The sequence below is a fragment of the Paenibacillus sp. J31R30 genome, assembly GCF_059692115.1.
In genome coordinates this window covers 633,128-690,798 of sequence record NZ_JCAUAV010000002.1, presented here as the reverse complement: position 1 = coordinate 690,798, position 57,671 = coordinate 633,128, and the positions used below count along the sequence as shown (strand labels likewise).

47 protein-coding genes (1 of these 47 cut by a window edge) are annotated in these 57,671 nt (G+C 44.9%); 2 read left to right on the top strand and 45 right to left on the bottom strand.

Annotated features, from left to right (window positions below):
* From AC58QO_RS09040 to AC58QO_RS08910, 27 genes are all read right to left on the bottom strand, one after another.
* A protein-coding gene (locus AC58QO_RS09040; RefSeq protein WP_497264963.1) for a glycoside hydrolase family 13 protein crosses the window boundary here: on the bottom strand, positions 1-669 show its 5' portion. The gene continues 1,356 nt to the left of window position 1, outside the view; only the first 669 of its 2,025 coding nucleotides appear in the window; its start codon is at positions 667-669; the stop codon falls past the left edge of the window.
* A gap of 221 nt (positions 670-890) precedes the next feature.
* Positions 891-1,865, bottom strand: a complete 975-nt coding sequence (locus tag AC58QO_RS09035) for a formylglycine-generating enzyme family protein (RefSeq protein WP_497264962.1) — start codon at positions 1,863-1,865, stop codon at positions 891-893.
* Positions 1,866-1,907: 42 nt separating this feature from the next.
* Complete coding sequence (locus AC58QO_RS09030) at positions 1,908-2,444, bottom strand: chromate transporter (RefSeq protein ID WP_497264961.1); 537 nt, start codon at positions 2,442-2,444, stop codon at positions 1,908-1,910.
* 17 nt (positions 2,445-2,461) lie between these two features.
* Entirely contained in the window at positions 2,462-3,109 is a 648-nt protein-coding gene (locus AC58QO_RS09025; RefSeq protein WP_497264960.1) for a chromate transporter, read from the bottom strand.
* Positions 3,110-3,807: 698 nt separating this feature from the next.
* Positions 3,808-4,653 (bottom strand): glycoside hydrolase family 43 protein, encoded by an 846-nt coding sequence (locus AC58QO_RS09020; protein WP_497264959.1) that lies wholly within the window; start codon positions 4,651-4,653, stop codon positions 3,808-3,810.
* A gap of 108 nt (positions 4,654-4,761) precedes the next feature.
* Positions 4,762-5,517 (bottom strand): MgtC/SapB family protein, encoded by a 756-nt coding sequence (locus AC58QO_RS09015; RefSeq protein ID WP_497264958.1) that lies wholly within the window; start codon positions 5,515-5,517, stop codon positions 4,762-4,764.
* Positions 5,514-7,754: a glycoside hydrolase family 88/105 protein gene (locus tag AC58QO_RS09010; protein WP_497264957.1), complete on the bottom strand. Its 2,241-nt coding sequence runs from the start codon at positions 7,752-7,754 to the stop codon at positions 5,514-5,516. Before AC58QO_RS09010 ends, AC58QO_RS09015 begins: the two co-directional genes overlap by 4 nt.
* 14 nt (positions 7,755-7,768) lie before the next feature.
* Positions 7,769-9,517, bottom strand: a complete 1,749-nt coding sequence (locus AC58QO_RS09005) for a hypothetical protein (RefSeq protein WP_497264956.1) — start codon at positions 9,515-9,517, stop codon at positions 7,769-7,771.
* Complete coding sequence (locus AC58QO_RS09000) at positions 9,518-10,465, bottom strand: sugar phosphate isomerase/epimerase family protein (RefSeq protein ID WP_497264955.1); 948 nt, start codon at positions 10,463-10,465, stop codon at positions 9,518-9,520.
* A 98-nt stretch (positions 10,466-10,563) separates the two neighbouring features.
* Complete coding sequence (locus tag AC58QO_RS08995) at positions 10,564-11,583, bottom strand: Gfo/Idh/MocA family protein (RefSeq protein ID WP_497264954.1); 1,020 nt, start codon at positions 11,581-11,583, stop codon at positions 10,564-10,566.
* Between the two features lie 26 nt (positions 11,584-11,609).
* A complete protein-coding gene (locus tag AC58QO_RS08990) occupies positions 11,610-12,689 on the bottom strand; it encodes a Gfo/Idh/MocA family protein (protein WP_497264953.1) in 1,080 nt (359 codons plus the stop codon).
* A gap of 112 nt (positions 12,690-12,801) precedes the next feature.
* Positions 12,802-14,472, bottom strand: coding sequence for a type 2 periplasmic-binding domain-containing protein (locus tag AC58QO_RS08985; protein WP_497264952.1), 1,671 nt, complete (start codon positions 14,470-14,472; stop codon positions 12,802-12,804).
* Between the two features lie 64 nt (positions 14,473-14,536).
* Positions 14,537-15,409: a carbohydrate ABC transporter permease gene (locus AC58QO_RS08980; RefSeq protein WP_497264951.1), complete on the bottom strand. Its 873-nt coding sequence runs from the start codon at positions 15,407-15,409 to the stop codon at positions 14,537-14,539.
* A 45-nt stretch (positions 15,410-15,454) separates the two neighbouring features.
* Entirely contained in the window at positions 15,455-16,384 is a 930-nt protein-coding gene (locus AC58QO_RS08975) for an ABC transporter permease (RefSeq protein WP_497265450.1), read from the bottom strand.
* A gap of 204 nt (positions 16,385-16,588) precedes the next feature.
* A complete protein-coding gene (locus AC58QO_RS08970) occupies positions 16,589-17,608 on the bottom strand; it encodes a LacI family DNA-binding transcriptional regulator (RefSeq protein WP_497264950.1) in 1,020 nt (339 codons plus the stop codon).
* 75 nt (positions 17,609-17,683) lie between these two features.
* Positions 17,684-18,502, bottom strand: coding sequence for a 5-deoxy-glucuronate isomerase (iolB, locus tag AC58QO_RS08965; RefSeq protein ID WP_497264949.1), 819 nt, complete (start codon positions 18,500-18,502; stop codon positions 17,684-17,686).
* A gap of 19 nt (positions 18,503-18,521) precedes the next feature.
* Entirely contained in the window at positions 18,522-19,562 is a 1,041-nt protein-coding gene (gene iolG, locus AC58QO_RS08960; RefSeq protein WP_497264948.1) for an inositol 2-dehydrogenase, read from the bottom strand.
* Positions 19,559-20,437 (bottom strand): class II fructose-1,6-bisphosphate aldolase, encoded by an 879-nt coding sequence (fba, locus tag AC58QO_RS08955; RefSeq protein WP_497264947.1) that lies wholly within the window; start codon positions 20,435-20,437, stop codon positions 19,559-19,561. Before fba ends, iolG begins: the two co-directional genes overlap by 4 nt.
* Before the next feature lie 32 nt (positions 20,438-20,469).
* Complete coding sequence (locus tag AC58QO_RS08950; protein ID WP_497264946.1) at positions 20,470-21,915, bottom strand: CoA-acylating methylmalonate-semialdehyde dehydrogenase; 1,446 nt, start codon at positions 21,913-21,915, stop codon at positions 20,470-20,472.
* A 30-nt stretch (positions 21,916-21,945) separates the two neighbouring features.
* Positions 21,946-22,956 carry a 5-dehydro-2-deoxygluconokinase gene (gene iolC, locus AC58QO_RS08945; protein WP_497264945.1) on the bottom strand — a complete coding sequence of 337 codons (1,011 nt, stop codon included), beginning with the start codon at positions 22,954-22,956 and terminating at the stop codon, positions 21,946-21,948.
* Between the two features lie 7 nt (positions 22,957-22,963).
* Positions 22,964-23,872, bottom strand: a complete 909-nt coding sequence (gene iolE / locus AC58QO_RS08940) for a myo-inosose-2 dehydratase (RefSeq protein WP_497264944.1) — start codon at positions 23,870-23,872, stop codon at positions 22,964-22,966.
* Between the two features lie 21 nt (positions 23,873-23,893).
* Complete coding sequence (gene iolD / locus AC58QO_RS08935) at positions 23,894-25,759, bottom strand: 3D-(3,5/4)-trihydroxycyclohexane-1,2-dione acylhydrolase (decyclizing) (RefSeq protein WP_497264943.1); 1,866 nt, start codon at positions 25,757-25,759, stop codon at positions 23,894-23,896.
* 150 nt (positions 25,760-25,909) lie between these two features.
* Entirely contained in the window at positions 25,910-27,472 is a 1,563-nt protein-coding gene (locus AC58QO_RS08930) for a response regulator transcription factor (RefSeq protein WP_497264942.1), read from the bottom strand.
* Position 27,473: 1 nt separating this feature from the next.
* Positions 27,474-29,267, bottom strand: a complete 1,794-nt coding sequence (locus AC58QO_RS08925; RefSeq protein WP_497264941.1) for a cache domain-containing sensor histidine kinase — start codon at positions 29,265-29,267, stop codon at positions 27,474-27,476.
* A gap of 166 nt (positions 29,268-29,433) precedes the next feature.
* Positions 29,434-30,294: a carbohydrate ABC transporter permease gene (locus AC58QO_RS08920; RefSeq protein WP_497264940.1), complete on the bottom strand. Its 861-nt coding sequence runs from the start codon at positions 30,292-30,294 to the stop codon at positions 29,434-29,436.
* Positions 30,294-31,244: an ABC transporter permease gene (locus tag AC58QO_RS08915; protein ID WP_497264939.1), complete on the bottom strand. Its 951-nt coding sequence runs from the start codon at positions 31,242-31,244 to the stop codon at positions 30,294-30,296. The genes AC58QO_RS08920 and AC58QO_RS08915 overlap by 1 nt, the downstream gene beginning before the upstream one ends.
* Before the next feature lie 78 nt (positions 31,245-31,322).
* On the bottom strand, positions 31,323-32,891 hold the full coding sequence (locus tag AC58QO_RS08910; protein ID WP_497264938.1) for an extracellular solute-binding protein: 1,569 nt from the start codon (positions 32,889-32,891) through the stop codon (positions 31,323-31,325).
* A 248-nt stretch (positions 32,892-33,139) separates the two neighbouring features.
* Between AC58QO_RS08910 and AC58QO_RS08905 the strand changes: the two genes are divergently transcribed.
* Positions 33,140-35,443 carry a helix-turn-helix domain-containing protein gene (locus AC58QO_RS08905; protein ID WP_497264937.1) on the top strand — a complete coding sequence of 768 codons (2,304 nt, stop codon included), beginning with the start codon at positions 33,140-33,142 and terminating at the stop codon, positions 35,441-35,443.
* Positions 35,444-35,654: 211 nt separating this feature from the next.
* On the opposite strand, the gene AC58QO_RS08900 is transcribed toward AC58QO_RS08905, so the two are convergent.
* From AC58QO_RS08900 to AC58QO_RS08885, 4 genes are all read right to left on the bottom strand, one after another.
* On the bottom strand, positions 35,655-36,782 hold the full coding sequence (locus AC58QO_RS08900) for a sensor histidine kinase (RefSeq protein WP_497264936.1): 1,128 nt from the start codon (positions 36,780-36,782) through the stop codon (positions 35,655-35,657).
* Complete coding sequence (locus tag AC58QO_RS08895) at positions 36,775-37,479, bottom strand: response regulator transcription factor (RefSeq protein WP_497264935.1); 705 nt, start codon at positions 37,477-37,479, stop codon at positions 36,775-36,777. Before AC58QO_RS08895 ends, AC58QO_RS08900 begins: the two co-directional genes overlap by 8 nt.
* 1 nt (position 37,480) lies before the next feature.
* Positions 37,481-38,338 (bottom strand): M15 family metallopeptidase, encoded by an 858-nt coding sequence (locus AC58QO_RS08890; protein ID WP_497264934.1) that lies wholly within the window; start codon positions 38,336-38,338, stop codon positions 37,481-37,483.
* A gap of 165 nt (positions 38,339-38,503) precedes the next feature.
* Complete coding sequence (locus AC58QO_RS08885; protein WP_497264933.1) at positions 38,504-38,722, bottom strand: helix-turn-helix domain-containing protein; 219 nt, start codon at positions 38,720-38,722, stop codon at positions 38,504-38,506.
* A 221-nt stretch (positions 38,723-38,943) separates the two neighbouring features.
* On the opposite strand from AC58QO_RS08885, the gene AC58QO_RS08880 reads away from it, so the two are divergent.
* Positions 38,944-39,333: a helix-turn-helix domain-containing protein gene (locus tag AC58QO_RS08880; protein WP_497264932.1), complete on the top strand. Its 390-nt coding sequence runs from the start codon at positions 38,944-38,946 to the stop codon at positions 39,331-39,333.
* 29 nt (positions 39,334-39,362) lie between these two features.
* Here the strand turns inward: AC58QO_RS08880 and AC58QO_RS08875 are convergent, their stop codons facing one another.
* The 14 genes from AC58QO_RS08875 to AC58QO_RS08810 form a co-directional block, all read right to left on the bottom strand.
* Positions 39,363-40,052, bottom strand: a complete 690-nt coding sequence (locus AC58QO_RS08875) for a metal-dependent hydrolase (protein WP_497264931.1) — start codon at positions 40,050-40,052, stop codon at positions 39,363-39,365.
* A gap of 250 nt (positions 40,053-40,302) precedes the next feature.
* Positions 40,303-41,196, bottom strand: a complete 894-nt coding sequence (locus AC58QO_RS08870; RefSeq protein WP_497264930.1) for a carbohydrate ABC transporter permease — start codon at positions 41,194-41,196, stop codon at positions 40,303-40,305.
* A gap of 13 nt (positions 41,197-41,209) precedes the next feature.
* Complete coding sequence (locus tag AC58QO_RS08865) at positions 41,210-42,097, bottom strand: carbohydrate ABC transporter permease (RefSeq protein ID WP_497264929.1); 888 nt, start codon at positions 42,095-42,097, stop codon at positions 41,210-41,212.
* A gap of 71 nt (positions 42,098-42,168) precedes the next feature.
* The gene (locus AC58QO_RS08860) at positions 42,169-43,533 is read right to left on the bottom strand and encodes an ABC transporter substrate-binding protein (RefSeq protein ID WP_497264928.1); all 1,365 of its coding nucleotides are present in this window, start codon (positions 43,531-43,533) and stop codon (positions 42,169-42,171) included.
* 194 nt (positions 43,534-43,727) lie between these two features.
* On the bottom strand, positions 43,728-44,663 hold the full coding sequence (locus tag AC58QO_RS08855; RefSeq protein ID WP_497264927.1) for a peptidyl-prolyl cis-trans isomerase: 936 nt from the start codon (positions 44,661-44,663) through the stop codon (positions 43,728-43,730).
* Positions 44,660-46,219 (bottom strand): right-handed parallel beta-helix repeat-containing protein, encoded by a 1,560-nt coding sequence (locus AC58QO_RS08850; protein WP_497264926.1) that lies wholly within the window; start codon positions 46,217-46,219, stop codon positions 44,660-44,662. The genes AC58QO_RS08855 and AC58QO_RS08850 overlap by 4 nt, the downstream gene beginning before the upstream one ends.
* Positions 46,220-46,375: 156 nt before the next feature.
* Positions 46,376-47,503 carry a response regulator transcription factor gene (locus AC58QO_RS08845; protein WP_497264925.1) on the bottom strand — a complete coding sequence of 376 codons (1,128 nt, stop codon included), beginning with the start codon at positions 47,501-47,503 and terminating at the stop codon, positions 46,376-46,378.
* 7 nt (positions 47,504-47,510) lie between these two features.
* Positions 47,511-49,208 carry a sensor histidine kinase gene (locus AC58QO_RS08840; RefSeq protein WP_497264923.1) on the bottom strand — a complete coding sequence of 566 codons (1,698 nt, stop codon included), beginning with the start codon at positions 49,206-49,208 and terminating at the stop codon, positions 47,511-47,513.
* A 351-nt stretch (positions 49,209-49,559) separates the two neighbouring features.
* Positions 49,560-50,861, bottom strand: a complete 1,302-nt coding sequence (locus AC58QO_RS08835; protein WP_497264922.1) for an ABC transporter substrate-binding protein — start codon at positions 50,859-50,861, stop codon at positions 49,560-49,562.
* 75 nt (positions 50,862-50,936) lie between these two features.
* Positions 50,937-52,517 carry a response regulator transcription factor gene (locus AC58QO_RS08830; RefSeq protein WP_497264921.1) on the bottom strand — a complete coding sequence of 527 codons (1,581 nt, stop codon included), beginning with the start codon at positions 52,515-52,517 and terminating at the stop codon, positions 50,937-50,939.
* A gap of 9 nt (positions 52,518-52,526) precedes the next feature.
* On the bottom strand, positions 52,527-54,374 hold the full coding sequence (locus AC58QO_RS08825; protein WP_497264920.1) for a sensor histidine kinase: 1,848 nt from the start codon (positions 54,372-54,374) through the stop codon (positions 52,527-52,529).
* A 55-nt stretch (positions 54,375-54,429) separates the two neighbouring features.
* Complete coding sequence (locus AC58QO_RS08820; protein WP_497264919.1) at positions 54,430-55,242, bottom strand: carbohydrate ABC transporter permease; 813 nt, start codon at positions 55,240-55,242, stop codon at positions 54,430-54,432.
* A gap of 12 nt (positions 55,243-55,254) precedes the next feature.
* Positions 55,255-56,175 carry a carbohydrate ABC transporter permease gene (locus AC58QO_RS08815; RefSeq protein ID WP_497264918.1) on the bottom strand — a complete coding sequence of 307 codons (921 nt, stop codon included), beginning with the start codon at positions 56,173-56,175 and terminating at the stop codon, positions 55,255-55,257.
* Between the two features lie 86 nt (positions 56,176-56,261).
* Positions 56,262-57,581 (bottom strand): ABC transporter substrate-binding protein, encoded by a 1,320-nt coding sequence (locus tag AC58QO_RS08810; RefSeq protein WP_497264917.1) that lies wholly within the window; start codon positions 57,579-57,581, stop codon positions 56,262-56,264.
* Positions 57,582-57,671: the final 90 nt, after the last annotated feature.

The following is a 57,671-nucleotide window of genomic DNA, read 5'->3' as shown; positions in this document are numbered from 1 at the left end:
GAAGAACACAAGATTATTACTATAACCAGCCCCTGCAATAACACTGCTCCCCCATGTCTTCTTCTCAGCAAGATTACCATTATACTGATTAGTGCCAGTTTGTACATCATTCGTCGTATCTCCGTTATAGAAACGATCCGGGAATATCTGGTACATAACACCATTCTTTATCCAATCGGGTGTCTTAAAATTGGGGATAATAAAGAAATCCCGATTGGTAGATTCGGTATCCGATGGTCCTTTTGCATCGTACCACACAGTTTTGGAACCATCATTTATCTGAAAATGATAATGTTTGGTCGTACTACTAGCTGGAATGGTTCCCTGCCAAAACTCGTAGATCCCTGTGGCGTCGTTGGATACTTTCGTCATGGCAACCCAATGATAGGTACTGTCCGCCGAATCAAAGTAACGAATATTAGCAGATGTGATATCATTGACGAACGTACGGAATTTCAGAGTAACGCTCTGTGTACTCGTTGGCTCCAGATTATTGTCAAAAACAGGTCCTTGGTCATGAAATAAACCACTCCACATGACATTGTTATCCTGGGCAGCAGCATTCACCACTTTTGCTGACGTAAGACAACTTCCGAATACAGTCAATGTACACAAACAGATGGATAACGCTTTTAGGTGCTTGATGGGACCCGCTTTGCTAATTTTCATGAATAACACTCCTTTCAAAATGAGCCTTCATGTTAACGCTTACACCATCTAGTATAATCGTATTTTGGGATTACTTTACAGTCACAGAACTGTCACGTAATCACTCTAAACTGTCTTTGTGATCTCCCCTCTTATCCAAACCGAGCATTGACAGGACATGCAAAAAGCCTCCCTTTCTAGTAGAAAAGGAGGCTTGTGTTGGACTATTACTTAATCAAACATTACTTAACATCCGCTGCACAACGGAATCCGATATTGCCTGTCGAGCTGTCGGGTGTGTTTTTGCTGCGTGCTGCGACGCGATAGCGATTGCAGTACGAACGGTGGCACAAGTACGAACCGCCGCGAAGGACTCGCGTATCTCCTGCTGGAGGGCCAACAGGGTTGTCCCTTTTGCCCTTCACATGGTAGTTCGGGCTGAACCAATCAGAGCACCACTCCCACACGTTGCCTGCTACGTTATACAAGCCATAGGCATTCGGCTCGAATGCTTGGACAGGTGCAGTGCCCGCGTAGCCGTCACTCTGGTTGTTTTTGTCCGGAAACTTACCTTGCCAAATGTTGCACATATGTCGTCCGCCTGGTTTAAGCTCATCACCCCAAGGGTAGCGCTTCTGAGATAGTCCACCACGCGCGGCGAATTCCCATTCGGCTTCCGTCGGAAGTCGTTTGCCAGCCCATTTGCAATAGGCCATCGCATCCGACCAGGAAACATGAATAACCGGGTGATCCCAGCGGTCCTCGACATGCGAGTCAGGCCCTTCGGGATGCAGCCAATCTGCTCCCTCAACCACCCACCACCACGGAGTTTGCTGAACCGTATTCTTTACACCTTTTGCCGTTGCTTCGGACACGAACAAATGAAAAACGAACGACCAGCCAAAGGACTCAGCCTCCGTTGTGTAATTCGTTGCATCAACAAATTGCTTGAAATCGGCATTCGTTACTGCGCAAGTGTCTATGTAGTAAGATCTTACCGTAACTTCACGTACGGGACCTTCCCCGTCAGCTGGGAAGCCTTCGCGGTTGTCAGTTCCCATAAGGAATTTACCACCAGGAATCAGCACCATGCCATCTTTGCCTTTTGAACTCGCCGCCGTAGGTATCTCTACTGATATTGACACAGCTGAATGAGTCGATGGCTGCTCGGATGACGCACGGCTAGCGGAACAGCAGGTTGGTTTATTCGGTTCCATAACTGGCGTCCTCTCACTTTCGTTCTATCAGATTGCATGCTATTAACTAAATATAGCAATTCCAACCAGCGCCGACAACACAATCGTTGCGAGTGGATGCCATTTGTACTTATGTACAACGAAAAACACGCCAGCTGCGATCAAAACGGTGAATAATACCTGCCAAGTAAATATATGTTGCATTCGGTCCGGAAAGCCAAAATGAATAGCCGCATAGACGATTAATCCCGTTACAACCGGTCTCAAACCATAAAAAGTCGTGTGAACCGCTCGACTTTGAACTATTTTATAAAAAAAAGAAGAAATAATAAGAACAATAACGAGTGACGGTAGAACCATGCCAATTGTTGAGAATACAGCACCTAGAATCCCATCTGCTCGATAGCCAATCAGCGTTGCAGTATTGGTAGCTATGGGACCTGGAGCCATCCCAGCCACAGCCACACTTTGCGCAAAAAGCTCTGTAGACATCCAATCATGCTGCTGGACCTCATGTTGAATGATGGGAATCATCGCATAACCGCCGCCGAAAGACATGAATCCGATTTTCAAAAACGTAATAAAGAGCTCCCATAACATCGACATCCCCACCTTTCTTAAATACCATCCGCGATATAGTAATCGTAGTAGGTATAGCCGTTGTAGGATGTTTGCACAGATTCCTTGCCCTTTTCCAATCTAATTTGGAACCCGAACGTTTCTTTCACTTTGACAAAAACAAATCCGATAAACAAACCAATGAGAACCACAAAGAGCGGATTAATAGGAAGCAGCAATAGGACCGCAACCGTGCCAACTGCCGTTACAAGCGTTGTTTTATCAAAAATAGCCGAGCGCGCCATATTGTATGCAGCCAACACAATGAGACCGATAATTGCGCCATGAATGCCTTTGAATGCGGCTATAACCTTCGGTTCAGACTGCATGAACATCAAGAAAATGCTGAGCGTTAACGCGATCAAAAAAGTGGGGAGGGCTATGCCGATGACGGCTGCCGCTGCTCCTGGTACGCCTGCCTTGCGATAGCCGATAAAGGCCGATGCATTAACGCCAATGCCGCCGGGCGCCGAGCTTGCTATCGCTACGATATCGGATACTTCTTCTTCGGTGAACCATGCTCGTTTTTCTACCACTTCTCTCCCAATGACGGGAATCATCGCATATCCCCCGCCGAACGTGGAAGGTCCGATTTTGAGAAATGTCCAGAATATATCCAAACAAAGATGTAGTTGTTGCTTTCGCATATGGATTCCTCCTTTGCCCATTTGTATGGTCTCTCAATTATACTTCACTTTACTTCAAAATGGAATAAACAATTTCATGATGACCACATGCTCAAAATTTAACCTAGGGAGATCGCCAGGAAATAATACCTTTAATCCGATCGATTCACTTAGTTTAAATCAAATTGATATTAAGTAGGCGAGAAGGTAGGTGATTTTGGGTATTTTGGTTGCTCTACTCAGGTCCAGCTCGGACCTATTGATCCATTGCCCCGATTAGTCGATTTCTTCGACTAGCTCACCCCCTAGAGCCGCTGTCACGCCCAAGTTAGTCGATTTCTTCGACTAACTCATCCCCTAGAGCCGCTGTCGCACCCAAGTTAGTCGATTTTTACGACTAACTCATCCCCTAGAGCCGCTGTCGCACCCAAGTTAGTCGATTTCTTCGACTAACTCAACCCCTAGAGCCGCTGTCGCACCCAAGTTAGTCGAATTCTTCGACTAACTCACCCCCTAGAGCCGCTGTCGCACCCAAGTTAGTCGATTTTTACGACTAACTCAACCATTAGAGCCGCTGACACTACCTAGTTGGTCGATTTCTTCGACTAACTCAATTTTTCCTTCCAATTCCCATTCTCGCAACTAGCCGCATTGCACTTATCCTACGCAAGTACAAAAAGCCAAGCGATGGCACCATTGCTTGGCTTCACTTTGACGATTCACGTCAGGTCAATATGACTTTTCCGCAGTTTCAACACCGAACCATGTCTAGCCCCTCTAGGCACATGCACTTGGCCGATGATATCCTCCCATGTGTTCAGATCAGACGAGCGGAAGGCCCCATAATACTGCTCCTGGAATCCGTCTACGAGTAGAATCCATTCCTTGCTTCCATTTCTCTCCAAAGGATATAGCGTCGGACCCTCCGTAAGCGAAGGGGTTATCAGCTCGGATATACTGGTAACAGTTGGAGTATCATTCGCCTCTTTGGCCACGATGCAGGAACGAATAGCTTTGTTCGCTGTTCTCTTCTCGTTAACGCCGCGTTCATCTTTAAACAACATGAGATAATGATGATCCAAGTCTGTAAGTGTAGCATCTATGACGTTGTAACCTGGATCGAAAAAGAGTTGCGCTTCGGAGAAATCTATAAAATCCGCTGTTGTCACAGACCAGATTCGATGATTTCTCGCTCCTGCTCCAACCGTCGAGGACCATACAATCCGGTGCGCTTTCTTGACGGAATCGTAGAATGCTTCCGGAGCCCACGCATTCTGTGTCAAAGGCAGATGCTCCATGACAGGAATCAGCTTGGCATCCTGCCAGTGAACAAGATCTTGGGACCATGCGTAGCCTAAGCTTTTGCTATTCCAACCATCTGTCCACAGGAGATGGAACTTGCCATCAGCATCTTGCAGGATGAATGGATCGCGCAGCTGCCTTGTTCCTACCGGTGACTCCCAAATCGAGCCTCCACCGTTCAGTTCGCGCCATTCGTAACCATCTTCACTCGCAGCGAGAAACAACTTCTCTTCTTTTTCTGTAAAATAACTGAAAATGTACACATTGCTCATGCTCCTTCGGTGGAATAAATTAGCAGGCTTCTAGACATCTCTGCGCTTAATCTTGAAAAATCCCGCTCTAGCCACATGACTAGAGCGGGATTTGTGTACTTAAGCCGCTTGTTTATGAAAGACAAAATTCGAAGCTTCTATACTGACAACTATGTCCATAGCCGAAATATGCTCATATGCCGCGAGCAGCTTCTCATACTTTCGACATCTTAAGCTAAACACCAAATGCATCACTGGTATACTTCCAGCCTTCTCATCATCACGTGAAAAAGCACTCTCTGACATCATTTTAAGATTAGTCACCTGTATACCCTGTTCTCCAAAGCGAGAGGAAAGTGAGCTCAGGAAGCCAGGTTGTTCATTAATCATAATTTCCACTTCATGTGTACGACGGTGCCTAATAATGTGTTTCTCCAACTTATTCAAGACGTACAGACTGATGAGAACTAAACATGTACAGACGATCGCTCCGGTAATAAAACCTGCACCGACGCTTAGACCAATTGCCGCGACCAGCCACACGGATGCAGCGGTCGTTAATCCTTTAATAACACTGCCGTTTCGTAATATGGCGCCAGCACCCAGAAAACCAATACCGCTGACAACCTGTGCAGCCAAGCGAGAGGGATCAATACGGACATTCGGTTCATTCACAAATTCAGAGAATCCATACTCCGACAGAAGCATAATGGTAGCGGAGCCCAAACAAACTAAGATATGTGTTCGGAAGCCTGCCGCATGATTGTTCCATTCCCTTTCAAGACCAATCAAACCACCAAGAACGACAGCCAATACCATGCGTATGATGAGATCCAAGTGACTGATTTGCCATACACTACTCGCAGCAGTTATCATTGCGTAACCTCAATCGGTGCTGCAAGCCATTGTTTTAATTTGACAACTTCTGAACCCGCAAGCATCATAATGCCAACCCCATGATTGTCATTCTTGACGGTAAGCAGGTCCTTCTTATAATAATCAGCTGTAAATGCATACCTAGAGCCGCTGCAGACGCCATGCACATTGCCCTGAGCATCAATGGCAATGCGTGTCAGCCCGTCCCACGCCTTCAATGCACTCTCGATGAAGCGCTGCGGCTCTTTAAGCCAGCCAAAACGCACACCTCGTGCAAATGAATAAGCGAACATCGCAGTACACGAAGCTTCCTCATACGCATCTGGATCGTTCAATACCTGATGCCACAGACCGCTATCTGCTTGCAGATCTGCATACCCCCCGCACAGATCGTTAAAGAAACCGATTAGCTCTGGTCGGGCTTCATGCGTAGCTGGCAATGCCTCTAAGACCTCTGTCAACGAGAAGAGTGTCCACCCATTGCCACGCCCCCACGGTATTCCCGTTGGCATGCCATATTTAAAGTCAAATACGTGAGACATAATACGCTCTTCCGGCATATACAAATACTTGCGAAATAACAGAAATTGCTTCGCCGCTTCATCAAGTGCTTCACTTAAGCCAGTTATTTTCGCATAGCGGCACAGGAATGGTGTGCTCATGTAAAGATCATCAGCCCACATCGTATTTTCCGAATATTCATCCTGACATATCCGATAAAAAGCGCCGTCTTCCTTGCGTTCCAAGCCATGCTGGATGAAATGTGCGATCCGATCCGCAATGACCATGAATCCTTGATCCTTCTCTTCCTGATAAGCCTCCAACATCGCGGAGCCAAAGGAACCGCAGTTATCCAGCATTTTCATCATAACCAATTGTTGATTGATCGCTGGGAAGCCATACTGCTCACGATCCCATAGGGAATACGCGAACATATCGGTACAGCTTTGAACATGATCCAGAGCATACTGGGTAATGTCAGAACGCTCTAATAAGCGGCCCGTTTGCAACAGTCCATAAATCGTAACACCGAGCGGGTAATCCCATCGCGCATAATTCGTTACATTGCCTACTGTCCATTTATTGCTCAGCATGGCATTCTCATAGTAAGGACGAATCCATGTGTCTGGACGATCCAAGCGCCAATAGGTCTTCTCTTCAGAATTGATGTCCACCGCATATACGCGATCCGTCCGCACCAAATTCTCGTAAGCTAAGGAAACATTGGGAGCCAGCGGTCCTAGATACAACCAAGGATCTTCTGAACCATGTACTTGCAGCGGTGCACTCAACCTGACAGCCTCGCCACCGAATTGTGCTTGTAACCTATATCCCCACGTGATATCTTCACAAACACTCCGGATCACAAGATCATGTTGACCATAGGATAGCTGAACCTCTACCTGAAAATTGCCTTCTTCTCCAACTTCAAGAATTTGCTTGCCATCTAACCACATGGTTAGTGAACCCGCTGTATGCCCGCGCATTAAGACTGCTTCTTGCCCAAAGCTAACCTTGTTCAGCTTCGTCCACGCATACGCCTGCTTGCCTGGCTGGATACCAAACATTCGCTCGCAGGCTGGTTTCGAGTACTCAACCTCGTTCCATGCTAAGGTCGGCAGCCAACTCAAACCGTTATTCGTCTCTGAAGACATCGCATCTGGTAAGGAACGACCCTCGAAAATATCAATGTCAACTGGTATAGAAAACACCCATCCCGCTTGCCCTTGCCGTTCTGCAAACGGAGCAAGAACATTCAGAATGCGTACCTTCGCTTCATCGGAACCGAATAAACAGCCGAAGCCAGCAGCCGTATGCTTAGCTTTGATGAAGAGACGGTTCCAGCCTTTGACGAAGTTTAGATTTAGCTTAACAGTGGCATCCGGTTTGATCTCATCAATGACATTGGAACGATACGTCAATTCATCGTTGAAATAAATCTGAATCGGCCCCAAACAGTTAAGCAAGACATCCAGATTACGCTCACCATCACTCCATACTAAGGCATAGGCATAAGAAAATTGACCGGGCTTTGCCTCAGGAAATCTGCGACCTAAATCGAGATTGAACATCCCTTTTTTATCTTGCAGAATACCTGCTCGGCTAAAAGCGCGAAACGCGAACGGAACAGGTGGATTAGCACCAATGTAACGATCAGCAAGTACTTTCAATGTTCGCTTATCGTCATTCCCTAAACGGGTTTGTATACTCTCTTGTTCATTAAAATAGATCGTCATAGCAAACTTCCTTTCTACAGTAGACGGATCTTGAATGTCCGATCATAAGGTGTAACCAAGTTGACATGAACATACTGGCAGCCAGATGGATGCTGATCCTCACGAACAATTGGCAGGATATGTTCAAAGGCGCCAGAGGATATTTCAATCACATCTCCGTCGACCTCATACGTCATTTCACCGCTTTTAAAGAAGTACCTTCCATCTTCAACTGCCATCAAATCACTTCCACTCAACGTACCTTCATTGCCAAAAATGAAGGTCAATTGCGTGAAGACATCTTCACGCTCGTCTGAAGATACGTGAATCGTCCATTCGGACTCTCCTTGCGTAATTTCCGCTTGCAGCTCAAGCTTTTGCAGATGAGTCATAGGGCGATGCTGATGTGGGAGCAAATACCATGGGCTAAGCGTCGAGCCTTCCAATGAGGCAGGCAGCAAATGACGCGGGATTGGGCCGTTGTAGCCTTTCTCCAGCACACTTGTCAGCTTATAAACGCCATCGTTCGCCCTCAGATCTGCGAACTTTACAATGCCAGGCGAGAACGAAGTTGATAGCTTGACACCAAGCAGCCTTGCTTTCCCATGGCGAAGTGAGAAGAAGGACGGTGTCTGTGACATGATCGTGACACTTTGATCCAGTTCACGGATTCGAACGAGCGAAGCTCCGAAAGTGAGATGCATGCTGCTATGCTGGATTTGCATGTGATGGCCAACCTCATCGATTTGCTGCAAATGTTCCTTGATCGGATGCTGTGCATTTAACATTTTCACATACCGATCAAGCAGCGGTGCTCGTTCCAACTGCGAAATATCTGCTTCCGGGTACACAAGCATATTCATCAGAGGATGGTTGTTCACACCTTCATGGAAGCCTGTGATGAAGGATCCCGCATAATCGGCCATAGCGGCAAATACTGGGTCTTTATCATACGCCGCCATTAAGCGGTAAACCGGAAAGTAGTTCGCCATCGTAGCCGTCTGACCGAAATCTTGTCGACCAGAGTAATCCGTGACAACTTCGCCTGACGGGTGAATTAAGTACATCATCATACGTAGATTGCTACGTACACTTTCGATTAGTTCAGGTCGGTTCATCAAACGTCCCGTATGATAGAGCGCAATATCGCTAACCGCGTTGTAAATCCCATTGCTGCGCTCTGTCCATTCACCATCCTCGGTGATGTCCAAGCCTTCAGCCAGCCAGTCTTCCGCTCGTGCCAAAAGCTCAGGCAACGGAAAAATTTCATACAGTAAACAAAGTGCAGCGGTAATGACCCAACGATGATTCGGTGTATGACAACCGCCAGTCAACATGGCTGGAATCGTGCGCTCGAGGAAGAGCTTCAGTTTAGCCACGAGAGGAGCTGCTTCTGCCCAATCGTGCTTGTTCAGCAGTTGATACATCTGTGTTACGCCACCTACTACGAACGCCGTATCAGGAGGAGAATTATAATTCGTTGAACCCAGTGAGATCGTACCGTCTGCGTGCTGTCTATTCAGCATGAAAGCAACGGCTTTATCCAACGCGTTCAAAAGAAAGTTATCATGATAGTAACGAGAATCCGGATTTACTAAAGCTGACGTCCACCCAGCGATCATACGCGGCGTGCTCATGTGATTAGCTCGGGCAATGCCCGTTTCATCCTGAATGCCGCCGTAATATTTGGATTGAGGATCAAGAATCTGCTTTAACAGCGTAGCTTCCGTCAGTTCATCATTCAGGGTTACTAAGCGATTATAAATAGCGTCCACGTAGGTCACCTACCCTTTCCTAGCTGCTATTTTACTGGTGATAAGGTTGTGACTTTCATGAATCTCATTAGGCTCACACAGCGCTTTCAGCTCATATACTTTGACTTTGGCATAATCAATGGCTTCAAGGAAATGATCGAAATAGTGCATATCCTTACTGTGAACATAAGGACACCAGTGGTCGGCAAGTTCCAGCGTTTCATGGATGTGAACGCCATAAATATATTTCTTCACTTCTTGCAGTTCTTTGAGATTGTCGTACAAGCCCATTCTATCCATCATCATCGCGTGGCCGATATCGTACCATAAGTACACGGGGCTGCCTGCCAGGTTTTCGCAAATCGTCTTGGCTTCCATCAAGGAAGGCATCTGATACGATCTGGAGCGAGTTTCAATGCCGATCGCGACATTCCAGCCTTTTTTGGCTGCATGCTCGCTTACAATCTCCAAGCTTTCTTGAATCCTTTGCGTATACAGCGGGCTCAAGCGATCCCGTCTTTCGATCATGACACTCCAAAGTTTCTGATACTCTGGTGAATCCTTTCCGTGATCTCTATAGAGCTTCTTTAAATCGATATCAATGTTATAGTCAAAAGGCACTTCACCTGGATGTACAACCACCGCTTTGGCTCCATAGCGATTCGCATATTCCATGGATCGAATAAGCAGCTCTACGGAACGCTTACGCTTCGCCTCGTCATCAAAGCCGAGCATCACGGAATCTGTATCATAATCCTTGTCATTGATGAACGGGAACACGTTGTGTACGCTGGATACGCCGATTTCACCTTTTTCAATCATGGGTTCAATCGTTGTCATCATCTCTTCAGTCACATTATAGTTAAGCTCGACATTACGAAAGCCCAGCGCTTTAATTTCCTCAATCATGCCCCGTCCTACGGTATGCTTCTTGATATTCCAACAAGTTGAAAAAGAATATTCCCCTTTATCGATCATGTCTCTTCCTCCTAAATATTCTTCATCTATGAAAGAAAGGTCAGAATTCCCTTACTTCATTGAAGGGGATGCTCTGGCCTTTCCTTAGGGAAACTGTGTTATTCTGAAAGGTCAATCAGCTTAATAGCAGCACCATAACGGGCTGACAAGGTCGATGCTTCCATCAATTGAGTCAAATCATAGGCGAGCTCAATGTTCTCTGTAGCAGTCGTTCCATGCTGAATATGGGATACCCATTGCTCAAAGGCAGACGGCAGTTTTGGTAAATCCGTTACGACTTGCCAGCCTGTTGCCGCTTCACCTGCCATTTTGGAGCTGCGAATGCATAATTTATCATCCGTTCGGGCATACATAAGATTCCCTTCTGTTCCCTGGACTTCAATATCAAATTGGGAGTAGCTGTTCACAAAACTAGCTTCAACAATACCTAATGCCCCATTGGGATACCGTAGAGTGGCTACTGCGCTATCTTCAACTTCTCGTTCCGTTATATAACCGAAGCTGGCACTAACGCTTTCTGGTAATCCGAGAAATAATCGTGTCAAGTACATCGGGTGACAACCAAGATCCATGAGGGCTCCACCACCGGTTTGTTCTAAGTTGAAGAAGTGGGATGGTAGTGCACCGTCAGGATTCTTCTCTGTTCGCAGCGCACCGTTATGAGCAAGTCGGATACGAACGGTTGTTAAAGTTCCTAGGAGTCCTTCACGGATAAAAGATAAAGCCGCTTGTGCAAAGCCCATGTATAAACGCGGTAAAGATACTGTTAGCTTAACCCCTGTTTCCTCAACAACAGCTAATATTTCCCGGCATTCTTTTGTGGTGGTAGCCACGACTTTTTCAGTGAATATATGCTTCCCGACTCTCGCAGCTGCGATAATCACTTCATGGTGTCTATTCGTCGGTGTACCCACGATCACAGCATCAATTTCAGGATTGCTCATTAGCTCATCTAAGTTAGCGTAAAAGGGAACCCCGAGTTCCTCGGCCTTTTCTCGTCCTCGTTGCTGGTCTTCATCCCAAACCGCAACAATTTCGGTCTCTGCGTGTTCGGCAGCTAGACGTGCATAATCTTTGGCATGAACGTGCCAATAGCTCAACATCGCTACTTTAATCATGGTTGTACTGCCTCTTTTCCGATGTTTTAGTCAAAATAGACAGCTTTTCCAGTTCTATTCGATTCATAGATCGCTTCTAGAATTTCAGAAACGACACATGATTGTTCTGGCGTTACAATAGGGTCTGTATCATTGATAATGGCATTAATCCACAACCGAATTTCTTTATCCTGCATTGTTTCTTTCTTACCTTCGTAAAAATCAGCGCCTTTGGCCTCAAACTGCATCTGGTTGACATACAGACGGCTATGCTTCTCTCCGTTGATGCGCAAGCCATCCTGCATATCAGCGCCGCCTTCTGTACCGCATAGCGTACTTTTCGCTTCCTTCGTATCCAGCGTATTGAGTGCCCAGCTAGCTTCCACCATCACAGTTGCGCCATTCTTCATGACGATCATTGCGAATGCGGAATCTTCCACTTTAAATTTCGCTGGATCCCATGGACCCCAAGAATTTGCAGCATTTTCTTTGCGTGATAGTTTATGATAAGCGGTGCCCAGCACCACCTTAGGTTCATAGTTATTCATTAACCACAGCGTTAAATCGAGTGCATGTGTACCAATATCAATCAGCGGCCCGCCGCCTTGTTTCTCTTCATCTAAGAAAACTCCCCAAGTGGGAACACCGCGTCTGCGAATGGCATGTGCTTTGGCAAAATAAATTTCTCCTAAATCTCCCTCTTCAATAACTCGTTTCAAATGTTGACTGTCCGCGCGGAAACGATTGTTATAGCCAATCGTTAATTTCTTACCTGAACGTTTTGCTGTTTCCACCATCCGACGAGCATCAGCTGCTGTTTTCGCCATCGGTTTTTCACACATCACATGTTTGCCTGCTTCCAAAGCAGCAATCGAGATTTCAGCATGTGTATCATTCGGCGTACAGATGTGAACGACATCAATCGTTGGATCCGCAAGTAATTCGCGATAATCGTCGTATACCTTGGCACCAGGTGCGCCAAATTTCTCTGCTGCTTTATGTGCACTTGCAGGAAAAATATCAAAAAAACCGATAATTTCGACTTGCTCAATTTTGCTCAAGCTAGGCAAATGTTTCCCTGTTGCAATTCCGCCACATCCGATGATAGCTACTTTTACTTTGTTCACTGTTGGTTCCTCCCATGATGAAAGCTGCTTATTTAAAGAAGATGCTGGACATCGAGAAGCTGCCTGCACACGCAGGCAGCCCTATTCAATATCCAGCTTCTCTAAGGTACGATTACTTCACAAACTCCAATTGTTGTTTTACGATTTCTTTCGCATCTTTAGCTAAGAAAGCTGTATTTTTATTCTCTGTGTACCATTTGTTCATGAATTCTTCAAGCTGTTTGCCGCCTGCTTTATCCCAAGCCGCTTTTGAATCGCTAATCGCTTGATCTGCCGAGTATTTAGCACCGCTAAGGATGGCCTTCACGAAGAAATCGTTTTTCTCTTTAAGAATGGTTGTATTAATAACGTTAAGATCGGCAGGGAACACAGGCATATGATCCCCTAGTGCAATACCTGGATACTCTCTTGCTGGATCAAAGTAAATCTTCTGAGCAGCTTGGAACAATTGCAAGTATGCTTTCTGTTCAGGCAACAAATCAGGATTTGAAAGAGGAGCCAAGACATAATTACATTTATCAACACCAGATGAGAAGAACATGGAGTAATCCAAAGCGTAAGCAACTTCATTTTTGGACTTTTCTGGATCAATAACTTGCGGACAACCGTTTGCTGCTTTCTTCCAGTGAGTTCCTTCGTCGCCGAAGATCATTTTACGCGCATTTTCCGGCTTCATCATGAAGTCAAGATAGCGGCCTACCGCTTCTGGGTCCTTCGCCTTGGCATTCACAACCGTTGTCATTTGAACCGGGTTATCAAATGCACCAGTGAATGTTCCCATTGGTGATTTCGGATAGCCTAATGGCGCAACTTCCCCAGTAGGGTTGTTCTTTTTGAAAGTAGTTAAATCAAGGTCCTGGGAAAATTTAACGAAAATCCCCATTTTGCCATTCAGGAAGTCTTGCTTAGCCTTATTGCCGTCTTTATCATTAATATAATCCTTGTCTACGATGCCAGCATCATAGAGACTCTTCTTGAATGTGAGGGAAGCCTGTTCTTTGTCCCATGCACGAACAACCTTGCCGTCCTTAATATCCCAAGCCAATAGCGTGGCAGATGAATTCTCACCGAAAATTTCATTGATGGCTTGCTCCGAATAAGTACTCATATTCATGCCGTACGTATCTTTCTTGCCATTGCCATCTGGATCTTGCTCAACAAACGCCTTCGCCACCGTATATAATTCTTCCGTTGTTGTCGGCATGTTGAGATTCAGCTTTTTCAACCAGTCCGTACGAATGTAAAGGACATGTGCTGCTACCGCTTCTTTTACTTTACCAATCTCGTACAACTTGCCATCTGGTTTTGTACCTGCTTTTTTCAACTGTGGATATTGGGTAAGTAATTTCTGATATTCAGGCATATATTGCAAGATGTTATCGATCGGCATCAATTGTTTTTGATCATACAAACTGCCTCTGAATGGCGTATTATACTCGTTGATGATATCAGGGGCAGAACCGGAAGCAAACAGAACATTCAATTTTTTCGTAGAATCACTGCGTAGGATTGGGACTTGCTTTACATTGGCTGGTCCACTTGTGTTAATGAACTTGGTCCAGCGGTTCTCTTCATAGGTACCTTCCGAAGCCGGTACGCCTCCACGATCATAAATGGTGACCGAAACATCTCCGCGTTTAGCTGGTGTTGCCGCGGCAGGCTTGGTTGAAGCGGCTGGTGCTGTTGAAGCTTCTTCTTTTTTGTCGCTGCTGCAACCTACTAATGTTGCCCCTAATGCTACTACTCCGACTGACATTCCAAGCCATAACTTCTTGTTTTCCATGTGCATTTTCCCCCTACAAATTTTTTTATAGTAACGTTTTTGAGAAACGGGAACACCTGTTTTATTACCCTTTGACCGATCCAAGCATAACTCCCTTAACAAAATACTTTTGCAAGAATGGATAAACGACCAACATCGGTACAACCATGACGACTACACCGACAGCTTTCACCATCTCGGTAGCAACTGTTTGTTGTTCCTGCAAATTTAGCGTAGGAGAGTTCAACAAGTCGTTTTTCTGCAGCATCCCTTGGACAACTACAGTTAAGTTCAACATCTCACTTTTATTGATGTACATGAGCACGTTCATAAACGAATTCCAGAAGCCAATTCCATAGAATAACGCAAGCGTAGCCAGCATGGGAAGTGAGAGCGGTAAGATGACCCGGATTAGCAGTGAAGTATCATTACAGCCATCAATCCGTGCAGCTTCCTGCACTTCAGATGGAATATTCTCGAAATAACTTTTCATTAGCAGCATGTTGTAAGTACTGATGAATCCGGAAAGCCATAATGCCCAGTAGGTATCAATCAAGTGCATGTTCTTAATCACGAGATAGGTGGGAATCAAGCCTCCCGAGAACAGCATGGTGAACACCATACCTAGAACCAAATAGCGTCGAGCAAACAGATATGATCTAGATAATGGATAAGCAGCTAATATGGTACCTAATAAACTTAACCCCACTCCAATCACCGTGATGATTACACTATTTTTGAAAGCGCTCCAAGCAGGGCTGGCAAGGAAGAAGATTTTATAGGCTGTGAACTCTAAACCCACAGGCCAGAAGAAGACATGACCTGATTCAACAGCCGATCGCTCACTCAGAGAAAGAGCTATGATATGAATGAATGGCAGAATACAAGTTAGGGCGATTAATGCGAGTACGAAATAATTGATGGCATAAAATATTTTTTCTCCGTTTGTCGCTTTCATACAAATCCTCCTTCCACGGATGTTGCACTTGATGTATACATGATGCTAGAAGAGAGCCTGATCGAATTTTCTAGCGATGCGATTAGCTATAAGCACTAGACTACAACTGATGATAGATTCAAAGAATCCCATTGCTGTTGTTAAACTAAACTGTGCATTGCCCAAACCAATTTTATAAATATAAGTACTGATGACTTCTGACACATCCGAAACTCCAGCGTTCTGTAGGTTATAGACTTGGTCAAAGCCTACTTCCATAATCTTACCCATCGCTAAGATGAGCAGTAAGATGATCGTGTGACGAATGCCTGGGATGGTTACGTGCCACATTTGACGCCATTTTGTAGCTCCATCCATAGCAGCCGATTCGTAAAGCGAAGGGTCAATGGTCGTTAGAGCAGCTAAGTAAATGATCGTACTAAAACCCATTTCCTTCCAAATTCCAGATCCAACAAAGATGGTTAACCATGATTTGGACTCGTAGAGGAAGTTAATCGGTTCAATTCCAAATAAGGCAAGCACCTTATTAATTGAACCATAATCCGTTGCGAATAGGGACAACACGATCCCGGAAACAATAACCCAGGAGAAGAAATGCGGTAGATAGACAATCGTTTGCACCCATCGTTTGAACCAAGATTTCCTAACCTCATTCAGTAAAATAGCAAGGAATATCGGCATTGGGAATCCAAATATCAAACTTAGAAAGCTCAACCAAAACGTATTCCACAAAATTTGGAGCGTATTGGAGCTTGAGAATAATAACTTGAAGTTTTTCAGTCCAACCCAAGGACTGTTTAAAATTCCATCTGCAAAATTGTAGTTTTTGAAAGCGATAACAAGTCCGCCCATAGGCCAGTATTTGAATAGAATATAGTAAGCAATAACAGGAACCAGCATGATAAACAAAGGAATGTTCTGCTTCAGCCTTCTTCGTCGTTTTAGTCGCAAGGCATCTAATTCACTTTGAGTCATCTGGATGTCAGGAGTTTTAATAATATTCCCATTCATGTTTGCTTCACTCCTTTGCTTTAATCTTATAACCCTATAATATAAGTTTTCATAGGAAAAACCCTTAAAATATTATAGGAGAAACTATAAATTCATTGGGTCATTTCTAGTGGATTTTTCCATGAAAAAAACTGCTACCCATGGAATGGGAGCAGTTTTTTGTTCGTACTATTCTCGGTTTACCGGAGCAGCTGTAGATTGCCTGATGACGAGCTCCGGGCGCATAACGACGCGTTGCTTGGCTTGCGATTTCTTCTTCAGCTCCAGAATAAGCAGATCAACCACTTGCTTGCCCATGGGCTCAATCGGCTGTGCAATTGTCGTTAGCGGCGGATCCGTAACAGAAGCTAGAATCGTATTATCGAAGCCGATCACGGAGATATCTTCAGGAACACGAAGCTTTAATTGCTTCGCAGCCTGCAAGGCGCCAATAGCTAGCATATCATTGCAGCAGAAAAGTGCGGTCGGCCTTTCGGCGGCAGGCTTCTCTAGAAGTTCAATGGCTTCACGTTTGCCGTCCTCTACTGTGTATCGACAATGACGCACTCGTGCTTCGGGCAGCTGAATGTCGGCTTCCTCCACTGTTGTAATGAAGCCTCTGACCCGTTCACGGCTGCTGGTGACTTTGGCGTGTTCCGCAAGGATCGCCATGTGTGTATGACCTAGTTCCAACAGATGCTTAGCGGCTAGTGTGCCTCCAACAAAATCGTCAACAACGACGGTATGCACAGCGAAATCCGGCATCTCTCTGGCAATCATGACAACAGGAATCGCACGCTCCATGAGTGGAGTGAACATATCCTTATTATCTATCCCCGTACCGATAATCATGCCGTCCACGCTTTTCTGCTGGAGTAAGGACAGATATCGTTCTACGCGTTCGTCTTTATTATCCGTGCTGCATATGACAAGACTGTATCCCAAATTGTGACCTTGATCCTCAACAGCTCTTGCGATCTCTGCAAAGAACGGATTAGATATATCAGGGACTAGCAGTCCTAACGTATATGTCTTTTTACCCGTAAGTGCAGAAGCGATAACACTAGGCTGATAATTGAGCTTCTCCATCACTTTCAGAATTTCAGTGCGCCGTTCTTCACTTATTTTCCCTTTACCGTTCATGACTTGGGAAACCGCCGCAATCGATACACCGGCTTCTCTGGCCACATCGTAAATGGTTGCCTTCATCCTACTACCCCATTTTTCTTGAAGAATACAGTTATTCCCCCATTATGACGGGGCTATCGGGAACTTGCAACCGGCTTACTTCTCGCTTGGCTTGGTCATGATCCAAGCATGGTCTGGATCATTATGGAATTTCCAAGTCCGCGAAGGTCCAGCCATGACATTCAAATAATACACATCATAGCCCGGAGGCGCAGATACCGGATGATAGCCCCGCGGTACTAGCACAGCTTCGCCATTTTTGACAATTAACGTCTCATCGAGTGAGTGATCATCCGTGTATACCCGTTGAATCGCAAAGCCTTGCTCAGGCTGGACACGGAAATAATACGTTTCTTCCAACAAGGATTCATCTGGAAGGGCATCACGATCATGCTTGTGCGGCGGATAACTGGACCAATGACCATTCGGTGTAAATACTTCGACAACAAGCAAACTATCCGCTGGCTCGCTCTCTGGTAAAATATTATGAATGAAACGCTCGATATTGCCATAGCCACGTGTTTCTACACCTACCTGCTTTGGCGCAATCAAGCGCGAACGATGGCTCCCAGCGCCAGGAGCTGAGCAAACAGCGAGCTGCAGGGAAGTTAGTGCTGTCACTTCATAGCTATCGTTGCTCGTCACATAGACGGAATATGGAGGAATTTGCTCAAACACGCTCATGCGCTGACCAATTCCTTGCCAATGCTCTTCCTTCGTGCGAACATCCGCTTTCCCGCTCAACAGCACAAGGCAAACCTCTTGATCGAGAGTGTCACGTTTCAAAGTTTGACCTTCCGAGAGCTGTACAACCTCGAATCCAACATACTGCCAGCCTGCCGATTCCGGCGTTATTTGTATGATGCTGCCTTCCGCATTCGGGGAAGCTGCCGGTTTTACAATCAATTCGGACATAGTAACGTCTCTCCCCTTACTAGGATATGGATGTTTGTGTCAGCAGCTCCAACGCCTCGCTCACCTTCACCGGCCGACCCAAACGGGAAGATAGCTTCGCGGCTAACGCAATTCGCTCTGCTTGTACGCCGTCATCGCCGCTTACAGGGACAACTTTATCGTTCAAAATCGCATCAATGAACATTTGCGTTTCTTCAATGTAAGCCGCTTGATAGCGCTCTAGGAAAAAATGCAACGGTTTATCACTTACAATCGCGTCTGCCGTGGAGATCACAGCCGTATTCGGATGATCATTCGCAACGACAACGCTGCCTTTGGAACCGAACACTTCAACACGTTGGTCGTAGCCATATACGGCTTGACGGCTGTTATCGATCACACCAAGCGCGCCATTGGCGAAGCGCAGTGTTACAACCGCTGTATCCACATCGCCGTGCTGGGCAAAATCCGGGTTGATCAGCACATTCCCAACCGCATAAACCTCTTCAACCTCGCTGCCTGAAACGAATCGAGCCATATCGAAATCATGAATCATCATGTCCATGAAGATGCCGCCAGACACCTTAACATAATCGATATGTGGTGGATTAGGGTCGCGTGAAGTAATTTTAATGATATGAGGATCGCCGATCCCCCCGCCTTGCACCACTTCTTGAACGCGCTTGAAATTATGATCAAATCGACGGTTAAAGCCAATTTGCAGCTTCACGCCTGCTTTTTTAACTTCATCAATCGCGGATACCGTTTTCGTGATATCCATCGAGATTGGTTTTTCGCAGAAAATATGCTTACCTGCACGTGCTGCCTGCCCAATCAAAGGAACATGTGTATCTGTGGAAGAACAAATGAAAATGGCATCGATATCTGGATGATTAATAAGTTCATTGCTATCTTTTGTCACCATCGCGATGTTGCGTGCTGCTGCCCAAGCTTCCAGCTCTGGCCCTGCAAACAAATCACTCACCGCGACAATTTCAACTTGCGGCGTCCGCAATAGATTGTCTGCGTGGATTTTACCAATTCGGCCTGCGCCGATAATACCGATTCTGATCTTTTTCATCCTACATTCCCTCCCGCTTTACCTGCACTTCCGAATAACTGGATTTTGGCTCTTACTGATGCAATAATGGCCTCCCGCGCAGGAATTAAATAATTCCTAGGATCATAAGCATCTGGATGGTCATTCAAAAAGGTGCGAATCGTTGCTGTGCAAGCGATTTGATTATCTGTGTTGACATTAATTTTAGCTGTACCGCAAGCGATCGCTTGACGAATCTCTTCATCGGGAAGACCGCTTCCCCCATGTAGCACAAGGGGTACTCCTGTCAGCGCTTTAATTTCAGCCATACGTTCAAAACCAAGCTTTGGCTGTCCGCGATAAGGACCGTGCACCGAACCAAGCGCAGGGGCTAAACAATCGATACCAGTTTCCCGAACCATTTTCACACAATCCTCAGCCACCGCATACATGCCATCAGCATCATCCACAACCAGATCATCTTCACGTCCTGTGATTCGACCTAGCTCTGACTCCACAGAAACACCAAGTACATGCGCAGCTTGCGTCACTTGACGCGTAATTTCGATATTATGCTCAAGCGAATGATGGGAAGCATCGATCATCACCGAAGTGAATCCAGCATGCATCGCTTTGATACACAAATCATACGTGCTGCCATGATCCAAATGAAGGGCCACTGGCACGGTAATGCCATAGTGCTCGATCAAGGCTTTCACCATACCCGCGATGCAGGGAAGTCCGCCCATGTAGGGAATGTAAGCCTCACTAACACCAAGAATGACCGGAGCTTGCTCTAGTTGAGCAGCTTGCAATATCGCCTGTGTGAATTCAAGATTATTCAAATTAAATTGCCCAACGGCATATTTACCTTCTAAGGCCGTATGGAGCATGTCTTTCATCGAGACCAATGCCATGCCAATTACTCCTCTCTAGCGGAAACTCGCTGTTACCAGCGAGCCGTTACCATTTTTTTACGCGTATAGAATTCCACGCCATCCGTACCGTTGGCATGCAAATCGCCGTAGAATGATTTTTTCCAGCCAGAGAACGGGAAGAATGCCATAGGTGCAGGTACACCAAGATTTACGCCTAGCATACCAGCTTCAATGTTTTCACGGAATTGACGTACATTGCTTCCGTCTTGCGTGAAGAGGCATGCGCCATTCGCGAATTCAGAACGGTTGGAAAGCTCAATCGCTTCCTCGAGTGTTTCAACACGAACGATGGACAGCACAGGAGCAAAAATTTCATCTTCCCAAATTTTCATCTCGCACTGCACTTGATCAAAAATCGTCGGCCCGACGAAGTAGCCCGCTTCAGCAGCAGCGGCGTCTTTACGACCATCGCGAATCATAATCGCGCCTTCTTTTTCACCGATTTCAATATATTTCAATGTACGCTCCTTATGACCGCCACGAATAACAGGACCTAAGAACACACCTTCATCATTTCCGTTACCAATCGTAATCGCATCTGCCGCTTCAAGCAGCTTGCTAACAAGCGTATCCGCAACGTCGCCTACCGCTACTACGACGGAGCATGCCATACAACGCTCGCCCGCAGAGCCGAAAGCAGCGTTTGTGATTTCCTTCACCGCAATGGATAAATTCGCATCCGGCATCACGATGGAGTGATTTTTCGCGCCTGCAAGAGCTTGAACGCGTTTCCCGTTTGCTGCAGCTGTTTTGTAAACATACTCTGCAACTGGCTGGGAACCAACGAACGAAATAGCTTTAATGTCTTTGTGCTCGAGAAGACCATTCACCACATCATGTGCTCCATGAACAATGTTCAGCACACCTGCTGGTAAACCAGCTTCGTGGAACAATTCTGCCAAACGATTAGCCAAATGCGGCGTGCGCTCCGAAGGCTTCAATACGAATGTATTGCCGCAGGCAATCGCAAGCGGGAACATCCAGCAAGGCACCATCATTGGGAAGTTAAATGGCGTAATTCCACCGATAACACCGATTGGATAGCGGTACATACCGGATTCAAGATTGGAAGCGATATCCGGAAGCTGTTTGCCCATCATGAGGGTAGGCGCACCAGCAGCGAACTCGACACACTCGATGCCGCGAAGTACTTCACCGTAAGCTTCTGTGTAGCTTTTGCCGTTTTCTTTCGTCACGATGCGAGCCAGCTCTTCCCAGTTATCGACTAGGAGTTGTTGGTATTTGAATAGGATGCGAGCTCTCTTCGGTACAGGTGTGCTGCTCCATGATTTAAAAGCTTCTTGCGAATTACGAACCGCTTGATCTACTTCTTCCTTTGTGGAAATGGGAATGTTAGCTAGAATTTCTTCCGTTGCAGGGTTATATACAGGTTCCGTTTGTGTAGAAGTTGATGCGACCCATTCGCCGCCAATCCAGTTTTTCAATGTCTGTGTCATATCGATTGCTCCTTTAATTTGTAGTAGTTGTTACGAAGCCGTAATTTCTCCGCGATTGCAACGTTCAATATAATCATCCACTGCTTCAGCAGTTGGCATGGCATCCGAGCAGCTATGGCTGGAAATGACGATACATGCAGCAGCGCTTCCGTATTCCATACTTTTCTCCAGCGTCCACCCTTGCATAACGCCATAGATAAACCCTGCCGCATAAGAATCACCTGCTCCAAATGTCTTAACGACCTTCGCTGGGAAGCTCTTCGCACGATGTCCCATGCCATCTGGTGTATAAGCGATTGAACCTTCTTTGCCGTGCTTGATAATGACAATCTTGGCTGAATAATCAAACCATTTGGCAGCCGTGATATGATCATCTTTCTCCGGATTATGTTCAAATTTCTCCATCATATCGAACTCTTCACGCGTACCGAGAATGATATCGCACTTCTCAGCAGCCAAGTTATAATACACAGCCGTCTCTTCCGGCGAAGTCCAAGTGTATGGACGGTAATCCAGATCAAATACGATAACGGCGCCGTGCTTTTTCGCATAATTCAGAGCTTGAAACACCGCTTCGCGTGAAGGACTCTGAGCTAGCGCCGTTCCGGAGATCAGCAATACTTTCGCGCCTGCGATCAAAGATTCCTGAACTTCATCCGGAGTTAACTTCAAATCAGCGACGTTATCGCGATACATCAGGATACTGCAGTCTGTTGGGCTTTTAATTTCTGTAAAAGCTAACCCTGTCACAGCACCTGTGCGATCTGTTACGACATTGCTTGTATCAATCGCGTTGCGTTCCAAATAGGCAGCAATGAAACGTCCCATTTGATCATTCGCGATTTTGCCGATAAAAGCTGTTTTCATCCCTAAACGGGACATGCCGATCGTAATGTTCGCTGGCGATCCGCCAACATACTTCGTGAACGTCATCGTTTCTTCCATGGGACGGTGAATTTCGTTCGCATTCAAGTCGATGCATAATCTGCCAATAGCTACAAAATCAAGTGATTTCGCTTGCGGAAAAGTCACATAAGTCATAGTCGGATTACCTGCTTTCTTTGATTAATAGGGAATGAATATAGTTCAGTGCATTTTTCGCATATTCGTAAGGATTATGTATTGCTGGGTCTTGCTCACCTTCGAGCATCGCCCACCCTGTATATTCACGAGCCAATAACTCTTTGAAAATCGGTGCAAAATCAAGGCATCCATCCCCTGGTACGGTAAACACACCTTTGCGGATACAGGTTACGAAATCAACTTGCTCGGCGCGTGCTTCATCAAGTACAGCTTGACGAATATCTTTCAAATGAATATAAGCGATTCGGTTGTAATGTTTGCGCAATACGGTCAATGGATCTCCACCGCCATAGTAGGTGTGTCCTGTATCAAACAGCAGGTAGACCAAGGAAGGATCAGTCAACGCCATCAAGCGATCGATCTCTTCCGGTGATTCAACAACGGTTCCACCGTGATGGTGATAGGTCAGCTTCAGACCATGCTCTTGGGCAATGGCCCCAGCGCGATTCAGCCCTTCAGCTAAGCTCTGCCAGCCTGCTTCATCGAGGCGAAGTACTTCTTTCTCATTCGGCGTGCGGCGTGGGTCAAAATGTAGCGAGCCTCCGACTTCGGCAGTAGAGATGACCGTGCTGCCCATTTCTTTTAGAAACTCCACATGTTTACGATAAGCTTCAAGTTCTTGCTCTCTATATGCAGGATCTGAGAATAGAACGGATTTCCACTGAGATACAAGGCTGATGCCTCGATCCGATAACTCTTTTTTCAGCACGTTAATATCCGTTGGGTATTTACGCCCCATCTCTGTCCCCGTCAATCCTAGCTTCTGAATATCATCAACAATTTGTTCAAATGTTGTATCCGAACCATGCTCTTTAACGTCTTCACCCACCCAATTGATTGGATGAATGCCTAGCTTAAACGGTAGTTCTTCCATTGTGAGATCACCTCTTCTTCGTTAGATGGGTTTAGCCGCTTGAATGTTTTTCTTCATTTCTTCATGAGCTGCCAGTACTTTGGCGCTCTCCGAAACCTCAGGTACGCCAACTTGCCACCAGGACTCATAGCCGCTTGTGTTCGTGCCAGGCACGACAGGGATTTCAATCAATGTAGTCACCGTTTCTGCTTTCGCTTGCAGCAGCGCGGTCTTAAGCTCTTCTGCATTGGTCGCTTTGTATGACTTCGCTCCCAAGCTGCGCGCATGTGCTGCGAAATCAATCGGCATATAGCTTCCTGTCAGCTTGCGCGTTCCCTCTTCCCGATATCGGAATTCATTCCCGAAGCCTTCGCTTCCTTGACTGCGCTGCAAATTGTGAATGCATTGGAAGCCATGATTATCGAACAGCAGGATGGTGAATTTCTGACCCTCTTGTAAGCTTGTCACTAATTCCGAGTGAAGCATTAAGTAGCTGCCATCTCCGACAATCGCATAAACCTCACGCCCCGGTTCCGCCAAAGCTGCCCCGAAAGCACCGCTTACTTCATAGCCCATACACGAGAAGCCGTATTCCATATGGTACGTTTTGGGCTGTGTTGAACGCCATAAACGGTGTAAATCGCCAGGTAAACTTCCCGCAGCGCAAACAACAACCGAGGAAGGGTCAATCGTTTCATTGATCACACCAAGTGCGTGTGTTTGTGCAAAGCCCTCCGCACATTCTGCTTGATATAAGCGGTCCACTTCACGGTCCCACTCATCTTTCAAAGCAGCTATGTAACCTTTTTCGTAGCCGCTGGCATATTCTTCCGATGTCAATGCTTCGCGCAGCAAGCTGAGCGCTTCTTTCGCATCAGCGGTAATCGAAATACCGCCTAGCTTCGAAGAATCGAAGCCGCTGATATTGATATTAATGAATTGCACATCGTCATTCGCAAAGGCCGATTTAGAGGCGGTGGTAAAGTCGGAATACCGCGTCCCCACACCGATGATCAAGTCCGCTTGTTTGGCCAACTTGTTCGCCGCCAGTGCTCCTGTCACGCCAATTGCGCCGACATGCATCGCATGATTCCAAGGCAATGAGCTTTTACCTGCTTGCGTTTCTGCCACAGGAATGCCGAATGCTTCCGCAAATTCCGCTAGCTCTTTCGTTGCTTCGGCATACAGCACGCCGCCGCCAGCAATAATTAACGGACGCTTCTTGCCGACGAATAACGCTGCAGCTCGCTTGATAGCTTCTTTCGCCGCCGGGCGGCGATCGATATAGTGAACTTTCTTTTCGAAAAAGGCTGCTGGATAATCATAGGCTTCTGCTTGAACATCTTGCGGCAGCGCCAGAGTAACTGCGCCCGTCTCGGCTGGATCCATGAGAACACGCATCGCTTGTGTCACTGCGGTGATCAATTGCTCTGGGCGAACAATGCGGTCCCAGTATTTGCTCACTGCTTTGAAAGGGTCCGTTGCGGATACCGTGTAATCGCCAACGTACTCCAGCTGCTGCAGCACAGGGTCTGGCTGTCTGGAAGCAAAATTATCTCCTGGCAGCAGCAGAACCGGAATGCGGTTGACAGTCGCAGTCGCCGCTGCCGTCACCATATTTAGTGCACCTGGCCCAATCGAGGTTGTGCAGGCATAGATTTGTTGACGATTCTTCTGCTTTGCGTAAGCGGTTGCAGCGTGGACCATTCCCTGCTCATTCTTGCCTTGTATATACGTAAGGTCACCTGGGCTATACTCTAGCGCTTCTCCAATCCCAGTCACATTGCCATGTCCGAAAATCCCCATGACCCCTTTAACAAATTTAGTCTCATGTCCATCGATGGAAATGTACTGTTGGTCCAGAAAGCGAAGTAGTGCTTGTGCCATTGTAAGTCGAATTGTACGCATGTAAATCTCCCTTCCACCCAGAGGTTAAGCGCTTAATCTTTTAAGCTTTAAACGCTCACCCGTTTCAGGGGTTAAGCGCTTAATCCGATCATACAACATTTTCTTTTTACTCGCAATGCCCTTTTTCAATTCTATTTTAGGTAAGGATATTTATTCATTAGGCATTATTTTGCCACTCCTGTACTCCTTTGGAGACACATGGAACTGCTGTTTGAACACATTCGTAAAATAATTCGGTTCATCAAAGCCAATCGCACACGCAATTTCAAATATTTTCATATCTGTATTCCGAAGAAGCAAAGCCGCCTTATCCATTCGGACACGGGTAACGAAGCGTGTAAAGCTTTCCCCCGTAGCCTTTTTAAAAACGACACTGAAGTAGCTTGGGTTTAAATGAATATGCGTCGCGACGTCTGTCAATCGGCATTCCTCGTTGTAATGCTCCTCGATGTATTTAATGGCTCTCTCGATCACATTATCACTTTTGGAGGCTTGCCATTGATTAAATTGGCGCAAGAAGTGCTTCACTTGCTCGGCCGCCCACTCCAATACTTCCTTGGCGGTCCAATGAATCTGCGGCATTTCATTCGGAATCCGTGCTAGCGCATTGTTGTCGTTCGGATCGAATTGCTTCTGAATAGTTCCGTGCAAGGCAATCGAGAGTGACAACGCGCCAATTCGCATTTCCTCCGGTGATGTCAGGCTTAGATCCGTGAGAACACGATTCAATAGGACATGCAAGCTATCTTCTTGACCGACGAGGATAGCCGACATGAGCTGGACTTCCATCTCTCTGACCTTCGCTTGATTCAAGGAGAGCGTTACGCCGGATCCCGCCTCTCCTCCGCTCACGGCTGGAAGGTCAATCGGGTCGGAGACTGCCCCCTTCGTCAACAGATATACTTCTGCCAAGTCGCTGGCCGATGGAGCGAGTCCCATGGATATCATCGTTGCGCGAATCTTCAAATATTCAAAGGATGCCGTTGGGATAGCCTCTTGCAGACTCTCTTCAACCTGATGCAGCTCCGTTATCAATAGGAAAGTGTCATGCTCCACTAACAACAGCCGCGCATCCAGTCCCGCGGCTTTCACCAGTTCTTCGACAATATTGGAGAAGGCGAATTGAAGCAAGCCCATGTCCCTCTTACCATTTGTTTTTTTCGCCAAATCTTCAATATTCATGTGCAGCAGCCATAATTCTTTACCGGCCAATGCGCCGTTCATCCTAGCTAATGTGCTCATCTCATAAGGAAGGTCCAGTAGTACCGCGCGCAGCTCTTGGTCTTGCTGCAGCTGCAGCTGCATCTGCTGTTTCTGCAGTTGCGCATATTTCGCATAAAACCGCTCGGAGGCTTTATTCATAATCTGACGTACATCGTCTTCCGTGCATGGCTTGATGAGAATATCCAACGCACCCAGCCGTACAGCTGCTTGCGCATACTCGAAATTTTTGTACCCTGTCAAAATGATCACAATCATATCGGGATAATTCTTACGCAGATGACCTACGAATTCGATTCCATCCATAATGGGCATACGAATATCCGTCAGAACCAAATCAGGCTGAAGCTCTTCCAGCATGATCAAAGCATCCTGGCCATTGCCAGCCTCGCCGACCACTTGCCAGCCTAAATCTCCACCTTGCAGCATCTTAATAAGTCCTTTTCGAAAATTCAGCTGATCCTCTACAATCAATACTCGTCCGCTTCTCATCCTAGTTGTCTCCTTTCTCGTTATTCGGAAGCAGCGGCAAAATAAGTCGCATCGTTGTCCCACTTCCCAGCATGCTTGTAATTTCCAATCGGAATGGAGCCCCATATATCAGCTCGATTCTTCTCACTACACTCCGTACGCCAAGACTTTCTCGTCCATCCGTGCGATGCGGCAATGAAGAGCCCTGCACGCCTAAGATTTGCGAAATCGCCTTCTCGTTCATCCCACATCCATTATCCGTGACATCAATCTCAAGAAATCCATCGCGGCTGCTTGCTTTAATGATCAACACCTTATGTGACACCATATTGCGAAAAGCATGCATAAACACATTTTCTACTAAAGGCTGGAGGAGTGACCGCATCACCTGAACATCGGCAACCTCATCATCAACTTGAATGATGGTTTCCAGATCCGTTTCGAATAGTTCTTTCTGTATTTTCAAATAGTTACGAATCTGCTGACATTCTTCCTTTACTGTTGTCAGCGTTCGCACAGGCATCAATGAGTATTTCAGCATTTCCGAAATAGCAGCAATTAATGCCGCCGTTTCGGTTTCATCTTGCAAATAGAGCTTCCAATAAATTTCATTGAACATATTATGCAGGAAATGAGGATTCAATTGCGCTTGCAGCGCTTTAAGCTCTGCCTCTTTCTCACTTAACTGCGTCAAGTACACTTCCTTAATTAACCGTCCGACCTGCTCGGCCATCGCGTTAAAACTCTCACCGATATAAGCTAACTCATCATGGGTTCGAATTTCGATGCGCGCCTCAAAATCACCCGATCTTACTTTACGGAGACCAAGCAGTAGATCCTTGAGCGGACGAAGTAAATTCCCCGTAGAAAGGACAATTAAGACACTAGCAAGCAGGATACTAACCAGACCAGAGTAAACAATCATCTTAAATAAATCTCGGCTCCGCGATTGAATCTCGGTTAGCGATGTGCCGCTGACTAGCTTGAAGTTCGTGACTTCAGATTGTCCCTGGACATACAAATGATTATTCATTAATTGCGTATGATTCAGTTCCCGAAGCTGATCTACTTGATCGGCATATACTGGCGCATTCGTAAATAACAGCTCGCTGTTTTTATTAAACAGATACACCTGACCCTGCCCTGCCTTCGTCAACTCCTTGAGCGATCCGGAGAAGAAGGATTCGTCAAACGCCATGACAAGTACACCATATGTGGTTAAAAAACTATTTTTCATATACCGGGCTACAACGATCGTATTTCTAAACCCGCTTGGCTCAATGGAAGACGCCATCGGTATGCTAAGCCACACGAGATCACCTGATGTGTCACTAATTTTGGACCGAATCACCTTGTATAGGTTCTCGTTTGGCACATTTATCGTGGCGGTCGTATAGCTAAAATAGGAAGGATTCCCCGTTAAGTCGTACAAATACATTCCTGTAATATAAGGTGCATCCGATTTGAGCTGATAGATCTGATCTTCAATTTGCTTTTTGTCATAATAGCGATTAAAGGCATCCGAGTCTTCATTCAAGTTAATGCGAGAAATTACCTTTTCAATGGCTGGATTAAACACTACTGTCTGTGAAACTCGAACAACCTCTTGCACCTTGAGGTCCAACTTCGCCAGTGCCTCTTCGTTCGTACTGGAGAACTGCTTACTAATTTCTTCTTCAAACAACGTTAAGTTATAGCGATAGGTTAAATAACCCGTCAAGCAAAACGCTAATAAAATAATGACGGATAAACTGAGAATAAGCTTTACCCGGAAGCTGCGATTAATCCCTACTAAACTTCGAATCCAGGATAGCATCTCATTTACCCCTTTATATATTAGTGACTGTTCCTTTGACGATATTATAACAACATTATGCGTATTCTCGCCATTTTTTTAGCAAAGCAGATCAAAGTAGAAAATACAGAAAAAAAAGACCACACCATAAGTGTGATCCTCGACCATTCTTTATCATGCTATATTTTTATTCCTTAACCGCGCCGAGTGTCGCTCCCTGAACAAAGTATTTCTGAATAAACGGATACACGAGCAGAATAGGCAAAGTGACAAAAATAATCGTTGCTGCTTGCAGCGTTTGTGAATTATAGGCCAATAGATTCAAGTTAGCAGCTAAATCTGTGTTCACCATCGTTTCCCGCAGCTTCAACTGGAGCGGATATAAGTTCGGGTTGCGAATAAATAATATCGCGTGAAAGAACATATTCCAATAAATAACTGCGTAGAACAGACCCATCGTAGCCAGTGCCGGTTTGGAAAGCGGGATAACCACTCGGAATAAAATCCCGTAATCCGTACACCCGTCCATGCGAGCGGATTCCTCCAGCTCAAACGGCAGCTGTTGAAAAAAAGTGCGCAAAATGATCAGATTAAATGCGCTAACCGTGGATGGAATGATCAAGACCCAAATGTTGTCGAGAAGCCCGAGAGATTTGATGGTCAGGAAATAGGGAATCATGGGTGCCTGAAAAATCATTGTAAATACAATGCCAACCATGATGATTTTGCGTGGCCGAAAGTCCTTTCGCGCAAGCGGGTAAGCTAGCAACGAGGAAACTAGCAGGCTAAGCAGCGTACCAACCACAGTTATAAATATATTAACACCCAGCGCGCGCCACAGCGCAGCTTTGGCTAAAATATGATGCCAGGCAGAGGAGGTTAGCTCAACAGGTAAAAATTGCACCTTATGGGCATCAACCGCTGTCGGATCGCTTAAGGATATGGCGAGTACATGTATAATAGGCAATATCATCGTAACGGACAACAGCAGCAGAATCACATAGTTCACCATGCGAAAGCATGTTTCACCTAAACTTGATTTCATCATTAGAACAACCCCTGTTGTGTTGTTTTATTGGAAATATAGTTACAGCCGTAAAGAAGAACGAAGCCAACAATCGATTTGAACAAGCCTACTGCCGTAGTAAAGCTGTACTGCCCTTCTAATATCCCCGTTCGGTAGACATACGTATCGATAATATCCCCTACTGCTGTGGTAGCCGGTGTCAGAAGCACAAAGACGTGATCGAATCCAAGCTCCAGGAAATTCCCTATTTTCAGCAGCAATAAAATAATGATCGTCGGCAGCAGCGAAGGCAGCGTAATGTACCAAATTTGCCGAAACTTGTTGGCACCGTCAACTTTCGCCGCTTCATACAGACTCGGATTGATTCCGGCGATCGCCGCCAAATAAATAATCGCTCCCCAACCTATTTCCTTCCAAATGGAAGAAAGAACGAAAATCGTGCGAAAAAAGGATTCCCGTTGCATGTACAGAACAGGCTCGGCTCCAAACCAGGTTCGCAATGTATTTACAAAACCGCCTAATGAAAGCAATTCAAAGATAAGCCCGCCAACAATGACCCAGGATAAAAAATGAGGCAAATAAAAAAATGTCTGAATCGTCTTTTTCAAGAACATAACCCGTGCTTCATTCAATAAAATCGCAAGTATAATCGGTGCTGGAAATCCAAATACAAGCTGGTACATACCGAGGATCAGCGTATTTTTAAGAACTAGAACAATGTCAGGGTACGTAAACATGAATTCAAAATGCTTAAGGCCGACCCATGGGCTTTTCAATATGCCATTTAATATTTGAAAATCCTGAAAAGCAATCACCGATCCGAGCAGTGGCACATATTTGAATACGATAAAATAGAGTAATCCGGGTAAAACCATCGTATACAGCATCCATTGGGACCGAAATGCACGAAATGTTCGCCGGGAGAGGGTTCTTGGACGGACTGCTGTCACTTCCGTATAATTCTCGTACATGCTGCTTCCTCCACATCTTTCTTCTCTTGTCTTAAAAGGAAGGAGAGCCCTCCTGCGGAAGATCTCTCCTTCTGCGCGTTATTTTTTGCTGACCTTTTGGTACCATTCGTTAGCGCGTTTTGTTACTTCAGCCCCACCGGTTTCGTTCCATTTTTTTACAAACTCATCGAATTTCTCGAGCGGCCATTCACCGATAATAATATTGGTCATGTACTGCTGATACAATTTGTGGGTCTTGATATCCGCAAAGTTGTCGTAAACGTTGATCGGCATACCATCACCAGCGAGGACCTTCGTCGTTTTGTTGATCCGATCGTACATTTCAATCATTTCTTTATAGCGAGTCGGATACTTAATCGTCAGCTCCGATACTTTAGACTTGTAATCAAATGTACTCACAGAAGCTGAAAAAATCGTTTTGCGCTGTGTCCAGTTTTCTGTGGTGTCTTTTTCAGGTAAATATTTCTTTTTCCCGCCTTCCATCACAAAGCTGTCATTTTCAAGTCCGTAGGAGTTAAAGTCGATCCCCTCCGGTGTATAGTAAAAGTCCAGATATTTCAATACGGATGCTGCTTTAGCCTCTGCTTTTTTCGGTATAACCCACTCCACAAACCCGAATCTTTTCAGAGAATAAAAACCGTTATATCCATTCACCTTCGGAACCGGCACCATCGTAAAATCCGCGTTCGGATTTTTTTTCCGTAACCCCTCATAGCCGCCAACCGTTATCGTACTGTCTACAATATGATAGAAAGCTCCTACCGTATCGTTCAGGATTTTACCTGTCCAAACTTCCTGTTTATTGAGGAACGTTTCGTTATCCAGCAGCTTTTCCTTGTATAAATCTCTAGCGAACTTAATGGCTTCTTTCATATTGGGCTGTATCCCTGAATACTGAAGCTTTCCATCGATCAAATCCCACTCTGGATAGCCTTCCCACATCGCTACCCCATACATCGCGAAAATATGATCAAACCATCTGCCCTGCTCACGTCCACTTGTCGGAAGCTCGTCCTTTTTGCCATTGCCGTTCGGGTCTTTATCCCTGAAGGCTCTAAGCATTTCCACAAATTGCTCTTGTGTTTCAGGCAGGCCCAGTCCCACGTTCTTCAACCAGTCTGTCCGGATGATCAAACCTCGGTTATTCGTGTTCTGCAAGGAAGGAATGTAATAAATCTTGCCGTCTGGAGACGTGGAACGAACGATATCCCAAATCTCCTTGGGGAAGTACTTCCACAGGTTCGGCGCATATTTGGGAAGCAAATCATCGAGCGCAAGCGCTCCCCCCTGAGTGATCAGTGTTTGCTCAACACCGTTCATCGGCCTGATGATGTCCGGAAGATCGCCAGATGCAATCATGGTCTGCAGCTTTTGAGCATAATCTGCACCACCGCCCCAAGGAGCAGTTTCATAGACTGGCTCAATACCTAGCTGCTTAATAAAAAACTGCGTGTATTTATTGTTACTGTCAGGCATAGGAGGATCAATCGGTCCTCTGAACACTCTTATTTTTTCAACTTTTTTAGTGGTACCGCCATCCCCTGTTTGCGGTGTGGGAGCGGCATTGCTACAGCCGATGAACAATGATGCCGCAACTACAAACAGTGTTCCAGATCGTCCCAAATTCCTCCAATGTGATCGCTTCATACTCAAGCCCCTCTCTGTTCATTTGCTGCTTCCCCTGTATCATAAGTTTATGGGAACGGTGTAATCAATAGCTGAATACGCCTAATCATAGGCTAATTCATCAAATCGGGCTCCAATTATTGTTTATGCATATCCGCTGTTGGAATGGACGATTGTCCATAGTCCGCATGGTGGCTGTATATTTAGTCTTAAACGCTTATAATGAAAAGACAGTCATAGGTAGGTGCAGCGAGAAAGGTGGAACCCTGGTGCAGACAATCAGAAATTGGTATAACTACTTTAATTCCAATCGAAACTCGAGACTCATTCTTTTAGTGACGATGGGCATGTTTATGATTATAACAACTGCCGGCTCATCACTATATATCAGCAGCAAATCCGTACTTCAGAGTGAAGTTAGCGAGCCGCAGATCCACCTGCTCCGCATCGGTATGGAAGCCGTCAATAACTCCGTTAATACTGTCGATCAAATCGGCGTCAATATTCTATTATCGAATCAAACGTATCAGTTTTTGAATCCGAGTTACAACATGCAGCAGACGGAAATTTCACATCTGGTAGAGTATTTGGATAATCTGACTGTGTCCCCGGCGGTTGAGTCCATCATGCTATATGACAATGTGCGTCAACGAATTGTTGGTAGTACGCCTTATGGATTCAGCTCCCAGATTTCCAATTTACTCGATACCGATTGGCAAAACTACCTTACCGCTTTGAATCCGAAGCATTTCACCATCGTCGACCGGAAGAAGAGCAATAATTTCGGATTTGAGCAAAAAATAGAAACAATTACCTTATTCAGGCCAGTAATACGAGAAGATGCCATTGCCGGTGTAATCATGGTCAACATAAACAAGAAGAAGCTTTTCGATAAAATATTTGATAACTATACATCTCAAACCGATGCATTCCGATTTGTGATCGACGGCAGCAATCATATTATCTATGAGACCAACAATCGCGTTCTATCACAGGAGCAGATCGCTACAGCTCTTACTCAGAATAACAAAATGTATTTCGATTATTCCGACGGCAAAGAGAACTATTTGATCTCTCAGGTGTCTTCGGATTTAACAGGATGGAAATATGTATCGATCATTACCCAACAAAAACTATTGCAAAAGGTCACCACAATTCGAAACGCGGTATTCGTATTATCGATCATATCCATTATTGCGGGAATTATCGGAATCATCATTACTCACCATATAACATTTAAACCAGTTCGTAGAATCAGGCATTTGCTATTGGCAGGTCAGAGCCATTCCGATATGGAAAGCCGTGATCTAGAAGACTATTTGCTGAAACTAACCACGGATTTTGCCGATGTGTCCAGTATGATCAAGCATAATCGCAGTGAGTTGCAAACCAAATACATTCACGATCTGCTCGCCGGTCGAATGAGTTCCTGGGAGATGAAAGATCGTTGGCATCGCCATTTTACCGATTGGACAGATCTTCCTCTCTTCACTTTGCTCCTATCGATTGATAGTTATTACCAATGGGCCAGCTCCTACAACGAGGAAGACCAGAATTTGCTCTGGTTTGCCATAAAAAATGTAAGCGAGGAATGGATGGGCCGCCACTGGAGAATTGCTCTTGTTGAGCGCGACTTAAACTTGCTATTAATCGTACAGAAAACCGACGAGCGCCAGAGTATCCAGCAGCTATGTGAGGACTTGTCCGGTTTGTTGTCTACGATTCATAAGCTGATCCACTTTGAAATGTCCGCAGCAGTGGGTGATGAATTCGGAGATTACGCTCATTTGCATCGCAGCTATTTGCAAGCGGAACTGACGCTGAGCTACAGGTTGTATAACGGTTATTCCAACATTTCCTTATTCGGAGAGTTAAGGGAATCCACCGATCATAAATCAATTGACCCTATATGGAAAAAAGATCTGCTTACTTGCCTAGATGGAGGAAACGAAGAAATTGCCATCAAGCTGCTGGAAGCATTGAAACAATTTATGAAGGATTCTCTCCTATCTCCTGCTGAAGCGATTACTTTTTTCCAGCAATTGATGGACGATCTCGCAACCTATTTGGGCGATCACGGTATTACCAAGCCCAGTATCCTGCGAAGATATAACAGCTATTGGTTCAATACCATGAGCCTCGACGATATTATCCAATTGTTTATTCAGGTATTTCAGGAAGTCTCCCAGTTATCGGATCAACGCGCGAATAGCCGGGATTATCTGGTTGTCCAGCAAATGATTCATTATATGAAGCTTCATCTTCATGAAAATATAGGCGTTTCGGAAATCGCCGACTCTGTCGGATTGAGCAAGTCATCGGTCAATAGTATATTTAAACAGGAAATGAATCGGACCTTATACGATTATTTAACCGAATTGCGTATGCATGAAGTAGAGGCCCACTTGGCGGGGACAGATTTGAAAATAGCCGATATTGCTGTGAAGGTCGGTTATCAGAACGAGAATAGTCTAATTCGCGCTTTCAGAAAACATCGAAGCATTACACCGGGGCAATTCCGTGAAATGGCCAGAAAACAACAATCCCCCGATTCAACATTGCATGTGCAATAATAACTAGGCTTATATTCAGCAGGAATACCGACGTATACTCCCAATTACTACTAAAGCCTATCGAAGAAACGAGTAAAATTAAAACCGATGTTTCCCAAGTTTAGGGGACATCGGTTTTCGTTTATAACCCTATTTAATTAGTCTGATGTAATAAACCAATCCGCTTGTATAGGTTTCGTCACAATAATGCCATCCCAATAACCACACTTCTTCATTCTTCACCTCCCATTCCTACATTCGGAATAGAGGATACTGTTTGCGGGAGACGGACTTCAAAAAGGGTACATATCACCGTGCTCTTGGCCGAAATTGCACCTTGATGCTGCGCTACAATATTCTTCGCAATAGATAGGCCAAGCCCCGCTCTGCCCTCACGATCTGTTCGCGATTGATCGCCGGTAAAAAACATATCGAAGATATGCGGCAGCTCTTCTGCAGGAATGGAATCCCCATAATTGACCACTTGAACTGCCACATCTTCTGCATCAATATGGCAATTAATATCAATAAACAGGCCATCTTTCCCATAACGTATGGCGTTCATCAACAGATTTTCAAATACGCGTGCCAATAGCTCACCATCCCCCCAGACAGTCAAATCTGGAATCACATTCAAACGGGTGATAAGGTTGTTTTTCTCAAATGCAGGGTATAACTCCTCGTTTAACTGGATAAGCAGCTCGCTCAGATCAATTTGCTTTTTTTCAATGGTAAGCTTGCCATAGTTCATGCGAGTGATTTCGAAGAGCTCGTCAATGAGCTTTTCTAACCGTTGAGACTTGAGATATGCAATGCTCGTATAGTGCTTGATTTCTTCTGCATTCAGCTGATCGTCCTGAAGAATGAAATCCAAATAACCTAACACCGAAGTCAGCGGCGTACGCAAATCATGAGCCAAATTCAAAACCAAATGTTCCTTGCTGTTTTCTGCAAAATCTCCCCGCTCCAAAGCTTGCTGCAATGTTTCACTTGCCAGATTGATATCTCTCGCTATCTCCCCGAATTCATCTTCGGATGGGATATGTACACGATGATTGAACTCGCCATTGGCAAGCTGTCTAATTCCACTGGATATTTCATCAAAATAAGCCGCATATTGTCTAGTTAAGAGAAAGAACAACAAAATCGAGAGAGGAATGAAAATAAGCAAAAAGAAGTTAACATCCCCAACCTCTCTTATGAAAAATCGAACTTTAGTCAATGGATCCTCCATCTTGGTCGTATAGTAATAGAGTTGGAGGACTTTATAGAGCATATAGGTAATGGCAGCGGAAAAAAGCATACTAAGACCAAAGAATTGAATCATTTTAAATCGAAAGCTTCGGATCATTTCAGCCATTGAATGTATACCCCACGCCCCATACGGTTTTGATCAGTTTGTTTTTATGCATGTCTTCACCAAGCTTCTTCCGCAAAGTACGAATATGCACCATGACCGTATTGCTGCCTTCATAGTAGGTATCGCCCCACACCTGCTGAAAAATGTTTTCCGCGCTGAAGACTTTCTTCGGATAACTGGCTAGCAGATACAGAATATCAAACTCTTTCGGCGTTATCTCAATCGTTTCACCATAAAGGCTAACGATTCGTTGTTCCGGATAAATGAGCATGCCACCTGCTTCCAAAACAGGCTTGTTGGCTGGAGGAGGTTGATTCAACTGCATGGAACGCCTCAACTGAGCATTCACACGAGCAACCAATTCCATGGGGTTGAACGGTTTGGTCACATAATCATCCGCTCCACTTACAAGCCCAGTAATCTTATCCAGGTCGGTCGCTTTGGCACTTAAAAAGATGATTGGCAGATGATATTCCGCTCGAATTTGCCGTGTAGCTTCATAGCCATTCAATTTGGGCATCATAATGTCCAAAATCGCCAAATCAATGGCATGTGTCTGAATAACTGAAATAGCTTCCTGGCCATTAGCTGCTTTCATGCAGCGGTAACCTTCTTTTACCAAATGTAACGCAATCAGATCGGCAATTTCTGGATCATCATCGGCAATTAGAATTGTAATCGACTTCGTTTTCTCCATCCTAATTCACCGTCACAATAACACCGTCCATATTGTTTCCTGATATCTGATAGTTACCATTTGCTGGCACGGGGATCGTTGTATTTTTGAAGACCGAATAGTACGAGATTACATAGGTTTGATTATCTAGGATCGTCGTAATGGACTTCTTTTCTTTCAAGTAATCCAAATATTCTTCGAGGACAAAATTATTCTCTTGCATAATAGCGCTGTGCGGCAAACCAACATAACGAAAATGCCATGGCTCTGATTGAATACCTGTGATTGCCGTTTTGTCACTTGGATAACGCAAGATAAACCCGTAACGCCACGCGTTTTTCTTCAACCACTTTCCTTCGGATGCTTGACTCATCTCCGCTTGTGTAGATCCTATATCAAGCGATAAACCCAAATTATGTTCGCTATAGCCTGCAGGCAAAGCATAAGCTGGCCCCATTTGTTGATATAATTTATTTTGTTCTTTATTGTCCCGATAACCGCTGCTGATTAAAAATCGGCTAACGCCATCTTTTTGTGCGGCTTCAATCATTTTCGAAAATTTTTGCACCAAGCTTGGCGACAGCTGAATCGTGTTATCCAGAACAATGAATCCATTCATTAGTTCCTTATGCTGAAAAAGATTGACCGCTTCGGTCTCTTCGCCACCTGGAGGTACAGGATTGTCCTTATTGACCAACAATAAATTGCCTTTATAAACCTGATCTTTGGTTACTTTAAGGTCTGTCATTTGAGGAGTTACCCCTTGAGCTTGATTAGCTACATCCGGTAGCATCTTCTCGGTAATGACATCCTGTTTATATTGAGCAACTCCATAGCCAAGCAGTAAAAGTACAACAAACCCAAAAACCCACTTCTTCATTCTTAGCCTCCTCCTAACCATTCATTGACTCTAGGATAAGAAAAACTATTAAAAAAGAAATGGGGTTAAAAATAAAATTTTCCTTAAACTTGTACATCCATTTAAAACAAAAAGGACCACACCTTAAGTGTGATCCTCGCCCATTCCTTGGATTGTCTTCCTTGTTCACGCAATATTGATGTGAAAAAGCTCCTCCAAGTCCATCTCAAGCACATCGCTTAATCGCTTAGCCGTTGAGGGGCCAACAGATTTAATCGACCGCTCCAGCAAGCTTATATACGCATGACTTAAGCCTGTGTGCCTCGCCAGCTCCCGTTGCGAGTAGCCTTTCGTTACTCTCGCTTTAATGAAAGCATCCGTTTTGGCCATAATTCGTAAATGCATCGTTGCTCTCAGACCCCCCATCCTCACTTCGTTGCATCCTATTAAATCATTATACCTCACATTTTCACTAATGCAAATACAAAAGTTTACTTTAGTAACCAAACTTATGAGCGTCTAATGCCAGTAGGACCTTATATAAGTGATGATTGTAATTACTTTAGTAAACTGTTAATATTAAAACGTTTACTAATGTTTACTTTGATGGGTGAGGATGAACAATCATGTATTTTTACGATAAATTAAGAGATATGCGCAAAATGAAAGGCTTCACAATTCGCGAGCTAGCTGATCGCTCAGGAGTATCCGCGGCCTACATCTCACAGCTGGAGAATGGAAACCGCGGAATCCCGTCACCCGACGTCTTGATGAAATTGTCCGAAGGACTTAACACGTCCTACTCGGAGCTGATGGATATTGCCGGTTATCTCGAATCCACACACACGAACCAACAATTCCAAAGCGAACCTGTTAACTTACGGCGGTTTCTTCGTGAAAATGAGTTAATGTTCGATGGCTTCGTGTTGACCGCCGAAGACAAGGAATGGGTCGAGCGCATGCTAACTGTCCTATTCTGGAAGGATCGACAATCCACCAAAAGCACAGAAAGTTAACCCTCAGCAATTGAAAGCAATCTCGCGCATTACAACGTTAATTGTTGACCTGGCGTCATCACTAAGCCTTCGATGCCTTCCTCAGCCAAGCTCGCTACAAACTTGTTCGGATCTTGCTCAATCACCGGGAACGTATTATAGTGCATTGGCACAACGGTTTTGGCCTTCAAATAATCCGCGGCGATCACGGCATCATCCGGTCCCATCGTGTAGTTATCACCTATCGGCAGGAAGGCTAGATCAATTTTATTTAATTTGCCAATCAGTTTCATATCTTTAAATAGCCCTGTGTCCCCTGCGTGATAAATGGTTTTCCCCTCTATCATCAGCAAGAATCCACTCGCCATGCCTGTATAAACATTTTCATTCGTTCCTGGCGGATTATAAGAAGAATCATGTAGAGCAAGTGTCAATTTCACTCTGCCAAAAGGAAACTCAAATGCGCCGCCGATTCCCATCCCATGTGTTTGAACCCCTTGGAAACCTAAATATCTGGCTAAATCATTAGGAGCAATCACTGTCGCGTTATTGCGCTCCGCAATGGAAACTGTGTCCCCGACATGATCTCCATGTCCATGTGTAACGAGGATGTAATCCGCCTTGATGTCTTCCGCTTTAACCGTTGCTTGCGGATTCCCCGTGATGAAAGGGTCAATAATCAAGGTGTGTTCCTTCAATCGAATTTCGACGCAGCTTTGTCCATGGAAAATAATGTTCACTTATTTCAGCTCCTTTGGGTTATATGTTTATTTTATCATAGGTACCTCTACGAATTGAAATTTCTTCCAAACCATAGGAAATCCCCTTACGGAAAGTTCCGAAGGGGATATTTAAGCAGCCTATTCCACATAACTACACGTTACTCAAATAAAAAAAAGGAGCAGCTGCCGGCAAGAACGCCATTTAAACTTTGGTATATAGTGCGACTTGTTTATCATTGAAAAATGTTCGGTCCCACGCCACCTTTCCTTAACCCTTAACTGCACCGTCCATGATGCCTGATATTAACTGCTTTTGGAATAGAAAAATGATCACGATTAATGGAATGACACTTATGACAGATCCAGCCATGATCAACTCATACGGTGTCTTCGGTCCGGATTCCAACGCTCGGATTGCAACCGAGATGACTTGATTTTTAGGTGAGCGTAAAATGATCATGGGCCACAGGAAATTATTCCATTGGTTTACAAAGAAGATAATACCCAAGCTAGCAAAAGCGGGCTTCAAGTTTGGCACAATCATTTTAAAGAAAATGCCATATTCCGAGCATCCATCCACTCTAGAAGACTCCAACATTTCATTATGGATGCTTGCACAATACTGCTTCATAAAGAAAATACCAAACGCGTTCGCTATGCCCGGCAGGATGATTCCCCATAAGCTGTCTACCAAGCCTAATTTACGATACATGACAAACATCGGAATCAGGATCGATTCAGTCGGAACCATCATCGAGGCTAGAACGATGGCAAATAAAATACCTTTCCCCTTGAACTGGTACTTGGCATAGGCGAATCCGGACATCGTACAAAAGAGTAAAGTACCTGCGGTATAGATGCTTGTTGCAACTATACTATTAACCAGCACACGCCCGAACTGTTTTTCCTGAAATAAGGTTGAAAAGTTCTCCCAATGAATGGTGGTTGGCACCCAAACAGGCGGATTTATGAAGATTTCACTTTTATGCTTAAAGGCCGAACTGAACATCCAGAACAGAGGAAATAGCATGAGCACAGCGCCTACAGCAAAAATTAGGAACATCCCCCATACAAGGTAAGGACTTGGTGCCATCTCACTTGTTGTTCGTACCTTCGCTGGGTATACGGGCACTCCTGCAGTACGAATGGTTTTGCTAGTCATCGTCGATCCTCCATTAATCCTTAGTATCAAATAATCTGAGTTGCAGCAGCGTAAGTCCTAGCATCAGAATGAAATACGCCACCGAGATGGCCGACGCGTAGCCAAAATAGAAATTTTGGAAGCTTTCTCTGAAAATCAGAAGAATAGTCGTCAGTGTCGCATCGATCGGTCCACCTTTGGTTAGAATTAACGGTTCTGTATATAAAGAGAAAGATCCGATTGTCGACAATACGGTACAGAAGATGATGATCTTTTTCAACAGAGGCAACGTAATATAGAAAAAAGTCTGAATCGGGCTTGCGCCATCAACCTTAGCCGCTTCGCTCAGATCTTGCGGAATATTTTGAAGGCCCGCTAGCAGCAGCAGCATATTATAACCAGTCCAGCGATATAAGACCATGACAACCAGTGACACTCTCGCCCAAACTGGTGACTCCAGCCACGGAATACCCTCTTTCACAATCCCTAATTGCGTTAGGATGGTGTTTAACAAGCCGTCATGTGTGTTTAGCATGATAAAAAATACGAAGCTGATCGCGACCACAGAAGTAATATTTGGAATGAAAAATACGGTACGAAAAAATCCCGTGAGTTTCATCCATTTTTGATTCAAAAAAACAGCGAGAATCAACGCAATGAACAGCATTATTGGCACTGACATCCAAAAGATGAGAAATCCATTCCATAGCGTCAACCAGAAGGTAGCACTTGAAATTAACTCCTTATAATTAGCCAAACCAACGTAGGTTTTCACTCCGCTTCCATTCCAATCCATGAAACTTAAATAGATGGAATAACCAAAGGGGTACATCATGAAGATAGAGAAAAATAGAAAAAAAGGAGCAATGAAAACATAGGGAGCTGTTCGGTACTGGAACTGCCAGATCTGATTTCTCATCATCGTCCACCTCTATAATAGATGCAATGGAGCTGCGCTCCATTGCATCTTTCTGTTGTTTATTGTCTATTGCCTTACTGGCGTTTCGTTTTTTGCTTCAGTTGATCGGCTTTTTCTTTAAATACTTCATCAACCGTCTTATTTTTCAAGAAGATCTGTGCGAATGCATCTTGGATCATTTGATTCGCAATTGGGAAATCCTTCGTGTACGCTTGTGGCTTCACTTGCTTAACGGCATCTGTAAACAACTGGCGCACAGGCTGGTTGTTGAAATAAGGAACTGGCTCTTTAAATGCCGGGTCACTATACGTGGTTTCTAGAGATGGGAACAAACCGCCTTCTTTTAGCATTTTCACCTGCGAGCTGTCTTGACCTAGTACAAACTGAATCAACTTCCAAGACTCTTCCGGATGTTTGCTTCTTTTATTAATCGCCAGGTTGGAACCACCGTCATTCGCACTGCCGTATTGATCATTCGCTGACCATTTCGGCATTGGCGCTGCACTCCACTTCCCTTTGGCATCAGGTGCGATCCAATTTTGAAGCAAACCATCAAACCAAGAAGCGCCTACGATCGTAGCGACTTTGCCATCTTTGATCCCGTTTAACCACGCTTCAGCCCAAGGCTCAGCATCATATACAAAACCTTGTTTGGTTAGATCCACATAATAATTCGCTACTTCTTTCACTTCAGGCGTATCAAGCGTTACCTTGCCTTGACTATCGAAATACCACAAGCCACGCTGCCACATCATCGTCTCGAAGAAACGGCTGTTGGATTTGGTTTTCGAATCGCTAATCATTGCAGCCCCAGTCTTTTCTTTGACAAGCTTAGCGGCATTCTTAAAATCTTCCCAGGTTTTGATTTTCTCAGCAACCTGTTTAGGATCCGTCGGCAGCCCTGCTTGTGCAAACAAGTCATTCCGATAGAACATGACAACAGGACCACTATCCCAAGGCATCGCATATTGCTTATTATCCTTCGTTGCATCTGCCCATTTATAAGCATTCATTTTGTCTTTATACGGCTTCACTTTGTCCGTTATATCTAACAGACCGTCAACATCGACCATTTGCGCGAGATTACTCGTCTCTACGGCAAGCACATCCGGCACTTGATCACCGCTGCTAGCAGCAATGAGAAATTTTTGATATAAATCACCTGACTTCATAATTTGCAATTCGACGTCAATATTCGGGTTCGCTGCTTTGAAAGCAGGAAGATTAAGCTCGAGCTGCTTCTGGTTTTCTCCCCACGTCCATAGAATCAACTTCACCTTTTCCCCAGTTGCTTTCTGGTTGGCAGCCGTGGCAGCAGCGCTCTCTTTAGGTGTAGTTGTTGCTGGTTGATCTGACGAAGTATTGCTATTTCCGCATCCGCTTACCAGTGTGGAAAGCACGATAGCCGACACCAATGTTAATCCCAACTGCTTCTTCATTCTGTTGACCTCCCAAGTCATTGTTTATTTACAACCTTAGTGTAATGCTATTGAAAACCCTTTCAAACCTCGGATTGTCGTATACATAGTGTCATTATGTCATCGAATAACACCCGCGAATCTTGGTATTCTCAGCCCTCTGGTGTCTTTATGTCCGATCATCTATCTTATTTTTGCGCGTCGACAACTTCAAATCATTTATATCTCACTTCTGCATGCGTCGCCATATTTTTTACGGCAGCTGCATACTGTTCTTCGGACAATCCTCTTTGGATGTCTTCTTTCGCTTGAGAGAATGGAGTAAGATCTCCCTCTCGGCGCGTCTCGACCTGAAAAATAGTATAGCTATTCCCATATTCGAGTACGCTGCTGATTTGCCCAGGCATCAGCTTCATTGCTTCCGCTAGCAACAACGAACTTATTCTCGCATCCTCGTACGCGCTCTCGCTGTTGAATACTTGCCTTTCAACGTTTGGGAGCGACTCTCCGTCACCCCATCTTATTCGCGCCTTGTTCGCTAATACCCTTGCAGCTTCTTTGTCATCGGCATTAACGTTCCCGTTATTATCCGAGAACGAGAACCGGATCTTCTTAATCAGGATTTCGGGCTGCATCCGGTATTTGCTCCATTTCCTCGATTCATATTCAGTTAGAAGCTCCTGCTCGGTGAAGTGTCCTTCGTCAGTCGAATAAGTGGCTTGGGTTCGATTAATCAAATTGGATATGAAGTAATCATAGTAATTGGATTCACTTAACTGAAGGGGGCCGTAGACAACCTGACCTTTCGCTTTTGCCGACTTTCTGCGAGAGTTCTCCTTGGCAAGCTCCTGTAATATGCCGCCATAACTAATATCGCTAATCAGTCCGTACCGGCGGGCGAGAATTTGTTGCATCTTCACCGTAACGAGCGCTTCCATTGCCATACGATTGACCTCATCCACAGTTGTGCTGGCGGTCGATACCCGCTGCCAGTAATACAGCCACTCCCGCTCATCAATAGGTTCTCCATCGACATAGGCTATGATGTTCTCGGAAGACACTTGCTCCGAATTACGGTAGGTTAACAACAAGCTAGCCATTGCGATGAACGCAATGGCTAGGAATACAATTCTTCGCCAAACCCTCATCATTGATCGGCTCCGATGTTTGGCGCTACAGTAGAAGACACAGGGTTATTATAGAAGTCCCTACCGCCGTTGCTGGCAATGAGCGCGCCCGCTCCAATTGCTGGAGAACCTGTTTGTAGCGTAAATTCCGTTACGGGTTTCCCCACGGCATGATAGGTCGGACTATTCATCAACGGGTTTGCATTTACACCGCTGGCATCCTGCCCGCTACCGCTCTTATAGGAGGCAAATCCATTATACGTCGTTGCACCGTAAGTCCATGTTGGCGTGCCAGTTCCCGTATACCAATATAAATTGTTATTCAAGCTCACGGAAGTATTCGAGCTAACAAACTTAGTTGAAGCGGAATAGATGAGATTGTTCTTGAAGAAGTTGGCATTCGTCCCCGAGAAAGCCGCAGCGTTATTTAGAGCCGGTGCCGCCACAGCGGGATTAGCGTAGATCGTGTTGTTATAAATCTGCGCTCCGTTAATAGTCCCGCTATTCCAGGTGAGCAAGTAGATATCGCCCTGATAAGCATACGTTGCATTGCGTCCGTTGTTAGCGCAAATGTTATAGCGAACGATCGGCTTCGTCGTCGCAGTACTCTCGGCAGAGAAAATCGCTACACAATAGGATTGATTATCGTGACCGTAATTATATTGGACGATATTATTCGTATTGTAATAGTCGATATCGTAGGAACCACCGTCTACGCCTGGTGACTTGTTATTGTAAGATTCGTTCATCTGCACCGTGCAAGCATTGCAGTTCCAAGTCCAAATACCGTTGGGCGTACCGATCGCAGAGCTTGTGATTTGCCCCGTATTGTAAGCCAGACTGTTCTGGATCACTCCCGTATCTGTACCGAAAAGAATAATGCCGTCGCCTGCTACGTCATGAACGGTAGAATTCTGAACCGTCACGTTCTTCGTTCCGTATTGGAAAGCCCCAGAGTAGTATCCTTGGACTTCGATTCCGGCCCATTGCGTTGTTGAGTAGGCAGTGACGTTGTCGATCACGACGTCATTGATGATTGAATTAGCGGAATCGGTAATCACAACGACCAATCCCTGATTCTTGTTGGACGGAGTCCCGGTCACGTTATGAACGACTAGATTCGTTAGACGAAAATAATTATAAGTCCCGCTTCCGCTGGCATGGATATATATACCGTAACCGTTGCCCCCCGTCGTCTCCAAGTTCTGAATCGTCCAATATTGCTGATTGTACAGCCCGATCGCTTGCGGATTCGTTCCTGCGCTAATAATAGGCTTCGCACCGCTTCCATAAGCGTCTATTTTGATCGGAGAACCACTCGATCCCGATCCCTTTGGTGTTAGCGTTCCAGTGCAGGTCGTTCCCTTCTTCAGATAAATCGCATCGCCTGGCAAAAAGGTAGTGCTGTTCACCGACGTCAGCGTATTCCAAGGGCTTGTCATCGTGCCGCTGCCGTTCGAGCTTTTGGAACAATCCACGTAATAAGAAGTGTTGTTGGCTGATGTTGTGGATACATCCAAACCGAAGAACGAACAGATCACCAAACTCAGAGCTACGAAAATGTTTACTACCTTTTTCATAAGCAGACCTCCAATTCATTATTTAATTACCACCTAAGTGTAATCAAGTTGAAAGCCCTTTCAAACCTCCGAATGTAGCATTCATAGTGTCTTTATGTCACAGAAAAACACCCAAAAAGCTTGGAGTTTCCAGCCTTCAGGTGTCTTTATGTTGGGTTATTTATCTTGTTTTTGTTGGATACGATACTCATTAGGTGTCAGTCCTGTACTCCGTTTAAACCACTTAAAAAAGTGTTTATAATCCGACATGCCAACCCTCTCTGCAATTTCACTGATCGTCCAGTCTGTTATTCGCAATAAATGCTGAACTTTCTCAAGCCTTCGGTTACTGACATAATCAATGAAATTCTCACCGATTACTTTTTTGAAAAGAGAACTAAAGTGTCCCCTACTGAGGCCAACATAGCCAGCTACATCTGTCGAGCTAATATTGCTATCTAGGTGCTCATTCATATATTGAATGGCTCGCAAGATCGCGTCATCATGCATTTCAGTTTTCAAGACATGATGAACTTCTAGCTTCAACGCTATGTAACCCGCAGTGACAGCTCCTGTCCAATCTTCCATATTATGCAGTGGACCACGCTCGAGCCATCTCATGTTTGGATAGTGCTGCAGCATAAGTGCAAGTTTAGAGATGACCCGGCCCCTAGTTCTCTCCTCAATAAATAGAAAGGTAAAGGGCTCGCCCCGTATAACTTCCAAGTTATCCATTGGTGCTAGTCCTACTTGCAGATCAATCGGATCTTCATGATGGATGATAAATACGATGCACCCAGACTCCAGCATCCAACGCCATTCTTTCGTTAGCAACTGTGCAATGTCAGAATTCTCCGCATGGTCCTTCTCGTTCGTAATCCATTCTTTAAATACGTCATATTTATCCACTTCTAGCACCGGTTGCTGCGCATGATCAAACTCCTGTCGAAACTGTGCCAAATATTCTTCAAACTCCTGATCATGAAAGGTTGTCTTCAGAATATAGCCAGAAGCACCATAGCGCATTCCTTTCTGTGCATAATGAAATTCACTATGACAGCTTAGCAGCAAAACCTTCGTTTCAGGAAAACTCTCTTTAATTTTTCGTGTAAGCTCAATCCCATCCAACTCGGGCATGACAATATCCGTAACAACAAGATCTGGACGATGTTGAACGATCTCTTCAAGCGCCAAAAGGCCATTGGCTGTATCCGCGACAACTTCCATACCGTATTTGGACCAATCTACCGTTACCCTCAAGGCTTGTCGAACAAGCCGCTCATCGTCAACTAATAACACTTTCATCGCTCTACTATCCACGCTGTTTCACCTCTATTGGACTTTTCAAACGGATCAGTGTTCCTTCTCCAGCTGTAGTAATCACAGTTATTCCGTACTCCTTACCAAAATGTAAGATATATTTCTGATTCACATTATACATCCCTGCTCCACCTCTACCTTTTGCAGAAAAATTGGGGAGATTAACGTCGGGGAAGCGATCAGCATGAATGCCTTTCCCGTTATCTTGAAGTTCGATTACCATTTCCGCTCCTTGCTGTTGGACGCGAAGTATAATGAGACCTTCCCCATCTGTAAAGGCATGGAAGAAAATATTTTCTAGCAGCGGCTGCAATGACATTCGAGGTATAAGCTGTTTCTCTAACCCAGGAGCTATTATTTTTTCAAATTGAAAAACGTCACCAAACCGATGCTTCTGAATAAGCAAATAATGATTAATCAATTCTAACTCATTCTCTAACGGAATCAGCTCCTGCGTATTGTCCAAACCATTGCGAAGTAGTTCCGTGAGATGAACCATCATATCGTGAATATCATGTTGCTTCTCTAAAAGCGCTTTCCATTGAATTAAATTCAGCGTGTTAAACAAGAGATGCGGGTTAATCTGATAATGAAGCGCTCGTAATTCGGCCTCTCTTTTTAGCGATTCCGTATGGGTTACTTCGATTAGTAAAGATTGAACCTCTTCCACCATAAAGTTAAAATTATGACTTAAGTTCGCAAGCTCATCACTTGAAGTCACTTTCGTTTGAACGGATAAATCGCCTTTGGCTACCTTATGGATGGCACGATTAAGTCTCTTTATGCGCCGCGTAATGTGGTTGGAGAACAATTCAGACAACACTAAAGATAACAGCATAGCACCAATAACAACTGAAAGCGTGTACTTCTTAATAATTTCTGAGGAAAGATAGAAATTCTTATTAGGTACCCTTACTTCCATGCCCCAATTACTGGTAACTAATTGACTCTTCCAAATGATGTCATCCTGATTCTCCTTGTACGACTCCGACACATAGATGATTTTACCGTCATGGTCCGTAATTTTTAAGGTGGAGTGAATATCTCTTTCAAAACTTTGAATCAAATCAAGAATATGTTTGGCATCCAAGTCGATCAATAAACGTGCACTTGAATTCATCACATTCGTATTCTTCACTTTGAGAAACAGGCTGATCACAGGTCCGTTGAGTAAGATATCACTAAAATAATAATCTGGTTTATGAAATCCTAGCCACTGCTTACCCAAACGATCTTCGGACCACAAAGGCTTCTGTAATAAACTTGCAAATTGCTTTGTATTGAGCGTGTTCGTGCCGTACACTTCCCCTAAATCTGTAATCAGGAATATTCCTTTCACATCCCCATTATGATGAGCCCGCAAGAAATTAAAAAGCTCATTTTCTGCAAGCAAATCCTCATAGGTGCCACCCGCTTGTCCATCCATAAAACTCTGTTTGGTTCTCATCGCATAATTAATGACATCATCAGAAATACTGCTCATTTGCCTAAAATTCATATCCACCAATTCGCTGAATTGCTTAACGGAATATTCGCCATAATCCCCAAATTGTGTATTAACAATCTCAGAGGATCGGTTATACGACAAATAACCCATAATGAGTAAGGGAATAACAGATGTAGCTAAGAAAAATAGGAGAAGCTTGATATGAATACTTTTTCTAGGGAAATCCATGATCTTTTGAAACATATCTGTGTCCCCTTACGGAAAAATAGACTAGTAAGCGCTTTAAAAGTAGTAGTTATAGACTATAAGGAGAAGTGAATTTTGTAAAGACAAGAAAAAGTGATAAAGAAACGATTACGAGCTATGTCTTCTTGAGAAATCAAATAGCCCTACGAATTGTTTCGGTATGTCCGTCCGTTTGTTATTTTCTCGACAATATCACCCAGCGTTGTCGCCGCGTATCCTTTTTCGGAAAAACACTACAATAAAGCCACCCGAGCCTGATCGGCTTAGATGGCTTATTCGAAATAAAATGTGTACGGATCGGTTTAATCTATCAACAAACTTTATTTTCCTTACTGGCTTATGTCCAGCCTAATTAGCCAGAAGACTATTCATTTTTTTCTCAAGTACAGCAAGCCCCTCATCCGGATCCAGCCCGCCCATGACAATACTTTGAAGTTCTTCAGAGAGCGTTGTAAAGATTGTCGCATATTTATCCGTTTGAGGTGCAAATTTGACATGATGCTGAGCTTCGATGAAGAGCTTACGATAGGGCAGCTGGAGATACTCTTGACTTTGAAGAACTGCTCGATTGGCAGGTACATGTCCGGCTTGGCCCCATAAGAATGACCCTACGTTCGAGAAATAGGACATAAACGTCATGGCTGCACGCTGTTTATCCATTGTTACGTACGTTGGAATGACCAGTGTATGCGAGCTCCCCCATTGCATTGAACTGCCAAAAAGAACGGGAAGAGGCATGATACCAACGGGAAGGGAGGGTTCATTTAGATGATAGCCCGCTTCCCAGACCCCCCCCATCCAAAGTGCGGCTTTGCCATTGTGGAACGTATCCCACGGCGTTTTATCGTTCACATCTGCGAGCTTGCCTGCGTAGAGTTGTTGATAAAACTTCAAAACACGAAGTGCTTTGTCATTATGGATGTTCGATTTCAACATGCTGGCGTCTAGCAAATCCCCCCCCGCCTCGTAATACATATTGAGGAATGGCTCTTGGAAGTAAGGCGTATTCACAGCAAATGGCTGAACATTCGGTACTTTGGCTTGAATCTGTTGCAGCATTTGAATAAACGCCTCCGGCGATGACATCGCAAGCTTAGGTGTGTCATCGTCATTTAACAAACCCGCTTTTTTCAGGATAGCTTTATTGTAGTACAACATGTGAAAATGCGTGTCCAACGGCATCGCATACGGCTTGTTCATGAAGCTCACACTTTGTACATTGCTCTCCTCCAAGTCTTTGAAGTCAAATCCAATCTCATTCGCCAAGCCGTCCAGCGGCACAATTTGCTTCGCCTTAACGAATGGTGACATCCGGTCTACATGAGCAACGGCCACATCCGGCCCTTTTCCTGAGGAAAGAGCCGTACTTAGTTTCACATAATATTCGTTGGATTCTAATCTAAGCTGCTTCACATATACGGCCTTCTGCGAGTTATTGAAGTTTTGCACGATACGTTCGACGAACTCTCCTTCTCCACCGCCAAAGGGATTCCAGAACGAAATTTCTACGCGTGTTTCCACGCTCTCTACTGTTTTCTTGCTTTCAGCTACTTGCTTGTTACCCGTAGACAAGATAGAACATCCTGTTAGCACAAGTACGAGCACACATCCGATTCCAACGCTTTGTTTCATCCTTTTTTTATCTAACATTCTAATCCCCCTTCAACCAAATGCATGTAAACTAATGGCTTCTCGGTAAGCGCTTGCATGCCAGCACGAGAAAACTTAGCTTGATTTGTCCTCCCTTACTCGATTTCGATATTCCGATGGGGACGAGCCCGTAATTTTTTTAAATACTTTGGCGAAATATTTGGGGTCTGGAATGCCAACCAAATGGCCAATATCCGCCGTTTTGAGCTCGCTTGTCAGAAGTACCTTCGCCTTCTCGATGCGAATCCTCGTCAGATACTCCAGGAAGCTCTCGCCCATTTCCTTTTTGAACAGGTTAGCAAAATAGTTTTTACTTAAATGCACCAGATTGCTAATCGACTGCAGTGAAATCTCTTGTTGATAATATTGCCCGATGTATTGCGCTGCTTTAATAATGCCATTACGGTCACTGTTATACACACCAATCATATGCTGGGCAAGTTCTTCAAAAGCGTTCAAGAACCAGGCCTTACTCATCTGGATCGTCTCTAATTTGGACAGCTGCTCGTAGTACATCTTCTTTAGTTGGAGAATGCTTTGCTGATCACTTGCAACATCCGACCACAGGGACGTTAGCAGAATGAGCAGCTCAAGAGAAATAATTTCCACGAGATCATAATCCTTGCGTGCCGCTAGCTGTTCGAAAATATCTTCCAAGTAAGCTTGCAGCTCTTTGGTTTGAAAGGCATACACCATGGAATGGATGTGGGTTGTGCTAACTTTAATATTATCTGCCCGCTGACTATTAACTGGTACATAATCAACGCCATACAGAATGGCTCGCTCACTGCCTATGAACATTTTATATTTCGCTGCAGCGATCGCTTGCTCGTAGGCTTGGTGAAGTCCCGCCCAGCTGGACGTGCTCATACTAATGCCTATCGTACACGACATCGCATAATGATTCTTCAGATAGTGAAGTATGGACTGTGCCAATGACTTCATCTCAGCAACACCCGTAGTTGCCATCTTCCTTGTAAAAAGAAGAACGTTCATTTCCCCTTGCCGATCTGGGAACGCTTCATAGATTTCCTCCGAGGAAGTCGTCAAGACTTCATCGAGCGCTTTGCGTATTAATGCTTGGCCCTCCTCTACACTCTGAGCCCACATATTCTTTGCGATATGAAGGACAACTAAGGGTAATTTGACCTCAGATAGCCGCAAGCTTAGTACGATTTGCTGTCTACGGACAGCGTCCGTTTCTTCTAGTAGCTCCAGCATCCGTTTTTCTTTCACGATGGGCTCAACGATACTAGTCTGCTCGCTGCTTGGTGACTCCGCTTTGATCGAATCTCTCACACGAAGCAGCGTTCCCTCAAGGTCACGCGGCATCATATCCGATTTGATCATATACTCGGAAACCCCATTGCGAATGGCTTCCTTCGCATATTGGAAATCCTCCAAATTGCTAAGAATGACAATCTTCATATGGGGATGAGATTTACGTACTTCCGTAATTAGCGTAATGCCATCCATGACAGGCATTTTGATATCTGTGATTAGAATATCAGGCGGGCTTTCGCGGATCAGGTCCAACCCTTCTTGCCCATTGGCTGCCTCACCGCTCACGGTTAAACCTAACTTTTCCCAATCAATCATGGACCGAATGCCAAACCTTACGATAAACTCATCTTCCACAATGACAACTCGAAACATGATCTTCACCTACTTCATCTCTGGAAGTCTGATCGTAATGTGTGTACCTGCTCCAGGTTCACTTTGAATATCCAAACCATAGGGCTTCCCACAAATGAGTTTAATTCGTTCATCTACATTTGCTAAGCCAATCCCGCTGACTTTCTCAACGGAGGGTACTACATGTCGATTTAGGCTTTGAACAAGACTTGCATCCATACCTCGGCCATTATCCACGACCTCGAAACGTATTCCGCCATCCGGATGAACGCTGCACCGAATATGAATTTCGCCTGTTTCTCTATCTGTAAATGCATGTAGTATCGCATTCTCGACGATGGGCTGTAGGATCAGCTTCGGCGTGCGGTACAACCGCACCTCCTCGTCCAGATGAACGAACGTTTCGATATTAAAGTTGAATCTGAATTTTTGAATACCTAGGTAACATTGGACATGCTCAATTTCTTCTTCGATGGTGACCGTCTCTTCACCTTTCCCCAAGCTAATGCGCAATAATCGGGATAAGAGACTAACCATTTCAGCAGCGTGATTGGCTTTCTGCAAAAGTGCCGTCCATTTAATAATATCTAAGGTATTATAGAGAAAATGCGGGTTAATTTGCGCTTGCAGCGCCTTCAATTCCGCCACGCGTTTATGATTCTGCTCCTCATACACGGTTTCCAAAAGACCATCTATCCGAGTCACCATGTAGTTAAAGTTTTCGCCCAAAATATCGAATTCATCATTACGACGTTTCGCTTTGAAACGAACGGTCAGGTCACCTGACATCACTTGCCGCATCAATCGAATCATTTTCAGAATCGGCATGGAAATCGAGTTCGCCAGCAATATGGCCGTCAGGATGGAGAATAAGATACAAATGAAAGCGATCACCAAAATGATTTGCAATAATCGGTTGGAATCCTTGTACAGGGAAGCCTCCGAAATGACGTTGACGACGATCCAGTCGTTAGTATGCAGCTTTTTATAATTCACGATCAGTCGTTCACCTTGATATTTCAATGGAAAAACGGATTCATCCGCAGCCAAACGAAACATCTCCGTGTACCCGTCTTCGCCTAGCACTTCTTTCACACTTTTGCCCAACAATTGACTGTCCGGATACGAAATGATCTGACCCCTGCCATCAATCACATAGCTTTCAATATCCATATTACTCTTGGTCGTTCGAGCACCAATTTCTTTCAGTACATCCTCGCGAATATCCAGGACAGCAATGATCCCAACAGGACTATCATCGGACATCTTATAGATTTGTTTGGCCAGTGAAAAGACGTGAACATTTTGCGTGTTCAGACTATCTACATAGGTGCCCAATCGTGTGGAAAACCAGCGGAAATTGCTCCCGTCCTCCAAGGTCTGCAGGAAAGGGGATACTTTGTCTGCTGAGCGATCGTTCCATCTATAGATGCCCTTGATAAAATGGTTTGAAGATAGGAATGAAATCGACTGTAAGTCCTGATTAATTGCAATAATGGTGGATAGCTTCGTTGTCAGGGAGAGACTATCCAGATCATATTGAGATGGCTCTGTACGATCCAAAGTCCGCAGCATCGTGACAATGTCGTTGTTATTGACAACCTGCATCATCAAATCTTTGTAGATCCCAAGCCTTGTGTCGATATTCTCCGCTGTCTGTTTCAAGAGCTGTTCCGAGTATTCCGTTACTTTGTTGTTGATTGTTGATTTCGATATTGAATATGAAATAAACCCCAAGGCAAGCAGGGGCGTTAAAGAAAAGAGGAACAGTAACAGCATCCACTTATAGCGAATGCTGCTCGTCCATGTATACATCCATGAAGGAATTCGTTTGTGTCGCTGTTTTGTCACAACATCTGATGCTGATGTCTGGGTCAAAAGTTGGAACAACCCTTTCTGGGAAGAGAATCTGACTCGTAGAAATGAAAGCTTCTTAACCTTTAATACCGGACATCGCCACGCCTTGCACAATTTGACGCTGCAGCACAGCAAACACCAGAATCGTTGGTATTGCGGCAATTGCACTTGCTGCCATGATCATATTCAAGGACATGATATTATTCGACAAGAACGTCGGTAGTCCTGCTGATAAGATCATGTTCTCTTGCGACGTAATGGTCAGGTACGGCCATAGGAAATTGTTCCACGATAGGATGAAGTAGAAAATACCGACTGAAAACATCGCAGATCTAGTAAGCGGTAGACATATCCGATACCATAGTCCAAAGTTTTTACAACCGTCAATCTGCGCAGCCTCGATATAATCCTTCGGTACGCCATCCATGAACTGCTTCAGCAGCAGGATCCCAATTGGATTCGTGAGCCCAGGCAGAATAATCGCCCACATGTTATCAATCAGCTTCAAATGAAGCGTCGTTTCATAAAGGGGAATCAGAATAGCTTCCGTTGGGATTAACAAGCCTGACACAATGAGCACGTAGAACATGCCTCTGGATTTGAAAGGCAGCTTCGAGAAGGAGAAGGCCGCCAAGGAGCTGAAGATCAGTGAAATGACCGTTGTCAGTATGCCGATTACTGCGCTGTTCCACGTCCATCTTAGAATCTGAGAATCTTGAATGACCTTCTTATAGTTCTGCAAATTCAAATCCGAGAAATTGAACCAGTCTTGAATGGAGATGACATTTACGCCATCCGGTTTGAGAGATACAACCAGCATCCAAATCAGTGGAAAAATAAATAGGAGAGCCAACACCACGGCGATGATGTTGATTGTGAAATGTTTCATGTTCAACCTCCGTCAATCTTTTCTGTCTGTTAATTTGAACTGAATCACTGCGATGAACAGCATGAGGATGCAGAATACGATGGATTGTGCTGAAGCCAGTCCGAACATATCCTTTTTGAACCCGGTGACGTAGATATAGCGAATCATCGTGTTCGTGGCGTCCCCTGGACCTCCGCCTGTCATAATCTGTACTTGCCCAAACAGCTTTAAGCACGAGATGATTTGATAAAAAATTTGTATTTGCATGACTCTCGACAGTCCGGGAAGCGTAATATGAATGAATTGCTTCCACGCGCCAGCGCCATCTATTTTCGCAGCTTCATAATGATCCGTAGGAATTTCTTGTAAGCCAGCTAGGAACAATACCATCACAAAACCTACTGTCCACCAATCGGTTGCAAGGGTAATCGCCCACCAAGCAAAATGTTTATCCGTCAGCCAATGAATGTCACTAGGTAAACCAATGAGTTTTAAGAACGCGTTAATCGGGCCGTACTTCGAGTCGAAAAGCCGAAGCCAGATGAAACTGATGACCGAGACAGAAAGTACATAAGGCAGGAAAAACATAGAACGGATAAGCGTTCGGAAGCGTATATTTTGATTAATCAGCATCGCTAAGCCTAAGCCAAGCACGATAATGGTCGGTGTACAGAGGATAACAAAGTAAATCGAGTGCCATACATAGAGATAAAAATTGCTATCCGTAAAAATCTTTTTATAATTCGCTAAGCCAACATATCGCTGCATCCCTTGAATGTTCCAAACATGTAAGCTCATCCAAGCGCCTCGCCCCACGGGCCACAGATAGAAGATGGCAAAAGGGATCAGAAACGGCAGCACATACAGCAATGCGTTCAATTCCAAAGCTATTCGTAACGGTTTACGTCGGCGGAGGACTAGCGTCCGATCTTGCTCAATTACTTTAGTCTCCATACACTCTTCTCCTTGTATCTTTCTGTATAAGATCGGGTGGAGCCCCAGTAGCTTACTAAGAAGCTCCACCCGATTCAATCGGACAATTAGTTACTTAAAATATCATTGATTTGCTTATCCATCGTTTTCAAGCCTTCTTCTGGCGTTTGCTTACCGAAAAGAATGTTTTGCAGCGACTCAGACACCGTTGTAATGATCGTTGTGTATTTATCTGTTTTCGGAGCAAATTTCACTGTTTTCTGTGCTTCAATAAAGAAATTGCGATATGGAAGTTTCTTGTACTCGTCACTTGTCGTTACAGCACTGTTCGTTGGTACGTGTCCTGCTTGACCCCACGTTTTGCCGCCAACTTCAGAGAAGTACTTCATGAATTTCGCTGATGCTTCTTGTTTCTCGGTCGTGACATAGGAAGGAACTACAAGCAAATGGGAGCTTCCCCAGTGCGTTTGGCTACCGAAGATGGCTGGCAGCGGCATCGCGCCAATATTCAAGGATTTGTCGTTCAGCAACAGTCCCGCTTCCCACACGCCACCGAACCATAGCGCTGCTTTTCCACTGTGGAACGAATCCCAAGGCGTTTTGTCGTTCAGATCACTGTATTTGTTCTTGTATAGATCCATGTAAAACTTAAGGACATTCAACGCTTTCTCGTTATTGATTGCGGATTTCGTCATATCACCATTCAAGATGTCGCCGCCTGCTTCATAGTACAAATTCAGGAATGGCTCTTGGAAATAAGGTGTATTCACGGCTAGCGCCTGCACACCAGGTACCTTCGCTTGAATTTGCGCTAATGTTTTCTTAAAGCCATCCGGCGTAAGATCACCCAACTTTGGCGTTCCATCGTCGTTCAGCAGCTCGGCTTTCTTCAGTAGATCCTTGTTGTAGTAGAACATATGGAAATGGGTATCTAACGGCACGGCGTACGGTTTTCCGTCATAGGACACGCTCTTGATATTGGAATCGGAGACTTGTTTCAGATCAAAGCCAACTTTGCTGGCAAGCCCATCAAGCGGCAAAATTTGCTTCGCTTTGACGAAAGGCGAGATCCGATCCACGTGAGCGACCGCCACATCTGGTCCTTTGGAAGAAGAAAGCGCTGTACTTAACTTCGCATAGTACTCATTGGATTCTAGGCGCAGTTGTTTCACGATGACTTCCTTTTGGGAATCGTTATAGCCTTTGACGATTTGATCTACGAAATCACCCTCACCACCGCCGAACATATTCCAAAAGGTGATCTCTACCGGGCTCGCTGATTTGGTTGTCTCTGCAGCTTTCGTTGCCGCTGGAGCAGTTGTGGCAGCAGCTGTTTTGGTATCGCTTTCTTTTGTGCTCGAGCAGCCAGTCGCTACCATAGCAAGCGCAATACTTGCTGTAAGTAAGCTTGTTAATTTCTTTTTCATAGTGATAAACAACCCTCTCTCATTCGGTTTATGTTAGTTGCGAAAGCCCTTTCACGCTGATGTAAGGGCTTTCCTTGGTTCTAACTTTAC

Excerpts from the sequence above, each read along its gene's own strand:
- AC58QO_RS09035 (WP_497264962.1), bottom strand. The coding sequence starts at position 1,865 with ATGGAACCGAATAAACCAACCTGCTGTTCCGCTAGCCGTGCGTCATCC.
- AC58QO_RS09030 (WP_497264961.1), bottom strand. The coding sequence starts at position 2,444 with ATGTTATGGGAGCTCTTTATTACGTTTTTGAAAATCGGATTCATGTCT.
- AC58QO_RS09025 (WP_497264960.1), bottom strand. The coding sequence starts at position 3,109 with ATGCGAAAGCAACAACTACATCTTTGTTTGGATATATTCTGGACATTT.
- AC58QO_RS09015 (WP_497264958.1), bottom strand. The coding sequence starts at position 5,517 with ATGATAACTGCTGCGAGTAGTGTATGGCAAATCAGTCACTTGGATCTC.
- AC58QO_RS09010 (WP_497264957.1), bottom strand. The coding sequence starts at position 7,754 with ATGACGATCTATTTTAATGAACAAGAGAGTATACAAACCCGTTTAGGG.
- AC58QO_RS09000 (WP_497264955.1), bottom strand. The coding sequence starts at position 10,465 with ATGATCGATAAAGGGGAATATTCTTTTTCAACTTGTTGGAATATCAAG.
- AC58QO_RS08995 (WP_497264954.1), bottom strand. The coding sequence starts at position 11,583 with ATGATTAAAGTAGCGATGTTGAGCTATTGGCACGTTCATGCCAAAGAT.
- AC58QO_RS08985 (WP_497264952.1), bottom strand. The coding sequence starts at position 14,472 with ATGGAAAACAAGAAGTTATGGCTTGGAATGTCAGTCGGAGTAGTAGCA.
- AC58QO_RS08980 (WP_497264951.1), bottom strand. The coding sequence starts at position 15,409 with ATGAAAGCGACAAACGGAGAAAAAATATTTTATGCCATCAATTATTTC.
- AC58QO_RS08975 (WP_497265450.1), bottom strand. The coding sequence starts at position 16,384 with ATGACTCAAAGTGAATTAGATGCCTTGCGACTAAAACGACGAAGAAGG.
- AC58QO_RS08970 (WP_497264950.1), bottom strand. The coding sequence starts at position 17,608 with ATGAAGGCAACCATTTACGATGTGGCCAGAGAAGCCGGTGTATCGATT.
- iolB (WP_497264949.1), bottom strand. The coding sequence starts at position 18,502 with ATGTCCGAATTGATTGTAAAACCGGCAGCTTCCCCGAATGCGGAAGGC.
- iolG (WP_497264948.1), bottom strand. The coding sequence starts at position 19,562 with ATGAAAAAGATCAGAATCGGTATTATCGGCGCAGGCCGAATTGGTAAA.
- fba (WP_497264947.1), bottom strand. The coding sequence starts at position 20,437 with ATGGCATTGGTCTCGATGAAAGACATGCTCCATACGGCCTTAGAAGGT.
- AC58QO_RS08950 (WP_497264946.1), bottom strand. The coding sequence starts at position 21,915 with ATGACACAGACATTGAAAAACTGGATTGGCGGCGAATGGGTCGCATCA.
- iolC (WP_497264945.1), bottom strand. The coding sequence starts at position 22,956 with ATGACTTATGTGACTTTTCCGCAAGCGAAATCACTTGATTTTGTAGCT.
- iolE (WP_497264944.1), bottom strand. The coding sequence starts at position 23,872 with ATGGAAGAACTACCGTTTAAGCTAGGCATTCATCCAATCAATTGGGTG.
- iolD (WP_497264943.1), bottom strand. The coding sequence starts at position 25,759 with ATGCGTACAATTCGACTTACAATGGCACAAGCACTACTTCGCTTTCTG.
- AC58QO_RS08930 (WP_497264942.1), bottom strand. The coding sequence starts at position 27,472 with ATGAGAAGCGGACGAGTATTGATTGTAGAGGATCAGCTGAATTTTCGA.
- AC58QO_RS08925 (WP_497264941.1), bottom strand. The coding sequence starts at position 29,267 with ATGCTATCCTGGATTCGAAGTTTAGTAGGGATTAATCGCAGCTTCCGG.
- AC58QO_RS08920 (WP_497264940.1), bottom strand. The coding sequence starts at position 30,294 with ATGATGAAATCAAGTTTAGGTGAAACATGCTTTCGCATGGTGAACTAT.
- AC58QO_RS08915 (WP_497264939.1), bottom strand. The coding sequence starts at position 31,244 with ATGTACGAGAATTATACGGAAGTGACAGCAGTCCGTCCAAGAACCCTC.
- AC58QO_RS08910 (WP_497264938.1), bottom strand. The coding sequence starts at position 32,891 with ATGAAGCGATCACATTGGAGGAATTTGGGACGATCTGGAACACTGTTT.
- AC58QO_RS08900 (WP_497264936.1), bottom strand. The coding sequence starts at position 36,782 with ATGGCTGAAATGATCCGAAGCTTTCGATTTAAAATGATTCAATTCTTT.
- AC58QO_RS08895 (WP_497264935.1), bottom strand. The coding sequence starts at position 37,479 with ATGGAGAAAACGAAGTCGATTACAATTCTAATTGCCGATGATGATCCA.
- AC58QO_RS08890 (WP_497264934.1), bottom strand. The coding sequence starts at position 38,338 with ATGAAGAAGTGGGTTTTTGGGTTTGTTGTACTTTTACTGCTTGGCTAT.
- AC58QO_RS08885 (WP_497264933.1), bottom strand. The coding sequence starts at position 38,722 with ATGCATTTACGAATTATGGCCAAAACGGATGCTTTCATTAAAGCGAGA.
- AC58QO_RS08880 (WP_497264932.1), top strand. The coding sequence starts at position 38,944 with ATGTATTTTTACGATAAATTAAGAGATATGCGCAAAATGAAAGGCTTC.
- AC58QO_RS08870 (WP_497264930.1), bottom strand. The coding sequence starts at position 41,196 with ATGACTAGCAAAACCATTCGTACTGCAGGAGTGCCCGTATACCCAGCG.
- AC58QO_RS08865 (WP_497264929.1), bottom strand. The coding sequence starts at position 42,097 with ATGATGAGAAATCAGATCTGGCAGTTCCAGTACCGAACAGCTCCCTAT.
- AC58QO_RS08860 (WP_497264928.1), bottom strand. The coding sequence starts at position 43,533 with ATGAAGAAGCAGTTGGGATTAACATTGGTGTCGGCTATCGTGCTTTCC.
- AC58QO_RS08855 (WP_497264927.1), bottom strand. The coding sequence starts at position 44,663 with ATGATGAGGGTTTGGCGAAGAATTGTATTCCTAGCCATTGCGTTCATC.
- AC58QO_RS08850 (WP_497264926.1), bottom strand. The coding sequence starts at position 46,219 with ATGAAAAAGGTAGTAAACATTTTCGTAGCTCTGAGTTTGGTGATCTGT.
- AC58QO_RS08845 (WP_497264925.1), bottom strand. The coding sequence starts at position 47,503 with ATGAAAGTGTTATTAGTTGACGATGAGCGGCTTGTTCGACAAGCCTTG.
- AC58QO_RS08840 (WP_497264923.1), bottom strand. The coding sequence starts at position 49,208 with ATGTTTCAAAAGATCATGGATTTCCCTAGAAAAAGTATTCATATCAAG.
- AC58QO_RS08835 (WP_497264922.1), bottom strand. The coding sequence starts at position 50,861 with ATGTTAGATAAAAAAAGGATGAAACAAAGCGTTGGAATCGGATGTGTG.
- AC58QO_RS08830 (WP_497264921.1), bottom strand. The coding sequence starts at position 52,517 with ATGTTTCGAGTTGTCATTGTGGAAGATGAGTTTATCGTAAGGTTTGGC.
- AC58QO_RS08820 (WP_497264919.1), bottom strand. The coding sequence starts at position 55,242 with ATGAAACATTTCACAATCAACATCATCGCCGTGGTGTTGGCTCTCCTA.
- AC58QO_RS08815 (WP_497264918.1), bottom strand. The coding sequence starts at position 56,175 with ATGGAGACTAAAGTAATTGAGCAAGATCGGACGCTAGTCCTCCGCCGA.
- AC58QO_RS08810 (WP_497264917.1), bottom strand. The coding sequence starts at position 57,581 with ATGAAAAAGAAATTAACAAGCTTACTTACAGCAAGTATTGCGCTTGCT.